General features: G+C 63.5%; 42 protein-coding genes, 1 tRNA gene, 1 rRNA gene and 2 pseudogenes (1 of these 46 running past the window's edge). 26 read left to right on the forward strand and 20 right to left on the reverse strand.

Annotation, left to right across the window (positions count from 1 at the left end; genetic code table 11):
- Together CPBF1521_RS19215 and tyrS are read right to left on the reverse strand one after the other, a co-directional pair.
- A 16S ribosomal RNA gene (locus CPBF1521_RS19215) occupies positions 1-78 on the reverse strand; the annotation flags it as partial.
- 722 nt (positions 79-800) lie between these two features.
- The gene (tyrS, locus tag CPBF1521_RS19220) at positions 801-2,012 is read right to left on the reverse strand and encodes a tyrosine--tRNA ligase (RefSeq protein WP_104584950.1); all 1,212 of its coding nucleotides are present in this window, start codon (positions 2,010-2,012) and stop codon (positions 801-803) included.
- Positions 2,013-2,182: 170 nt separating this feature from the next.
- Between tyrS and CPBF1521_RS19225 the strand changes: the two genes are divergently transcribed.
- Positions 2,183-3,601 carry a M23 family metallopeptidase gene (locus CPBF1521_RS19225; protein ID WP_104649990.1) on the forward strand — a complete coding sequence of 473 codons (1,419 nt, stop codon included), beginning with the start codon at positions 2,183-2,185 and terminating at the stop codon, positions 3,599-3,601.
- 278 nt (positions 3,602-3,879) lie between these two features.
- Entirely contained in the window at positions 3,880-5,022 is a 1,143-nt protein-coding gene (locus CPBF1521_RS19230; protein ID WP_115677972.1) for an anhydro-N-acetylmuramic acid kinase, read from the forward strand.
- 335 nt (positions 5,023-5,357) lie between these two features.
- On the opposite strand, the gene CPBF1521_RS19235 is transcribed toward CPBF1521_RS19230, so the two are convergent.
- The 3 genes from CPBF1521_RS19235 to CPBF1521_RS19245 form a co-directional block, all read right to left on the reverse strand.
- A complete protein-coding gene (locus tag CPBF1521_RS19235; RefSeq protein WP_104584944.1) occupies positions 5,358-5,585 on the reverse strand; it encodes a hypothetical protein in 228 nt (75 codons plus the stop codon).
- A gap of 58 nt (positions 5,586-5,643) precedes the next feature.
- On the reverse strand, positions 5,644-6,939 hold the full coding sequence (locus CPBF1521_RS19240; protein ID WP_181901297.1) for an AmpG family muropeptide MFS transporter: 1,296 nt from the start codon (positions 6,937-6,939) through the stop codon (positions 5,644-5,646).
- 241 nt (positions 6,940-7,180) lie between these two features.
- On the reverse strand, positions 7,181-7,981 hold the full coding sequence (locus CPBF1521_RS19245; RefSeq protein ID WP_104584942.1) for an exodeoxyribonuclease III: 801 nt from the start codon (positions 7,979-7,981) through the stop codon (positions 7,181-7,183).
- A gap of 121 nt (positions 7,982-8,102) precedes the next feature.
- Here CPBF1521_RS19245 and pyrE point away from each other — a divergent pair, with 121 nt between their 5' ends.
- From pyrE to CPBF1521_RS19295, 10 genes are all read left to right on the forward strand, one after another.
- The gene (gene pyrE / locus CPBF1521_RS19250; RefSeq protein ID WP_104584940.1) at positions 8,103-8,762 is read left to right on the forward strand and encodes an orotate phosphoribosyltransferase; all 660 of its coding nucleotides are present in this window, start codon (positions 8,103-8,105) and stop codon (positions 8,760-8,762) included.
- 43 nt (positions 8,763-8,805) lie between these two features.
- Positions 8,806-9,450 carry a hypothetical protein gene (locus CPBF1521_RS19255; protein ID WP_180707939.1) on the forward strand — a complete coding sequence of 215 codons (645 nt, stop codon included), beginning with the start codon at positions 8,806-8,808 and terminating at the stop codon, positions 9,448-9,450.
- Positions 9,451-9,564: 114 nt separating this feature from the next.
- The gene (locus CPBF1521_RS19260; RefSeq protein WP_104584936.1) at positions 9,565-10,362 is read left to right on the forward strand and encodes a ParA family protein; all 798 of its coding nucleotides are present in this window, start codon (positions 9,565-9,567) and stop codon (positions 10,360-10,362) included.
- The gene (locus CPBF1521_RS19265) at positions 10,362-11,291 is read left to right on the forward strand and encodes a ParB/RepB/Spo0J family partition protein (protein ID WP_104649987.1); all 930 of its coding nucleotides are present in this window, start codon (positions 10,362-10,364) and stop codon (positions 11,289-11,291) included. The genes CPBF1521_RS19260 and CPBF1521_RS19265 overlap by 1 nt, the downstream gene beginning before the upstream one ends.
- 34 nt (positions 11,292-11,325) lie before the next feature.
- Complete coding sequence (locus CPBF1521_RS19270) at positions 11,326-11,634, forward strand: helix-hairpin-helix domain-containing protein (protein ID WP_115677974.1); 309 nt, start codon at positions 11,326-11,328, stop codon at positions 11,632-11,634.
- Positions 11,635-11,677: 43 nt separating this feature from the next.
- Positions 11,678-12,403, forward strand: a complete 726-nt coding sequence (locus CPBF1521_RS19275) for a suppressor of fused domain protein (RefSeq protein ID WP_115677975.1) — start codon at positions 11,678-11,680, stop codon at positions 12,401-12,403.
- A 46-nt stretch (positions 12,404-12,449) separates the two neighbouring features.
- Positions 12,450-13,415 carry an SDR family NAD(P)-dependent oxidoreductase gene (locus tag CPBF1521_RS19280; protein WP_115677976.1) on the forward strand — a complete coding sequence of 322 codons (966 nt, stop codon included), beginning with the start codon at positions 12,450-12,452 and terminating at the stop codon, positions 13,413-13,415.
- Between the two features lie 324 nt (positions 13,416-13,739).
- The gene (locus CPBF1521_RS19285; protein ID WP_104649984.1) at positions 13,740-14,462 is read left to right on the forward strand and encodes a glycosyltransferase family 2 protein; all 723 of its coding nucleotides are present in this window, start codon (positions 13,740-13,742) and stop codon (positions 14,460-14,462) included.
- Positions 14,462-14,803 carry a lipid-A-disaccharide synthase N-terminal domain-containing protein gene (locus CPBF1521_RS19290; protein WP_039816706.1) on the forward strand — a complete coding sequence of 114 codons (342 nt, stop codon included), beginning with the start codon at positions 14,462-14,464 and terminating at the stop codon, positions 14,801-14,803. Before CPBF1521_RS19285 ends, CPBF1521_RS19290 begins: the two co-directional genes overlap by 1 nt.
- A 282-nt stretch (positions 14,804-15,085) precedes the next feature.
- A complete protein-coding gene (locus CPBF1521_RS19295) occupies positions 15,086-15,619 on the forward strand; it encodes a hypothetical protein (RefSeq protein ID WP_104650003.1) in 534 nt (177 codons plus the stop codon).
- Positions 15,620-15,919: 300 nt separating this feature from the next.
- Here the strand turns inward: CPBF1521_RS19295 and CPBF1521_RS21530 are convergent, their stop codons facing one another.
- The 3 genes from CPBF1521_RS21530 to coaBC are packed head-to-tail and all read right to left on the reverse strand — an operon-like array spanning position 15,920 to position 20,017.
- Entirely contained in the window at positions 15,920-18,265 is a 2,346-nt protein-coding gene (locus tag CPBF1521_RS21530; RefSeq protein ID WP_181901298.1) for a phosphomannomutase/phosphoglucomutase, read from the reverse strand.
- A gap of 13 nt (positions 18,266-18,278) precedes the next feature.
- The gene (gene dut, locus CPBF1521_RS19305; protein WP_104535010.1) at positions 18,279-18,746 is read right to left on the reverse strand and encodes a dUTP diphosphatase; all 468 of its coding nucleotides are present in this window, start codon (positions 18,744-18,746) and stop codon (positions 18,279-18,281) included.
- Entirely contained in the window at positions 18,743-20,017 is a 1,275-nt protein-coding gene (gene coaBC, locus CPBF1521_RS19310) for a bifunctional phosphopantothenoylcysteine decarboxylase/phosphopantothenate--cysteine ligase CoaBC (RefSeq protein ID WP_115677977.1), read from the reverse strand. Before coaBC ends, dut begins: the two co-directional genes overlap by 4 nt.
- Positions 20,018-20,113: 96 nt before the next feature.
- Between coaBC and CPBF1521_RS19315 the strand changes: the two are divergent.
- Positions 20,114-20,626: pseudogene (locus tag CPBF1521_RS19315) on the forward strand (UPF0758 domain-containing protein); the annotation flags it as partial.
- Between the two features lie 144 nt (positions 20,627-20,770).
- Here the strand turns inward: CPBF1521_RS19315 and CPBF1521_RS21830 are convergent.
- Complete coding sequence (locus CPBF1521_RS21830; RefSeq protein ID WP_201798639.1) at positions 20,771-20,989, reverse strand: helix-turn-helix domain-containing protein; 219 nt, start codon at positions 20,987-20,989, stop codon at positions 20,771-20,773.
- A gap of 486 nt (positions 20,990-21,475) precedes the next feature.
- Between CPBF1521_RS21830 and CPBF1521_RS19325 the strand changes: the two genes are divergently transcribed.
- The 3 genes from CPBF1521_RS19325 to CPBF1521_RS19335 all read left to right on the forward strand — a co-directional run bounded on the left by CPBF1521_RS19325 (position 21,476) and on the right by CPBF1521_RS19335 (position 22,525).
- A tRNA-Ile gene (locus tag CPBF1521_RS19325) sits at positions 21,476-21,568 on the forward strand.
- 58 nt (positions 21,569-21,626) lie between these two features.
- Positions 21,627-21,962 (forward strand): hypothetical protein, encoded by a 336-nt coding sequence (locus tag CPBF1521_RS19330; RefSeq protein ID WP_147295475.1) that lies wholly within the window; start codon positions 21,627-21,629, stop codon positions 21,960-21,962.
- A 176-nt stretch (positions 21,963-22,138) separates the two neighbouring features.
- A complete protein-coding gene (locus CPBF1521_RS19335) occupies positions 22,139-22,525 on the forward strand; it encodes a hypothetical protein (protein ID WP_328589319.1) in 387 nt (128 codons plus the stop codon).
- Between the two features lie 16 nt (positions 22,526-22,541).
- Here the strand turns inward: CPBF1521_RS19335 and CPBF1521_RS19340 are convergent, their stop codons facing one another.
- Positions 22,542-23,708 (reverse strand): HNH endonuclease, encoded by a 1,167-nt coding sequence (locus CPBF1521_RS19340; RefSeq protein WP_115677980.1) that lies wholly within the window; start codon positions 23,706-23,708, stop codon positions 22,542-22,544.
- Between the two features lie 336 nt (positions 23,709-24,044).
- Between CPBF1521_RS19340 and CPBF1521_RS19345 the strand changes: the two genes are divergently transcribed.
- From CPBF1521_RS19345 to CPBF1521_RS19360, 4 genes are read left to right on the forward strand one after another with little or no spacing between them, the layout of a single operon-like run.
- Positions 24,045-25,010 carry a CBASS oligonucleotide cyclase gene (locus CPBF1521_RS19345; RefSeq protein WP_115677981.1) on the forward strand — a complete coding sequence of 322 codons (966 nt, stop codon included), beginning with the start codon at positions 24,045-24,047 and terminating at the stop codon, positions 25,008-25,010.
- Between the two features lie 7 nt (positions 25,011-25,017).
- Complete coding sequence (locus tag CPBF1521_RS19350) at positions 25,018-25,533, forward strand: HORMA-1 domain-containing protein (protein WP_115677982.1); 516 nt, start codon at positions 25,018-25,020, stop codon at positions 25,531-25,533.
- Positions 25,530-26,462: an AAA family ATPase gene (locus CPBF1521_RS19355; protein ID WP_115677983.1), complete on the forward strand. Its 933-nt coding sequence runs from the start codon at positions 25,530-25,532 to the stop codon at positions 26,460-26,462. Before CPBF1521_RS19350 ends, CPBF1521_RS19355 begins: the two co-directional genes overlap by 4 nt.
- Before the next feature lie 9 nt (positions 26,463-26,471).
- Complete coding sequence (locus CPBF1521_RS19360; RefSeq protein ID WP_115677984.1) at positions 26,472-27,995, forward strand: SAVED domain-containing protein; 1,524 nt, start codon at positions 26,472-26,474, stop codon at positions 27,993-27,995.
- 329 nt (positions 27,996-28,324) lie between these two features.
- Here the strand turns inward: CPBF1521_RS19360 and CPBF1521_RS19365 are convergent, their stop codons facing one another.
- The 6 genes from CPBF1521_RS19365 to CPBF1521_RS19390 form a co-directional block, all read right to left on the reverse strand.
- Positions 28,325-32,131 carry a CHAT domain-containing protein gene (locus CPBF1521_RS19365; protein ID WP_115677985.1) on the reverse strand — a complete coding sequence of 1,269 codons (3,807 nt, stop codon included), beginning with the start codon at positions 32,129-32,131 and terminating at the stop codon, positions 28,325-28,327.
- 161 nt (positions 32,132-32,292) lie between these two features.
- Positions 32,293-36,942, reverse strand: coding sequence for a hypothetical protein (locus CPBF1521_RS19370; RefSeq protein ID WP_115677986.1), 4,650 nt, complete (start codon positions 36,940-36,942; stop codon positions 32,293-32,295).
- Between the two features lie 554 nt (positions 36,943-37,496).
- Complete coding sequence (locus tag CPBF1521_RS19375; RefSeq protein WP_115677987.1) at positions 37,497-37,904, reverse strand: hypothetical protein; 408 nt, start codon at positions 37,902-37,904, stop codon at positions 37,497-37,499.
- Positions 37,901-40,264 carry a hypothetical protein gene (locus CPBF1521_RS19380; protein ID WP_147295476.1) on the reverse strand — a complete coding sequence of 788 codons (2,364 nt, stop codon included), beginning with the start codon at positions 40,262-40,264 and terminating at the stop codon, positions 37,901-37,903. The genes CPBF1521_RS19375 and CPBF1521_RS19380 overlap by 4 nt, the downstream gene beginning before the upstream one ends.
- Positions 40,265-40,325: 61 nt before the next feature.
- Entirely contained in the window at positions 40,326-41,963 is a 1,638-nt protein-coding gene (locus tag CPBF1521_RS19385) for a site-specific integrase (protein ID WP_147295477.1), read from the reverse strand.
- The gene (locus tag CPBF1521_RS19390) at positions 41,960-43,126 is read right to left on the reverse strand and encodes a tyrosine-type recombinase/integrase (protein WP_181901299.1); all 1,167 of its coding nucleotides are present in this window, start codon (positions 43,124-43,126) and stop codon (positions 41,960-41,962) included. Before CPBF1521_RS19390 ends, CPBF1521_RS19385 begins: the two co-directional genes overlap by 4 nt.
- Before the next feature lie 39 nt (positions 43,127-43,165).
- Between CPBF1521_RS19390 and CPBF1521_RS19395 the strand changes: the two are divergent.
- From CPBF1521_RS19395 to CPBF1521_RS19415, 5 genes and pseudogenes are all read left to right on the forward strand, one after another.
- Positions 43,166-43,330: pseudogene (locus tag CPBF1521_RS19395) on the forward strand (JAB domain-containing protein); the annotation flags it as partial.
- Between the two features lie 86 nt (positions 43,331-43,416).
- Entirely contained in the window at positions 43,417-45,105 is a 1,689-nt protein-coding gene (argS, locus tag CPBF1521_RS19400) for an arginine--tRNA ligase (protein WP_104584916.1), read from the forward strand.
- A gap of 45 nt (positions 45,106-45,150) precedes the next feature.
- Positions 45,151-46,023: an SPOR domain-containing protein gene (locus CPBF1521_RS19405; RefSeq protein WP_115677990.1), complete on the forward strand. Its 873-nt coding sequence runs from the start codon at positions 45,151-45,153 to the stop codon at positions 46,021-46,023.
- 5 nt (positions 46,024-46,028) lie between these two features.
- Entirely contained in the window at positions 46,029-46,577 is a 549-nt protein-coding gene (locus CPBF1521_RS19410; RefSeq protein WP_115677991.1) for a hypothetical protein, read from the forward strand.
- A gap of 40 nt (positions 46,578-46,617) precedes the next feature.
- The gene (locus tag CPBF1521_RS19415; protein WP_104584909.1) at positions 46,618-47,373 is read left to right on the forward strand and encodes an SDR family NAD(P)-dependent oxidoreductase; all 756 of its coding nucleotides are present in this window, start codon (positions 46,618-46,620) and stop codon (positions 47,371-47,373) included.
- A gap of 131 nt (positions 47,374-47,504) precedes the next feature.
- Here the strand turns inward: CPBF1521_RS19415 and CPBF1521_RS19420 are convergent, their stop codons facing one another.
- The 4 genes from CPBF1521_RS19420 to speA all read right to left on the reverse strand — a co-directional run bounded on the left by CPBF1521_RS19420 (position 47,505) and on the right by speA (position 57,004).
- A complete protein-coding gene (locus CPBF1521_RS19420) occupies positions 47,505-48,632 on the reverse strand; it encodes an acyltransferase family protein (protein WP_115677992.1) in 1,128 nt (375 codons plus the stop codon).
- Positions 48,633-48,913: 281 nt separating this feature from the next.
- Positions 48,914-50,248, reverse strand: coding sequence for a glycosyltransferase (locus CPBF1521_RS19425; protein WP_115677993.1), 1,335 nt, complete (start codon positions 50,246-50,248; stop codon positions 48,914-48,916).
- Positions 50,241-54,224, reverse strand: a complete 3,984-nt coding sequence (locus CPBF1521_RS19430; protein ID WP_115677994.1) for a non-ribosomal peptide synthetase — start codon at positions 54,222-54,224, stop codon at positions 50,241-50,243. The genes CPBF1521_RS19425 and CPBF1521_RS19430 overlap by 8 nt, the downstream gene beginning before the upstream one ends.
- An 893-nt stretch (positions 54,225-55,117) precedes the next feature.
- Positions 55,118-57,004 (reverse strand): arginine decarboxylase, encoded by a 1,887-nt coding sequence (gene speA, locus CPBF1521_RS19435; RefSeq protein ID WP_104584899.1) that lies wholly within the window; start codon positions 57,002-57,004, stop codon positions 55,118-55,120.
- Positions 57,005-57,237: 233 nt separating this feature from the next.
- Between speA and speE the strand changes: the two genes are divergently transcribed.
- Positions 57,238-57,671: the 5' portion of a polyamine aminopropyltransferase gene (speE, locus tag CPBF1521_RS19440; protein WP_115677995.1), read on the forward strand. 430 nt of this gene lie beyond the right edge of the window; the window shows 434 of its 864 coding nt (coding positions 1-434); the start codon lies at positions 57,238-57,240; the stop codon falls past the right edge of the window.

Genomic DNA, 57,671 nt, shown 5'->3' on the forward strand with positions numbered 1-57,671 from the left:
ACTGTGCTGCCGTTCGACTTGCATGTGTTAGGCCTGCCGCCAGCGTTCACTCTGAGCCAGGATCAAACTCTTCACTTAAAATTACATGTCCGAAGACAAATACTTTAGCTGCAGAAGTTCAACCACTGACAACTTATCGCTTGCAAAGCAATTAATATGTTGCTTTTTGATTAAACGTCTGCAAGATGGACAATCATCCTTCCTGCAGGCGTCCGCACAAATTACCTGCGCACACTGTCAAAGAACATTGGGAAGTGGCCTCAGCGCCGTTCCCGTCAGCTTCGTCGTTTCCGCCGAAGCGAGCCGCCCATTATAGCGGACTTTTTCTTGCCGTCAACACCTCATTTCGAGGTGGTTGACGCTGCTTCGTTTCGACCCGAAGGTTTTCTGCGAAGCGAGCCGGCCATATTAGCAGGCTTTCCATCTTCGTCAACCCCTCGTGAAGAGGAAGTTGCCGCCGCTGCACCTCAATCTGCCGAAGCATCTTTCCGTGTAGCGAGCCGCCCATCATAGCCGGCTTTTTCGTTTCGTCAACACCTTAAATCAAGGCATTTTCGAACCCTTCCGCTCTGGTTCCGCATTTGCGGGGCCGTTGCGTCGGGGGAGGCGAACTATAGGCCCAACCGGGACGTTTGGGAAGGGGTTTGTGAAAAATTTTTCACGATCTCGCTGCCATCTATAGCCGCGCGTCCTTCGTTGTTGCTGCAGCAAGCCGCTGATCCTGCGTCAGCCGTCCGATGCCTCTATATAAAGGTCATCCCGGCGCCGACATGGCTGCCATGCAGCAACCCTCCGCCAGCTCAGGCGCTGACCAGCGCAACGCGGGCGAAATTACGCTTCCCCACCTGGATGACACCTTCGAAGCCCGGCCCGAACTGACGTGCCGGATCTTCGACCACTTCACCATCGATCTTGACCGCACGTTCCTTGAGCTTGCGCGTGGCCTCCGAATTGCTGGGCGTCAGGCCGGCGGCGGTGAGCAGACTTGCGATCCGCAGACCTTCGGCCGGCACGGCCACCTCCTGCAGCGGCAACAGGCTGGTGTCGCCCTGCCCCGTCACCACGGCGTGCCAGCCGGCGATGGCCTGCTCTGCAGTGGCGGCATCGTGGAAGCGCGCGGTGAGTTCGCGCGCCAGACGCAACTTGACCTCGCGCGGGTGCAGGTCACCGGAGGCGACCTGTTCTTTCAGGCGCGCGGCCTCGGCAACACCGATGTCGAAAGACAGCAGATCGATCCAGCGCCAGGTCAGTTCGTCGCCGATCTTCATGGTCTTGGTGACGATGTCGATGGCCGGCTCGTTGATGCCGATGTAGTTGCCCAGCGACTTGGACATCTTGGCCACCCCGTCCAGGCCTTCCAGCAGCGGCATGGTCAGCACGACCTGCGGGGCCTGGCCGTAGTGCTCCTGCAGGCCGCGCCCCATCAGCAGGTTGAACTTCTGGTCGGTCCCGCCCAGTTCGACGTCCGCCTTCAAGGCGACCGAGTCGTAGCCCTGGACCAGCGGATACAGGAACTCGTGGATGGCGATCGGTTGCTGGCCGTTGAAGCGCTTGGCGAAATCGTCGCGCTCGAGCATGCGCGCCACGGTGTGCTGCGCGGACAGCTTGATCATGTCCGCCGCACTCATCTGGCCGAACCACTCGGAGTTGAAGCGCACCTCGGTGCGCTCACGGTCCAGGATCTTGAAGACCTGCTCCTCATAGGTGTGCGCGTTGGCCAGCACATCATCGCGGCTCAGCGGCTTGCGGGTGACGTTCTTGCCGCTCGGGTCACCGATCATTCCGGTGAAGTCGCCGATCAGGAAGATCACCTGATGCCCGAGCTGCTGGAACTGCCGCATTTTGTTGAGCAGCACGGTGTGGCCCAGATGCAGATCCGGCGCGGTGGGATCGAACCCGGCCTTGACCCGCAACGGCACGCCGGATTTCAGGCGCGCTTCGAGCTGATCGAGCTTGAGGATCTCCTCGGCGCCGCGGCCGATGAGTGCGAGGGATTCTTCGATAGTGGCCAACCACAGACTCCAGCGGCGTTTGCCGTCAAAAACGTGAACGATGTTAAACGCGGGTTAATTCCGCGCCAAATGCAAATGTTGAACAGGCTCAATGGTTTGACGCGCTGTTACAGGCTGTCTATGGTACCGGCGATTGGGCCCGCACTTCGAGCCAGCGAGGAATTTGAACGATGCAGAACTCAGAGCAGGGCCGTGCACGCAAGCGGCGCTTTCACGAACGCCTCCACGTCCTCCACGACACTGCCCTGCATCGCAAGCTCAAGGCGCATCTTCCGGCGGCATTCAACGACCAATGGACGCGCCGGCACTGGATCCACGCCAGCCTGTTCGCGACCATCGGTGCGCTGGTGGCCACGATCGTGCCGGGCTTTTCCAATGCCATCGATGCGCCGCTGTCCAGCCATTCCACGCTGGCCCTGCCGTTGCCGCCGTTGGTGCCGGCCCGCAAGCAGCTGGCACCGAGCACCGATTGGGAAATCCTGCAGGTCAAATCGGGGCAGACGCTGAGCACCTTGTTCGGCGAGTTGGGAATCCCGACGGCGGTGATGTACCAGGTGCTGGCGCATCCGGGCACCAAGGAGGCGCTGACCAAGCTGCGTCCGGGCGCCGAGATCGCCTTCGACATGCCGACGCCGGGCGAGCTGCGCGCATTGCGCTTCGACCGCGACGACAGCCACCGCGTGGAGCTGCGCCTGCTGGGCGACAGCGTGCGCGAGAACGTCACCGAGCGCGCCACGACCACGCGCACGGTGGTGGCAAGCGGCGAAATCAGCAGCTCGCTGTACGCCTCGGCCGGCAAGTCGGGGCTGTCGCCGGCGGCGGTGGCGATCATGACCGACGAGATCTTCAAGTACGACATCGACTTCGACAAGGATCTGCAGCCGGGCGATCGCTTCAGCGTGGTGATGGACGAAACCTGGCGCGAGGGCGAGCGCATCAACACCGGCGACATCCTGGCGGCGACCTTCACCACCGGCGGCAAGACCTACACCGGTTTCCGCTTCGAGCGTGCCGGCAAGCCGGCCGAGTATTTCGACATCAACGGCCGGCCATTGAAGAAGAGCTTCATCCGCATGCCGGTGGCCTATAGCCGCATCAGCTCGACCTTTGGCGCGCGCAAGCATCCGGTGCTGGGCACGATGCGCATGCACAAGGGCGTGGACTACGCGGCAGCATCGGGGACGCCGATCATGGCCGCTGGCGATGCACGGGTGGTGTTCGTCGGCACCCAGCGCGGCTACGGCAATGTGGTGATCCTGGACCACGGCAGGAACTTCAGCACGCTGTACGGGCACATGTCGCGCTTCGGCAAGATCAAGGCCGGCCAGCGCATCAACCAGGGCACGGTGATCGGCTATGTCGGCATGACCGGCCTGGCGACCGGCCCGCATCTGCATTACGAATTCCGCGTCGCCGGGCAGCAGCGCAACCCGATGTCGGTGACGATGCCGCCGCCGGAGCCGTTGCAGGGCGCCGAGCTGGCCGCCTTCCGCGCGCAGACGGCGCCGGCGCTGGCGCGTATCGAAGGCATGGAGAAGTTGATCTACGCCGACGCCGGCAAGCCCGCCAAGGGCAAGCCGCGCGGTTGAGTGGGCGCGGCTGGTTTCCCAGCCGCCGCGCTGGCAACCGCCGATCGCACGACTGCGCCTCCGTTCGGGGGCTCTGGCTCACGCGACGCCGCAGCCGGCATCGGGTTGCTGCCAGCACCAAGTGGACACCATGGTGCCGACGCGACAGTCGGCACTACATTTAGGGTGCTTGGCTGGCGAGCGCATCGCCCCTGCTTCCACCGCGATGCGCGCAAGGCCGGTTGACTCTCCCATCCCGGCTGCACAAGCTGCACGACCATCGTGCAACTGGCCCTGGCATGTCTGCTCCGGAACATATTGAATCCCCGCTCTATCTGGGCCTGATGTCGGGCACCAGCGCCGACGGCATCGATGCGGCGCTGGTGCGCTTCACCGACGAGGGCCATCGCCGCTGCGAACTGGTCGCAGGCACCACGGTGGCCTGGGAGCCACAGCTGCGCGAAACGCTGGTGACGTTGGGCCAGGGCGCCGAGGTCATCGCCATCGATGCGCTTGGACACCTAGATGCGCAGGTGGGGCTGGCGTTTGCGGCCGCGGCCAATCAGCTGATCCGCGACAGCGGCATTGCGCGTGGGCGCATTCGCGCGATCGGCTCGCACGGGCAGACCATTCGACATCGCCCCAAGGCCGATCCGGCCTTCACCTGGCAGATCGGCGATGCGAGCCGGATTGCCGAGCACACCGGCATCACCACGGTGGCCGATTTCCGCCGGCGCGATGTGGCTGCCGGCGGCCAGGGCGCACCGCTGATGCCGGCCTTCCATCTGGCCATGCTGGGCGCCGCCGACGAGGACCGTGCGGTGCTGAACCTGGGCGGCATCGGTAACCTGACCTTGATCCCACGCAGTGGCGCGGTGCTGGGCTTTGATACCGGCCCGGCCAATGCGTTGCTGGACAGCTGGTGCCAGCAGCATCGCGGCACGCCGTTCGATGCCGACGGTGCGTTTGCCGCCAGCGGGCGCGTCGATACGGCGCTGCTGCAGGCGCTCTTGGCCGACCCGTGGTTCGCACTGGCACCGCCCAAGAGCACCGGACGCGAGCAGTTCCACCTGGACTGGGCGATGCAGGCGATGCGGTCGCCGGGCAACGCGGCGCCGTCCGCGGCCGATATGCAGGCGACCCTGCTCGAACTCACCGCCGCCAGCGTCGCCGACGCGTTGCTGCGGCTGCAGCCCGATACCCGCCGGGTGCTGGTGTGCGGTGGTGGGGTGCGCAATCCGGTGTTGATGGCGCGCCTGGCGGCGCGACTGCCGGGCGTGGTGGTGGAATCCAGCGCGCGCCATGGGCTGGATCCTGATTATCTGGAGGCAATGGGGTTTGCGTGGTTGGCCGCGGAGTTGCTCGCAGGCCGCGCGGCCAATCTGCCGTCGGTGACCGGGGCGGCGGGGCCGCGGTTGCTGGGGGCGATCCATCCGGCATGAGTGGCCTGGATCGGCTCGCGCTGGATGCCACTACCTCGCTTCCTGATGGTGCCCCGCCCCGAATTCTGCGACGCGACCAGCGCTCAATTGATGAGGGGTAGCGGTGACGTGTTCGGTGAAGCTAGCTTGCTGATGATGCCCGCCTCGTCTGCAACCAACTAGCACTCAATTGAGAGGCTGGCGGGGACGTGCGCAGTTGAGCCGGCGAACGCACAGCAGCCTCGGCCCTTCTCGGCAGCATGCAAGAGCTTCTGACCGAGCCATCCGCATTCGCACGCCGTACTCGCCCCGAGTGAACTTGCGCACCAGGCAGCGCTGCCTGGCCGTTTGCAGTGCTACGGAGTATTCCCCGCCGGCAGCGCCTTGAGCGCGGCGATCGCCTCGGCCAGCACATCGACTTCCGGATGCTGCAGGCCGCCGCTGACGTCGTACTCGCTGGCGAACAGGCCCTGTTCGAGCAGATGCATCACCGTCTGGTGCTGGGTCCAGCCGCGTGCGACGGAGATGCGACGGATCCTGTCCACCAGCAATGGATCGATGTCACGCAGTACCAGATCGGTCATGCCCTTCCTCGTGCGATGCAGTGCCGCGTCGGCATCATCGGCAACCCTGGCGGACGTTTCAATCCGGGCGCCCGTCGCGGGCATCCAGCCGCGGCCACAGCCAGGCCAGCAGGGCCAGCGTGGGAACCACGGTGAGGGCACTGAGGATGAAGAAGGTGCTGTAGGAGGTGGCCTCGACCAGGAACCCGGATACACCGCCGGCGAACTTGCCCGGCAAATTGGCCAGTGACACCAGCAAGGCGTACTGGGTGGCGGTGAAGTTGCGATTGGTCAGCGATGACATGAAGGCCACCAGCACGGTACCGGCAAACCCCTGGAACAGATTGTCGGCACTGAGTGCGGCATAGAACGCCCACAATTTGCCGGGGTTCTGCGCCATCAGCAAAAATGCCAGGTTAGACAGCGCCACGCCCAGGGCGGCGACCAGCAGCATGCGCCGGAAGCCGAACGCAGCCACCGCCGCACCGCCGGCAAACGCGCCGACGATGCCCATCCACACGCCGAACAGCTTGGACACCGTGGCGATGTCGGCCTTGGTGTAGCCCGAATCCAGATAGAACGGCCCGGCCATCACGCCGATCACCTGGTCCGGGAACTTGAACAGGCCGACAAATGCCAGCAGGACGATGCCCAGCGCCAGCCCGTTGCCGGAAAAGAAACTGGAAATGGGCTGCCAGAATGCGCCGGCCACGTCGATGCGGCGCACCACCGTGAGCTGCGGCCGGTCCGGCTCGCGGCATACCAGGGTGGTGATGATCGGCAGCAGCATCAGCGCCGACATGGCCAGGTACGCCGAGGTCCAGTTGAGGTATTCGGCCAGGTACAGCGCGCCGGCGCCACCGAGGATCAGGCCGATCCGGTAGCCCAGGGTGTAGGTCGCCGCCAAGGCGGCCTGCGCCGAGTCCGGGGCGATTTCGATGCGGTAGGCATCCACCACCGAATCCTGCGTGGCGCCCCAGAACGAGGCGAACAGCACCCAGGCGACCAGGCCGGTGACACTCATGTCCGGGCGCGAAAACGCCAGTGCGAACAGGCCGGCGGTGACGCCGAGTTGCGAGACCAGCAGCCAGGAACGCCGACGCCCCAACCACGCGGTGAGCGGAAACGCATAGCGGTCGAGCAGCGGCGCCCACAGGAACTTGAGCAGGTAGAAGAAGCTGGCCAGGCTGATCAGTCCGATGCTGCCCAGATCCAGCCCGACATCGCGCAACCGGGTGGACAGGGTCTGCGAGGCGATCAGCAGGAACGGAAGGCCACTGCCGAAACCCAGCAGGGCCATGGTCGCCGCCGATGGGGTGGCGAAGGCCTGCCGGATACCGCGCAGTCCTTTGTAGTTGGGTGCAGGCGTGGTCATGCGTATGGCCGCTGGGAATGGGGGCTGATCAATGCCGGGCGGGCAGTATCACCGGCCGTTGCGCGGAGCGACCTGCCGGAAACGCATGATTGGCTCCCGGAAGGATCCACGGCCATCTGGCTGCGGCCAGGCACGGCCTGTACGCCCTCGACGTGCATCTCCACGACGCGGCCGGAAACACAACACGGTGAGGCTTGGCCAACCGTCCCGGTGCGCGTCACCGCCGGCTGCGCACCCTTCCTCACTCCGCGTAATCCACGACATACGGCGCGTGGTCGGAAAAGCGCTGCTCGCGGTAGATGGAGCAGGCCTTGACCTTGTCGCGCAGGCCGGGAGTGACCAGTTGGTAGTCGATGCGCCAACCGACGTTGTTGCTGCGCGCCGCACCGCGGTTGCTCCACCAGGTGTAGTCCTGGCCCTGGGGATGCAGCACGCGGTAGGTATCGACCCAGCCGCGGCCGCCGGCGGCATCGGCGTCTTCCAGCGCATCGGCGCACAGGCCGTTGAGCCAGTCGCGCTCGGGCGGCAGGCAGCCGGAATTCTTCTGGTTGGACTTCCAGTTCTTGATGTCCAGCGCCGAGCGCACGATGTTCCAGTCGCCGCACAGCACGTACTGCCGGCCGCTGGCCAGCCATTCATCCAGGATCGGCCGCAGCCATTCCATCACCTGGAACTTGTAGCCCTGGCGCAACTCGCCCGAGGAGCCGGACGGGATATAGAAGGACACCACGCTGAGGTTGCCAAAGCGCGCCTCGATGTAGCGGCCCTCTTCGTCGAACTCGGGCCAGCCCAGCGCGGTGCGCACTTCATCGGGTTCGTGCCTGCTGTAGATGGCCACGCCGCTGTAGCCCTTCTTGGTGCTGGCGTCGCGGAACCAGGCCTTGTAGCCGGTGGGCAGGAATTTGGCACCGGCCAGCTGATGCTCCTGGGCCTTGGTCTCCTGCACGCACAGCACGTCGGCGTCCTGCTCGGCGAACCATTCGAAGAAACCCTTGGTGACGGCCGAGCGCAGGCCGTTGGCGTTGAAACTGATGATGCGCATAAGGGCCGGGAATGGGGAGTTGGGAATGGGGAATCGTAAAGCCTACCCCAGGCGCATGCGGAAGGCTGCCGGCGCACGATGCGTTTACCATTCTCGATTCCCTATTCCCCATTCCCGTCCAATGACCGACCACCGCACCCGTTTCCTGCAGCTGGCCCTGGGCGCCGATGCCCTGCGCTTTGGCGAGTTCACGCTCAAGTCCGGGCGGCTCAGTCCGTATTTCTTCAATGCCGGGCGCTTCGATTCGGGCGCCAAGACCGCGCAGTTGGCGCAGTGCTATGCCGATGCGATCGATGCGGCCGGGGTGGAGTTCGATCTGCTGTTCGGGCCGGCCTACAAGGGCATCCCGCTGGCGACCGCGCTGGCCTGCGCCTACGCCGGGCGCGGGCGCGACCTGCCGCTGGCGTTCAACCGCAAGGAAGCCAAGGACCATGGCGAGGGCGGCAGCCTGATCGGTGCGCCGCTTCAGGGGCGCAAGGTATTGATCGTCGACGACGTGATCACCGCCGGCACCGCGATCCGCGAGGCGCTGGGCATCATCCGTGGCGCCGGCGGCGTTCCGTCCGGGATCGTGGTGGCGCTGGACCGGCAGGAGATCGCCTCCGAGCAGGATCGCCGCTCGGCCGCGCAGGCGGTGGCGGCCGAGGCCGGCATCCCGGTGATCGCGGTGGCCAACCTGGGCGACCTGCTTGCTTTTGCAGCAGGAAACGCCGACCTTGTGGGCTTCCGGGAACCGCTGCTGGCCTATCGTGGCCGTTACGGCACCGACACCACAGGCTGACGGCAGGCGACAGGGGGCTGCGATGATGCCAAGACACACCCGTTTGGCGTTATTCGCCGCCGTTGCGGTGGCCGTGGCCGCCGCACCTGCCATCGCGCAGGACAAGCCGGCCGCGAAGACGCTGTATTGCTGGAACCAGAACGGCGCCCGGGTGTGCAGCGATACGCTGCCGCCGGAGGCGGTGAACCAGGCGCGCGACGAGTTCAACGCCAGGAGCGGCTTGCGCAGCGCCGAGGTGCAGCGCGCCATGAGCAGCGACGAGCGGGCCGCCGCCGCTGCCAGCGAGCAGCAACGCCAGGCCGATCTGGCCGCCGAGCAGATGCGCCAGCGCACCGACCAGGCGATGTTGATGTCCTACCAGAGCGAGGACGACCTGCGCCGGGTGTTCAACGAGCGCATCGCCATCGTCGACAACAACATCCACACCGCGCGCTTCAATGTGACCAGCCTGCGCGAAGGGCTGGCCAGCATGCTGCGCAGCGCCGGCGACCGCGAACTGGCCGGCCAGGCGGTGGCCGACAAGCTGGCCGCCGACATCCAGCAACGCCATCGCGAGTTGCTGGCGCAGCTGCGTCTGCAGACCAGCTTCGAGCAGCAACGGGTGGCGCTGGACGGCGAGATCGCCGACATCCTGCAGCGCTACCGGGCGATGAAGGAACCGCCGGCCGCCACTGCGCCTGCCGGCTGACCGGCCCGCCGTCATTGCCACCCGTGCGGCGCACTGCGGCAGGCGGCATTTCCCGATCCGACGCCCTGCCCGCATAATGGCCGGTCTTACTCCCTGCCCACGAGGCTCTCCCGCATGGCCCGGATCATCGCCATTGCCAACCAGAAAGGCGGCGTCGGCAAGACCACGACCGCGGTCAATCTGGCGGCCGGCCTGGCGCGCGCGCCCAAGCGTGTGTTGCTGGTGGATCTGGACTCGCAGGGCAACGCCACCATGGGCAGCGGCATCGACAAGCGCGATGTGGCCGCCTCGACGTGCGACCTGTTGCTGGGCGAAAACACCGCCGCCGAGATCCGGGTCACCGCGCCGGAAGGCTTCGACCTGCTGCCGGGCAACATCGACCTGACCGCTGCCGAGATCCAGCTGATGGATCAGGGCGAGCGCGAACAGCGGCTCAAGCGCGCACTGGCACCGATCCGCGACGAGTACGACTTCATCCTGATCGACTGCCCGCCGGCGTTGTCGCTGCTGACGCTCAATGCCTTGACCGCGGCCGACTCGATCATCGTGCCGATGCAGTGCGAGTACTACGCACTGGAAGGACTGACCGCGCTGCTGGAAACCATCGAGGCCTTGCGCGCCAACCTCAATCCGGCACTGGAAATCGAAGGCGTGCTGCGCACGATGTTCGACATCCGCAACAACCTGGCCAACGCGGTGTCGGCCGAGCTGACCGAGCATTTCGGCGACAAGGTGTTCCGCACCATCGTGCCGCGCAACGTGCGCCTGGCCGAGGCGCCCAGCCATGGCCAGAGCATCGTCGGTTACGACCGCACCTCGCGCGGTGGCGTGGCCTACCTGGGGCTGGCCAGCGAAATCCTGCGCCGCCAGAACGACCGCAACAAGGCCTACCGGCCCGTGGAGACCGTCTGATGAACAAGCCGATCCCCGCAAAGAAGCGTGGCCTTGGCCGTGGCCTGGAAGCGCTGTTGGGACCGAAGGGCGCGGCCGCCGCGGCGGCGCCGAGCGCGGCCAGCGAGGAAGCGTTGCAGCCGGGCGACAGCCTGCGCCAGTTGCCGGTCAGCCAGCTGCAGCCGGGCAAGTACCAGCCGCGCAAGGAGATGGACGAGGTCAAGCTGGCCGAACTGGCGGAGTCGATCAAGGCGCAGGGGGTGATCCAGCCGATCGTGGCGCGCGAGCTGGCGCCGGGGCAGTTCGAGATCGTGGCCGGCGAACGCCGCTGGCGCGCCTCGCAGCTGGCCGGGCTGAGCGAGGTGCCGGTGGTGGTGCGCGAGCTGGACGACCGCACCGTCATCGCGATGGCGCTGATCGAGAACATCCAGCGCGAAGACCTCAACCCGCTGGAAGAAGCGCAGGCGCTGCAGCGCTTGATCGACGAATTTTCGCTGACCCACGCCGAGGCCGCCGGCGCGGTGGGCCGCTCGCGTGCGTCGGTGTCCAACCTGCTGCGGCTGCTGGAATTGCCGGTGGCCATCCGCGTGCTGCTGGAAACCCGCCGTCTGGAAATGGGCCATGCGCGTGCGCTGCTCACCCTGGCGCCGGAGCTGGCCAGCAAGCTGGCGCAGGAAGCGGCCGACCAGGGTTGGTCGGTGCGTGAGGTCGAACACCGTGCGCAGCAGTTCGCCGCCGGCAAGGTGCCCGGCGCGTTGCGCAAGGGCAAGCCGGCCGCTGCCGCGCCGCAGGCCGATATCGCCTCGCTGGAGACCGAACTGTCCGAATCGCTGGGCACCAAGGTGGTGTTCAACCACGGCCGCGGCGGCAAGGGCAAGCTGGTGATCCACTACACCGACCTGGACACGCTGGACGGCGTGCTCGAACGCCTGCGCGTGCAGCGCAGCTGAGTTCTCCGCGGACCCACCAGGAGCAGTCCCGGCAATGAATCCCGTCAAGGTCGATCGCAAGCACCTGCTGCATCTGACCGACCTGCCGAACGTGGGGCCGGCCTGCGAAAAGGATCTGCAGCGGATCGGCATCCGCGTTGCCGCGCAATTGCGCGGTCGCGATGCCTACGACATGTATGCGCAGCTGTGCCTGTGTACCGGCGTGCTGCACGACCCCTGCGTGATCGACGTGTTCCTGTCGATCACGCGCTTCATGCAGGGCGAGGCGCCGCAGCCGTGGTGGGCGTTCAGCGCCGAACGCAAGGCAACGCTGGCCAGCCAGGCACCGCTCCGGCTGGCGTGAGTGCGCGCACGCGGTCAGGCGCTGCCATCAACAGGAGCAACCCATGAGCACTGAGCACGACCAGATCAGCCCGGGCGGCAGCACGATGATGCTGCACGCGCAGGAAAAGCAGTTCGCGCCGGCACACGGCGGTGACTGCATCGAGCGGATCAACGCACATATCGAGCGGCATCTGGGACCGATCTCGGGCGTTCTGCACGAGATCATCTCCGATGCCGTGCATCTGGACGTGCATGTGGTGCCCGCCACCGAGGACGTTCCCTACCTGCGGCTGGTGACCTCGGGCATGAGCGACCTGCCGATGACCCTGCCCGAAGGGGTGGAAGCGCCGCAGTACATGGAGCTGATGCTGAGCCTGCCCGCCGATTGGCCGCTGGACCAGCGCGACTTCGAAGACCCGCGCCACTACTGGCCGATCCGCCTGCTCAAGACCCTGGCCCGCCTGCCGCACACGTTCGAGACCTGGCTGGGCTTCGGCCACACCATCCCCAATGGCCATCCGGCCGAACCCTACGCACCCGGCGTGCGCTTCGATGGCGCCATCGTGCTGCCGCCGGTGAGCACGCCCGAGGAATTTGCGCGCCTGGTCATCGATGCCGACAAGACCATCGTGTTCATGACGGTGGTGCCGCTGTACCCGGAGGAGATGGCGCTGAAACTGAAGGACGGCAGCGACGCGTTGCTGGATCGCTTCGATGCCAGGGGGATTGGGGACATCATTGCGCTTGATCGCGTCAACGTCGCCAAAAAGCGCTTCGGGCTGTTCTGAGCCCGCTTGCCGCTCGCCTGCCTTCGACATCTCCAGGACCATTGCAATGACCATTCTCGTCACCGGCGCCGCCGGTTTCATCGGGGCCTACACCTGCCGCGCGCTGGCTGCGCGCGGTGAGTCGGTGGTGGGCCTGGACAACTACAACAGCTATTACGACCCGCAGCTCAAGCGCGACCGGGTGGCGGCGTTGTGCCCGGGCATGGACATCCGCACGCTGGACCTGACCGACCGCGACGGCCTGGCCGCGTTGTTCGAGCAGGTCCGGCCCACGCGCGTGGTGCACCTGGCCGCGCAGGCCGGGGTGCGTTACTCGCTGGAAAACCCGTCCGCCTACGTCGACAGCAACCTGGTCGGCTTCGTCAACATGCTCGAGCTGTGCCGGCACCGCGGCGTGCAGCACCTGGTGTATGCGTCGAGCAGTTCGGTCTACGGCGATTCGGCCACCCCGCCGTTTTCCGAGGACCAGCGCGTGGACCAGCCGCGCTCGCTGTATGCGGCGACCAAGGCCGCCAACGAGCTGATGGGCTATACCTATGCGCAGCTGTACGGCCTGCGCGCGACCGGGCTGCGGTTTTTCACCGTGTACGGGCCATGGGGACGGCCGGACATGGCGCCGTTGATCTTCAGCCGCGCGGTGCTGGCGGGGCGGCCGATCGAGGTGTTCAACCACGGCAGGATGCAGCGCGATTTCACCTTCGTCGACGACATCGTGGCCGGCGTGCTGGGCGCGCTGGACACGCCCAGCAGCGAGACGGTGCCGCACCGGGTGTTCAACCTGGGCAACCACACCCCGGTGGAACTGGAATACTTCATCGACGTGATCGCCCAGGCCGCCGGCCGGCCGGCCGAGAAGGTCTACCGGCCGATGCAGCCGGGCGACATGATCCGCACCATGGCCGATACGCAGCGCGCGCAGGCCGCCTTCGGCTTCGAGCCGGCCACCCCGGTCGAGCGCGGCTTGCCACAGGTGGTGGAGTGGTGCCGCCATTATTTCGGCGAGCGCGCCTAGCCGGCACCACCGCGGCGCAGCCGCAATGATGGTGGTAGCGGTCAGGCGATAGCACATCGCCGCGAGTCCGCCCGTAGCGAGGCGCGCATCTGCAGGACGGCGCGCCGGACGTTGAACATTCGCGCCCCACCCTGCACCATCCGGGCCCGGCGCGCGGCGCCTTGCCGGCCACGCGGCCGGCGCTTTGGGGCATGCATACACGCTACAGTCCGCTTTGCGCGCGCTCCACCGCACACAACGCGCGCCTGCTTCATGCCTGACTCAGACAGTCAGGGCACAATGCGCGATCTTTTCGCTCAGCCTTCATCTGGCCACCACGAATCCATGAGCCACCCTCAGCTTTCCGTTGTCGTCCCGGTGTTCAACGAGCGCGATAACGTCGCCGCGCTGGTCGGTGAGATCGTCGCCGCCTTGCGCGGGTTGGTGGCGTTCGAGATCGTCTATGTCGACGACCACTCGCGCGATGACACGCTGGCGGTGCTGCAAGGCCTGAAGACCACCACGCCGGAACTGCGCGTGCTGCATCACGTGACCCAGAGCGGCCAGAGCACGGCGGTGCGCAATGGCGTCAAGGCCGCCCGTGCAAGCTGGATCGCCACGCTCGATGGCGACGGCCAGAACGATCCGGCCGACATTCCCAAGCTGCTGACCGCGCGCGCCAGCGCCGATGCGCAGGTGAAGCTGTTCGCCGGCTGGCGGGTCAACCGCCAGGATTCGGGGTCCAAGCGCTGGGCCAGCAAGTGGGCCAACGCGATCCGCTCGCGCATGCTGCACGACAACACGCCCGATACCGGCTGCGGCATCAAGCTGTTCGAGCGCGAGGCGTTCCTGGACCTGCCCTACTTCGATCATATGCACCGCTATCTGCCGGCATTGATGCAGCGCGCCGGCTGGCGCACGGTGAGCGTGCCGGTGCACCACCGCCATCGCACCGCCGGCGTGTCCAAGTACAACAATCTCAATCGCGCGCTGGTCGGCATCCGCGACCTGCGCGGCGTGGCCTGGCTGATCACCCGCAGCAGGCGCACCGTGGTGCAGGAGCGCTGATGGAACTGCATTGGCTGGACCAGCCACTGACCTGGCTGTACTGGACCGGGCTGCATGTCACCGGCTGGAAGCTGATCGGCTATGTGGGCGCACTGATGTTCGGCGGCCGCTGGCTGGTGCAGTTTGTCGCTTCCAAGCGCGCCGGCAAGCCGGTGATCCCGCGCATGTTCTGGTACATGAGCGTGGTCGGCAGCCTGATGACGCTGAGCTACTTCGTGTTCTCGGCCAAGCAGGATTCGGTGGGCGTGCTGCAGAACCTGTTCCCGGCGTTCACCGCGTTCTACAGCCTGTATCTGGATGTGAAGCATCGCGGGTGGAAGCGCGACCGGGCGGTGCATTGAGCGGGGAATCGGGAATCGGGATTGGGGAATCGCGGTTCGCGGGTGCTGTGACCGGTTGCTGGTGATTGGTGCGCCAGGTCTCTAGGCTTTTGAGGTGGTGCCGGTGGCGCAACTGAGCTGGTGCAGCAGGCTGCATCGGCTCTGCCTTGTGGTGGATAACGCCAGGCGTGCGATATCCGACAGTCAATGGGTTTCTTCGTACACCGCGATGCGCTGGTGACCGACCGGAGATGAGGCGCGCCGCCGATGCCGCGGCTGTTTGCTCATCGGCATGCTGTGCGCATGTCCAGTGCGCTTCTCCATCGTTCCTTGTCCGGGTCGGCGCCGATTGCGGCGCACTGGCATTTGCGGCTGCACACGCATCAGCAGGTGCCGTTGTTTGCCGACTGGCGCTGCGCGCGGGCCGCGGCGGCGAGCCTGGCGGCGGCCGGTCACTGGCAGGGCGCGCAGTTGCTGTGCTGGGTGCTGCTGCCCGATTGCTGGTGTGCGCTGCTGCAGGCACCGGGCAAGGCTGCGCTGCTGCACATGGCTGCCGTTGCGCGGCAGGTCGCCGCCGGGGCGGTCAATCGCGCACGTGGCCGCGGCGGGACGGTGTGGCAGCCGCAGATGCAGGCGTCGGCGCTTGCCCCGCATGACGACCATCGACAGTTCGCGCGCGCGCTGGTGGCGTTGCCGTTACGCGCAGGGCTGGCCGCGCAGATCGGCGGGTATCCGTACTGGGATGCGGTCTGGCTGCTGCACGACCACGCTGCGCACGGCGTCGGGACTGCAGTGCCGGTTGATGGCCCACGCATGCCGGGTCCGGGAGACAGGTGACCGTGATCGCGCGCGTCCGTCCGGCGCGAGCCAGACAGACTGTTGCGTGTCTTCGCCGGTCAGCATTGCGGGATCTGTGCGAGCGACGTCCGCCCGATCAACGTTGACGTCGAGCGCCGTCTGTTCGGGCGACGTCTGACGTCGGTCGCCTACGTCGGTCAAGGCGGGCTGCGCGCTGCGGTGATCGCCGACATCTGCCAGCGCCGAGCACGGTGTGATCGGCCACTGTGGCGGGTTGCGGCGCCGCGACCCGCCCTGCCGGCATGCCGGCAGGGCAGGCGCCCCCGACGCACCGGTCGGTCAAAAGTCCAGTGGATGGTCCGGCAGCAGGGCCTGCAACTGGCTGCGGAACAGCCCGCGAATCCGCTCCAATGCGGCCTCGGTGTCGGCCTCGAATCGCAGCACCAGGATCGGCGTGGTGTTGGAGGCACGCACCAGGCCCCAGCCGTCGGCGAAGTCCGCGCGCAGTCCGTCGATCGTCGACAGCCGCGCCGATTCGAACGGCGATTCCTCGCCGGCCTGGGCACGCTCGACGAAACGCGCGACCAGTGCATGCGCATCACCGTCCACCGGCACCTTGATTTCCGGCGTGGACACGCTTTCGGGCAAGGCCTCCAGCACCTCCGACGGGGTCTGCTCACGCTGGGCCAGGATTTCCAGCAGGCGTGCGGCCGCATAGATGCCGTCGTCGAAGCCGTACCAGCGCTCCTTGAAGAAGAAGTGCCCGCTCATCTCGCCGGCCAGTTCGGCGTCGGTCTCGCGCATCTTGGCCTTGATCAGCGAGTGCCCGGTCTTCCACATCAGCGGGCTGCCGCCATTGCGCAGCACGTGGTCGGACAGCTTTCCGGTGCACTTGACGTCGTAGATCACCAACGCGCCGGGATTGCGCTGCAGCACGTCGGCAGCGAACAGCATCAGCAGACGGTCCGGGAACACCATGGTGCCTTGCTTGGTGACCACGCCCAGACGATCGGCATCGCCATCGAAGGCCACGCCGATATCGGCATCGAAGCGCTGCACCATCTTCACCAGATCGTCGAGGTTATGCGGCTCGCTCGGGTCGGGGTGATGGTTGGGGAAGGTGCCGTCGATCTCGCAGTACAGCGGGATGACCTCGGCACCGATGGCTTCCAGCAGGCGCGGCGCGATCTCGCCGGCCACGCCGTTGCCGGCATCCACCACGACCTTGATCGGGCGGTCCAGCTGCACGTCGTCGGCGATGCGCTGGATGTAGGCGTCGCTGATGTCGCGCTGTTCCAGCTCGCCAGGCGTTGCCGCGGTGTGCAGGCGGCCTTCGTTGATGCGCTGGTGCAGGTCGGCGATCGCCGCCCCGGACAGGGTCTGGCCACCGATGACGATCTTGAAGCCGTTGTAGTCGGGCGGATTGTGGCTGCCGGTGACCGCCACGCAGCTGCCGGCGCGCAGTTCATAGGCGCCGAAATACACCACCGGGGTGGGCGCCAGACCGACATCGATCACCTTGCAGCCGGCGCGACGCAGGCCGTCGATCAGGCCATTGGCAAGCTCCGGGCCCGACAGCCGCCCATCGCGGCCGACCACCACCTCGCGCAGGCCCTGCGCCTGCATCACGCTGCCGATGGCCTGGCCGATCAACGCGGCGACGCCCGGATTGAGGTCCTTGCCGACCACGCCGCGGATGTCGTAGGCGCGGAACATCTCGGTGGCGACCTGCACGGCCGGCACCAGCGCCGGCGGCGCGGGCGGCGCATCTGCGTCCAGCGCGCGCGCCTCGCTGGCGAGGCTGGCGTCGTGCTGCAGGCTCTGGCTGAAGGTGGGTTCGTCGGCGCTCGGCTCGCTGGCCACGCGGCGACGCGGCAAGGCGACGCGGCCACGGCTGGCCAGCACCAACAGCACGGCGATGGCGAGCAGCAGCACGGCCACGATCGCGCAGCCGACGGTGCCCAGACCCAGCGGGCCCTCATCGCGTTGCGGCACCGCGGCGGCCACGCGCAGGCCGCTGTCACCCAATGGCCTGGCCAGGGTCTCGGCGGCATCGGCCAGCGCCACATCGCCTTGCTGGGCGACGTTGTAGCTGCCCTGGCGCAAGGCCAGATAGGCGCTGCCGGGCACTGCGATCGCATCCAGCGGGCCGGTCAGACGCAACAACGGCAGGCGCGCGTACGCCACCGCCGGCTGCGTGCCCAGTGTGACCACCGCTGCCACACCCAGACGGACCTGCTTGGCGTCGCGCACCACATGCACCTGGGCACGTTTGGCCACCAGCGCCGACTCGAGCAGGCTCAGCCGCGCGTAACCGAAGTCCTTGGGATTGTCGTAGGCGGCGGTCAGGTCGCCAGTCAGGACCTGCACGTCCTCGGCGCCCTTGAAGCGCTCGCGGATGGTCGAGGCCGCCGCCAGCGCGTCACCGTTGGCCAGCGCGGCGATGACCTGCGGCTGCTTGAGCAGGGCGTCGAGCTGGCTGGCCTGCTGCGCCATGGCCTGGCTGACGTCCTGCACGGCGCGGTCGCGCGCCTGTTCCAGGTCCTGCGCAACCGCATCCTTGCGCCATTGCGTGTAGCTGCTCCAGCCGAACCAGGCAGCCAGCAGCAACAACACTCCCCCCAACACCGGACCACGCGTACGCACGCTGGACATCGACTGCCTGCGCTCGCTCGTCTTGCTCATGTGACGTCCCCCGTCAGCGCACGCCGGTGTGGCCGAATCCACCCGCTCCCCGCGCGCTGTCGACGAAAGTATCCACCACTTGCAAGCCCACGCGCACGATCGGCAGGATCACCAGCTGTGCGATGCGGTCACCTGGCTCGATGGTAAAGGCGGCGCGACCGCGATTCCATGTGCTGATCAGCAACGGCCCCTGGTAATCGGCATCGATCAGCCCGGTGCCGTTGCCGAGCACGATGCCGTGGCGATGGCCCAGGCCCGAGCGCGGCAGGATCACCGCACACAGCTGCGGGTCGGCCAGATGGATCGCGATGCCACTGGGAATCAGCGCCGCATCGCCGGGCTCCAGCGTCATCGGCGCTTCCAGCGCGGCGCGCAGGTCCATGCCTGCGCTGGCGTCGGTGGCATAGGCCGGCAGCGGCCACAGGTCGCCGAAGCGCGGGTCGAGCAGCTTCACCTGCAAGGACTGGGTCGGGGTGCTCATGCCTGCAATCTCTCCGCGATCAGGGCCAACAGCTGGTCGGCCAGTTCGGTCTTGCTGCTGCTGGGGAAGGCGCGCTCGCCGCCCTGCCAGTAGGCGGTGGCGGCGTTGTTGTCGCTTTCGAAGCCGCCGCCTTCGATCCCCACCTGGTTGGCGATGATCAGGTCCAGCCGCTTGGCGGCCAGCTTGCCACGCGCGTAATGCTCCACGTCGTGCGTCTCGGCGGCAAAACCCACCACCAGCTTCAGCGCGCCGGTCTGCGCGGCGACCTCGGCCAGGATGTCCGGGGTGCGCACCAGTTCCAGGGTCAGCGTCTCGCCGGTCTTCTTGATCTTCTGCGCGACCACCCGCTTGGGGGTGTAGTCGGCCACCGCAGCGGCGCCGATGTAGATGTCGGCCGGGAACGCGCCCAGCACCGCATCGCGCATCTGGGCAGCCGAGCGCACGTCGATCCGCCGCACGCCGGCCGGGGTGGCCTGGTGCACCGGGCCGCTGACCAGCACCACCTCGGCCCCCTGGGCGGCGGCGGCAGCGGCCAGGGCATAGCCCATCTTGCCGCTGCTGCGGTTGCCCACGTAACGCACCGGATCCAGGTCCTCGAAGGTGGGGCCGGCGCTGATCACGATGCGCAGGCCGTCCAGCTGCGCGCTGCTGGGCACGAATGCCGGCGCAGCCGCACTGCTGGAGGCCACCGGCACGGCGCTGTCGGCACCGACACCGCCGGCCAGGGCGGCAATGATCGCCGCCGGCTCGGCCAGCCGGCCGGGTCCGGATTCGCCTTCGGCCAGCGGGCCGTCATCGGGACCGACCACGCGCACGCCGCGTGCGGACAGGGTCGCCACATTCGCCTGCGTGGCCGCGTGCAGCCACATGCGGTGGTTCATCGCCGGGGCCACGGTCAGCGGCGCGGTGGTGGCCAGGCACAGCGTGGTGACCAGATCATCGGCCAGGCCATGCGCCAGCCGCGCCAGCAGGTCGGCGGTGGCCGGGGCGACGATCACCTGATCGGCCCAGCGCGCCAGTTCGATATGTCCCATCGCCTGCTCGGCAGCGCTGTCCCACAACGTGGTGCGGGTGGGCTGCCCGGACAGCGCCTGGAAGCTGAGCGGGGTGACGAATTGTTGCGCGCCGCTGGTCATGGCGACCTGTACAAGTGCGCCGGCGTCGCGCAGGCGACGGACCAGTTCGAGCGATTTGTAAGCGGCAATGCCTCCGCCGACGCACAGCAGCAAGCGCTGTCCGTCCAAGGGGCGGGCCTGAGTGGAGCCGATCACGTCGGAGTCGTCCTACGGTTACAAGGACAACTAGATTAGCCGATGCCCCCGTCCGGCCTGATAGGCGTGAGCGATGAGCACCGGCAATCTCGCCATATGCACATTCACGACTGGCCCACCCACGAACGCCCGCGCGAGAAACTTCTGGCGCGCGGGGCGACTGCCCTGTCCGATGCCGAGCTGCTGGCGATCTTTGTCGGCTCCGGCCTGCGCGGCCAGGACGCCGTCCAGACCGGGCGCAACCTGCTGCTACGCCACGGCCCGCTGCGCGTGCTGCTGGACCACACGGCGCCCGCGCTGGCGCGGCTGCCCGGCCTGGGTCCGGCTTCGGCCTGCAAACTCAGCGCGGGGCTGGAACTGGCACACCGCCACCTGCTGAGCGCGCTGGAACGCGGCGATGCGCTCAGCGACCCGCCCAGCGCCGGCCGCTACTTTTCGCAACGGCTGCGTCCGCGCCCCTATGAGGTGTTCGCGGTGCTGTACCTGGACACCCGCCATCACGCCATCGCCTTCGAGGAAGTGTTCACCGGCACCATCGACGGGGCCGACATCCATCCGCGCGAGGTGGTGCGGCGGGCGCTACTGCACAATGCCGCGGCGGTGATCGTCAAGGGTTATATTGTCAACAACATCGTTTCATTGAAATATTTCCCTTACAATTCAATTGTTTACAAGGGAAATGGATGATCCGGCGTTACATGGCAAGTGTTGCATGCCGACCTGGGACTGCCTGGTCGAGCTGAGCCAGGAACACTAAAGCCTCTCCGTGAGGACCTGGACTGACACACCTAGTGCATCTGCTAGGCGCTTTACCGTTGATAGGCGGCAGTCCTTTCGCCCCTGCTCGATGTGCCCAAGTTGAGTGCGATGCATGCCCAGCACATCTGCAAACGCCTCCTGGCTATAGCCAAGGCTCTGTCGCCTAGACCTGACTTCAAGTCCAAAAATTTCTTGGGTCGTTGGGCTCTGCACATAAAGAGCTTTCGCTTACGTGCACTTTCGGTCTACAGTATTTTCGGTAGCATTCGCCGAGATCCCCCTCATGTTCCTCCATCTCAGATGGCAACTTTCGGAGCAACCCAATCCAACTGAAGGCTGGTATGCAGAGACTGTGATGCCGGTTGATGGCCCGCTCAACAAATGGGAGCTTGATCGACTTACAGAGTATTTCGATGAACTGTTAGGACTGAGACTCGCGACTATATGTGAGGCTCACCTCGCGCCTACACCCGATCCGTTGCTCAGAGAGCTAGAAGAACTCTGCAAACTTACTGGTGGGAAAGTACCGAGTGAGGCTCGCAGGCACACGATCGAGGCTCTACGACTTCACGAGAAGATGGTTCATCTTTTAACCGGCACACACCGCTTAACTCCCATTAATGAAAGACTCATCGATGCCTAAATTTTTACAAGGACGCTCTGCCATCCGAATACGTGCGTGATCTATCTGTAGATCACGCCCCTGTAGCTCAATTGGTAGAGCAGCGGATTTATATCCCGTGAGCGCCAGATAAGCGGCTAGTGCCGGTTCGAGCCCGGCCAGGGGCACCACCCCCTTGGGCGTCGTCGCGACGCCGTATGGCCCCAAGTTTTGGGGCGAAGAACTGGTATGAACACAAAATCTAAAAGCCCAGTCTCGTTGAGTGGCATGCGTGGCCGCGAGAAGGCGGTCTGGGCTGCCGTGTACGCGCGCTATTCGGACGACCCAAGCCTAGGCGTCACGACCGCCAATCAAGCGGTTCCCGGTTTCCGGATCAAGGAACTGGATGGTCCGCAAGAAGAGGTCTGGGTAAAGCCGAACCGCAAATTCATGCTGATCTCCTTCGAGGAATGGAAGGTCTGGTATCCGATCAGTTATAAGATTCAGTACAAGGAGCCGCCCTCTCCTGAGAAGGTCGCTGCCGACTACGAGGCGTTTGTGCGCGGCCGTACCGACTTCTGGTGAAGTTCTTCCTCGATACGGAGTGGGCAGATCCCATTGGGTCTGAACTAGTCAGCATCGGCCTAGTAAGCGAGGACGGGAAGCACCGCTTCTATGCGGAGCGGACACCCTTACCAGAAAGGCCAACCGACTTTGTCCAGCATGTGGTCTACCCACTCCTACAGGGAGGCTCGCGCTCAATGTCAGAAATGGCCATCACTACTGGCCTGCGCTTCTTCCTGGGCGCAGATCAGGGGCCGCTGGTACTCGCAGACTATCATCATGACTTGGTGCTGCTTCGCTATGTTCTTGCCGGCTTTGAATTGCCAGACGAGCAGGCAAGTGCCTGCGGTCCAATTCCCCAAGTACAAGAACAGATTATCTCTGGCGGTCGACTAGACCAAGCGGTTGAATCTCTGTTCGCAAGAAGTACTATCTTGCGCAGTCATCGCCATCACGCTATGTGCGATGCACTTGTTCTTAGAGCCGGCCATTCCCAAGCGACCACTTTTAAAATATTAAGTAAGGATGGACTACTTCGGCTGCAGACTGCAGTAGTGTCGGCATGTTCAAAATCCAAGAGATGAATTAATTAATCAACACTTAAGTATTGATCTTACGCTCGTACGGCAGTCTCATGACCTCATGCACGAAGCGATCGACAGACTCTTCAATTATCTTTCGGAGTTCTTCAGGGTTCGCATCCGGAGTTACGTTCCCCAATAACTCAGTCATGAATTCATGAACTTGCTTTTCTTGATGTCGCCGCTTCAACTCGGCCAACATCAACCTCCAATCTTTCGCAAATTCTTCGTTACTTGGGCGACCATCCTGAACATAACTACTGACGCAGCGGTCAACCTCGTCATTACTGACTTCATTCGTCTCGCCCTCTCCGGTGACAGGGTCAATGCAGTACATTTTCCCAAGCGTGGGGCCGGTCCAGCAATTGGACAACCTGGCCGTGACTTTTATCGCACCGAAAAGAACCAAGACCCCTAACACCTCTCTCGAAGTACCGCTAGCGAAAACCGCAGCAGTATGACCGAAGCGATACTTCTTATCGACCGCTGGTATTTCCATGCATAACCATGGCATAACGGGGAGGTCAAGCTCGCCCTTTCCAAGAATAAATTCAATCGCATGGCGCATTTCGGCCGAGCGAATTCGCTTTGGATTGACGCATGTCGCCAAGAGCGTGAGCAGCATCTTCGCACTCGACCTCTTTTCGTTAGTCTCAAAAGAGAAGCGATGAGAAATCGTGGGCGAAGGCGTTGACTTGGCAACATAGATTGGATCTGAGAGCGTCGCGCCGTTAAATTTCCTGATGTATTGATCTCGCAATCGATCCGCTTCTTCCGTCGTTCTCGCAACTACAGAGATCTCGATTTTACCGTCCTCCAATCTATTTTCTCGAATGGAGGCCTGCTTAAGCTCAAATCTTCCGCCTGGCGCCACGACAAGCGGCTCACCGTCTAAGCAATGTTCTGTAGACAAGGTGGGAGCTCGACCTTTTCGATCAGTCTTAATTCCAAAAAGATTTGATAAGGGTGCCAGCTTTAACGAAAACTCCATATCAATTTCATTTCCGAGCCTTGTATTGCAAATTTCGCAACAGACGTTCCTGGAAGATTTCCTTCCCCCAATGGACGAGAGAATTACGTGCTCTTTAGACCCCTCATTAATTCCAAAAATTTGGGGGCTAGCGCCGTCACAGTAGATGCACTCAATATCAAAGCTTTTCTGCATATCAACTCCCTGTATCTCCATGGCAAATTTCCCCCACCAGATCCTGCGGCTAGAAGCAGCCAAAATTTAATGCCTTCCAGAGAATTCGCTATTCTTGCTCATCCGGCTTCTGGCAAGACTCAACACCAAACTCTAGCCGATTCACGGGTTCATGTCCCTAGTTGCGGTTCGGGAAAAGGATTAGTCTCAGCATGTTGAAAACCACAATCCAACCCCCAGATGGTCCATTGGGGCCAATGTGGTACTCACCTGTCGCAATCACTGCGACAGGACAGCTTTACATTGCACATTGGTGCTTATCGATTGAGCCTAGGCAGGCTAGAACTGAAAAATCCAATTGCTACAGGGAGTTAGCGTATGGCGCGGCAGCATGTAGGGCATAAGGACATCGTCAAGTTCGCCGAGGAACGTGTGAACTTGCCGCGGGACACGGCGAATGAGTTCCGAGCGCAGGCGCGACGACTGCGGGAACGCCTGGAAATTTATCTGAGCGAGCATCCCGACTTCACCTTAAAGCGGATGTTGCTCTCCGGGAGCTTAGCCAAAGGAACGGCCCTGCGCTCATTGAACGATATCGATGTCGCTTGCTACATCAGTGGTGCGGACGCGCCTCATGACGTGGAAAAGCTTTTGGCGTATCTCGCCGAGCGATTGCGCAAGGCTTTTCCCAACTTTAAGCCCGAGCAAGTGCAGCCGCAGACCTACTCGGTCACCGTCTCTTTCGCAGGATCAGGTCTGGACGTCGACATCGTACCGATCCTGTATGACGGTGACTCAGATTGGTACGGAAACCTTGTCAGCCAAGAAGATGGGTCCTTTCTTCGAACCAGCATTCCGAGACACTTGGAATTCGCAAAGAAGCGAAAGCTGGCTCAGCACACACACTTTGTGCAGGCGGTGCGACTCGCAAAATTTTGGGCAAAGCGTCAGAAAACCGAAAGACAGGGCTTCCGATTCAAGTCATTCATGATCGAGATGCTGATGGCAAAGCTTTGCGACGAAGGCGTTGATTTCTCCGATTACCCCGAGGCATTGCAGCACTTCTTCACGTACGTGGCCCGTAGCGATCTCAGAGAGCAAATTGCCTTCAGTGATTATTACTCGTTGTCGAGCGTTGGTGTCTTTTCTGAGCCGGTAACGATCATTGATCCGGTCAATGCAGCCAACAATGTCGCGAAACTTTACACGCGGCAGCAAGCAGACGCGATTGTCGATGCCGCGCTTGATGCAGGTGATGCGATCGACGCAGCACTCGCGGCCCCAAACAAGCAGGAGACCGTGCGCTATTGGCAGAAGGTCTTTGGCCCGTCCTTCCAGGTCTGAGGTGCACATGAGTAGCTACACGTCTTCTGAATCCAGCACCTTCACTGTCACCCACGCACGCCATATGGCGGCCAAGGTCGCTGCCGACCTCAAGCGCATGCAGCGCCTGTACGGCTCGCCGAGCGATGCCAGCATTAAAACCTTTGAGTCTGAGGTCGTGGAGTTATTGAAATCTGGATATCTCGGAACGGTAACCTATGGCTACAAGCGCGACGGCCAATGGATCGAACCTACGCTACGCTACTCTGCAAAAGATATGGCGAACACCGATGGGTTTGGTGACGATCCCGGTAAGGTCCGACCAGGCAAGAATGTTGTCGGCGCAAATTTTTACAGCTATCTGACCTACTCCGCGGCTTGGTGGGCACTCACTGAGACGCAGCGGACGGCTCTCCATTCGTCGCTCCCATGCCAGCGCGGTGTTGCCTCCGAGCCCTCCGTCAGTGGCTATCTCGTGTCCGACCTTACCTATTCAGCAGGCGGCAAATCTCTTGATCGTTCTAGCGTACGGAATTTCGAATGAAGCCCTCCCTTGAAGATCTGTTTGAACAGCGCCAGGTCTACCCAGACCCTGATGCCCGGTTGCGTCTCGGTCGACTTGTCGGTCTAGACGAGCAGAAGTCACGTCTAGCGAAAATCTTAGGATTACTGGTCCATCCCGCAGGGCTGGATAAGTGGGCTAGCAAGCATCATCCGGGCGCATCTGCCTTGCTAGACACCGTGTTGCGGCGACCGCCGCTCGTGATTCTTGCTGGAGATGTTGGTTCCGGGAAGACCGAATTGGCAGAGACCATTGGTGATGCTGTTGCTCGCCAAGAGAAGATCGAGATCACATTGTTCCCACTCAGTCTCGCCACGCGAGGCAAGGGCCAAGTGGGGGAAATGACTCAATTGATCACATCGGCAATTGACTACACGCTAGCCGAGGCCAAGAAGCTCAAAGCCAGCAGCAGCTCTAAGAGCAACGATGGCGTCATCCTTTTTGTAGACGAAGCAGATGCACTTGCTCAGTCGCGCGAATCCACGCAAATGCATCATGAGGATCGCGCTGGCGTGAATGCGTTTATTCGTGGGATCGATCGGCTTGCACAAGCGAAGGTTCCCGCAGCCGTGATCATGTGCACCAACCGTTTGAGTGCTCTAGACCCGGCCTTGCAACGCCGTGCTGCGGACATCCTGACTTTTGGTCGACCAGACGAATCGCAGCGCCGCTATGTTTTGGAAGATCGCCTTGGGCCGCTTGGTCTGACAAAGGCTCAGGTGAACTCGCTGGTTGCTGCCACGGGATCAATCAGTGATAGGGAGGTTGGATTTACCTTCTCAGATCTCACGCAAAGGCTGATCCCTTCGATCGTGCTGGATGCCTATCCTGACAACGCTGTTCAGGGCCAGCGGGCCCTTGAGATCGCACAGCAGATGGTGCCAACCCCTGCATTTCGTGATCAAGTCTGAGGAGTAGCAATGACGCAGGCGAACACTGCTCGGCGAGAGGGCGACGATTTTCAGGCAAGACAATTTTGGCTTAAAGCCGGCCGCTTGCTCGACGACGAAAGCCCAATCGTTCGTGTCGGCTTTGAGTCTGGGCCGCGGAGCTACGACGATATCTGGGTCGAGTACGAGCGAGGCCGTGGCCCACGCACACTCGACGGGCGCATCCTGCTTCGTGAGCACATACAATGTAAGTGGCACCAGATGCCCGGTAGCTATGGCTATCGCCAGCTGATCGATCCCGGGTTCATCAATGCTGAAACCACATCGCTTTTGCAGCGTGCTTACGCCGCTCACATTTCGCACGGGAGCGACGGAGATCCAGTGAAATTCACGTTGCTCACAAACTGGCAGCCGGATCGCAGCGATGCGTTGCGGATCATTATGGGCAGTAGATCAAACTCCATTCGCGTTGAGCGGCTGTTCGACACGAAGACCGATAACAGCAGGACTGGCGAGATCCGCAAAGAGTGGCGCGAACACTTGTCGCTTGACGATGCGGGCTTGCGCCAATTTGCAGGGACACTCGCGTTCGGTGCCGCCAATGATTCGTTAGACGGCTATCGTGACCAGTTGGACATGCTCTTTGGTCTCGTCGGCCTGCGTCGCATTGCCGCGCATGAAAGCGCTTTTCCTTACGACGACCTTGTCTTCAAGTGGCTAGGACAGGGCCGACTTGAGTTTGATCGTGGAAGTTTCAGACACGCTTGCCGCGAAGAAGGCCTACTTGTTGGCAAGGGAACTCCGCGCCCAATCGTCTATGGAGTCAAGTCATTTACTCATCCGGTTGACCGTTTGGAGGATAGGTGTGTCCGTGTATTGGACTTCGTGCCCGATTTCGATGAGCGATACATCCGTGACGAAGCGGATTGGTCGAAAGCGCTATATCCAACATTGAAGTCCTTCCTTTTGCAGACGGCGCAAGAAGTTGACCGGCCGCGTTTAGCGCTTGATGCACACGCAACTCTTGCGTTTGCCGCTGGCTCCGTTCTCAACACAAAGATTGGCCGAATTGTCGAACTTGAGCAGCGATCACCAGCGCGTCAGATTTGGTCCTCCGATGACGCAGAGTTTGATTCTTCTTGGCCGCAGCTAGTGGCAGCGGAGATAGTCATTGATGCGGCGCGTCCGGAGACAGCTGTTGCTGTCGCACCCACTCACGACATTGCCAATGACGTTAAGTCTTATGTTGAAACTTCGCTCCCTCTCGTTGGCAAGTTGCTGGTGTACACGCCCTCCAGTGGAGCGGGCGCAACCTCTGTCTTGAACGGTCGGCATGCCTTCGAATTGGCGCGTTCACTTGCTTCACAGATCAAGGCTCAGGGGGGGTCCGCTACTGGTCAAACAACCCATCTGTTCATCGCAGCGCCAAACGCGTTGACGTTCTTCATTGGGCAACATCAACTTTTAATTGGTCCAGTCCGCCTTTACGAGTTCGACTTTGACGGGGGCCGAAACCGCTCATATCAGCCGTCTTTGACTCTACCTATCAGTTGAGTCGCGTGGCCACCTATGGCTTGTCCAATCTCTTGCGCGGCAACACATTCCACTCATTGAACTAGTTCTTCGAGATTTCCATGAACGATGAAGGCACCAGGCTCATCTCTATCCCGCACTCTTAGGCCTCTTTGTTCAGACGTTCCCTACGTCAACTTTGGTCGCCCCCGTCAACAACGATCTGTCGAGATCTATCTGTTAGTTGACTCTCTGAGCCAAACCTTGGGGCAGCAAAGCTCGGATAGCTTCCGGCAGTCGGCCAAGCGGTCATTACCAGCGCCTGAATTAAGCGGTGCCGAAAAACAGAGCGATGCGCTCTAGTGGGGTCGCTACGTTTCACTCGAACCCGAGGCAGCAGTGAGCGGCGACGTGGAAAAATCCTGTCGACGCAGCAGCGGATTGCCGTACAAGGTCATTGCCATGCTGTTCTTGGCGTCGTCCCCCATTTGCGACTCCACGCGGCGATTGCCGGCGGCATTGGCCCCAAGAATCGTTTCGCCCGCCTCCCAGGCAGCCAGAAACCCCGGCAACCAGTGCGACGGCACGCGGGGGTCCAGTGGCCACGGAGACGCGATCACTGCCAGACTGCCGCGCTCCAGAAGCAGCTTGGGCAAGCCGACGGTGGTACTGGCGACGGGATGTTCGTCCTGCCGCCCGCCACTGCAGACGAACAGCACCGCTACGCCTGCCCCTTCCAGTGCCGTAGCAAGTGCAAGCCCGCTGACCTGAAACTTCGCCTCATCGGAAACGCGCTGAAAAAAGCGATTCTCGTCCGCCAAACTACCGTGGGCCGCCACGATGGCCAGACTCGCGTTGCGCAGCGACTCGGGCACCTGCGCTGCCGTAGACAAGGACACCCCGTAATGCTCAAGGCCATCGCCTACCCGATCGGCCACCGTCGCCAAGGTGGCATTGGCGACGTCGTCGGCCGTCGTAGAGATCCAGGCCGTCGCCGGTCCGTAGGTCTTGCGCGGCGCGTTGATGGCGGCACTGAGCCAAGTCAGTGACGGGGCGACCGCCACGTGTGCGCTTCGCCCAATCGGCTCGTCCGCCACCAGCAGCAGCTGCGGTGGCAATCGTTGCAGCTGGGTGTCGAGAACGAACAGCACGCGGTTGCCGACGCCTGTGGACAAGCCCAGACCCTGCATGCTGTTGTAGAACACATTGGGGTCCCAATCGCGGCCCGCGTCCCGCAGTTGATCTTCATCCAGGCCGTAGTCGTAGGGAAAGCGGTTCATCCAGTGGTGCAGGCGCTGCATCGAGAATGCGTGCGCTTCGCGGGTGACGGTCAATTCGCCTGCTTGAGCGCTTACGCGAACGAGGCGTTCGTCGGCATCCGCGGCGAGCAGTTCGACCCGAATTCCTTGCCGCGAAATGGCTAGCATGGTTTCCGCCGGGTTCTGCACGCGCGCGGGTAGCCACCCGCCCTGTGCCTCCCCGGGCAGCGACAGGGCGTGATCGGTCGTCAACTCTGCGGAGAAACTGGCTAGCGGTGGATCGCCCAGCGTGCCTGCGTCTGCGAGTTGGGCTCGCGCGGCGCGGACGAGCCACTTTACATCGAAGCCCACGTCATCCGCATAGCGCGTGCGTTGAACCGCGTGGGTCAGCGCTAGCAACTGATCTGGCCCTGGCGCCGCGTTGGTGGCCAATCGGACCAGGCCGCTGGTTATCTCGCCCGCCCCGCTGCTGGCGGCTTCGATGCGCGCACGGATCGAAGCGTCGACCGGCGTCTCCAGCGAGGCCAGTTGACCCTGGATCTGAACCGCCATGACGAGGATGGGGCCAAGTTGGTCATTCGCCTCCTGTACGGCCTGGAGGTTGCGATCGGCCACCCGCAGCAACTCAGACCACGCCTCCGGATCCGCGGTGCGAGTCGTGTTGAGGCCGTGGAGTCGCAGCCCGACACGCATGGTCTCGATGCGATGCCCGTTCTTCTCGAAGACGCCCAGCTGCTTGAGAAGCTTCTCGCAACTTTCCAGCACATGCTCGGCCTCGACGAGCAGGCCCGTGTCGCGCAGCGCTCGGACGATTCCCATTGCCTCGTAGTACGCCTGCTCAAGCTCAATGGGCGCCTGCGTCGCGAGGGCGCAGCCAAAATACATCAGGGCGCGGTACTGATTGCTACTGCGGTGGTGGACATCGCCGTAGGCATACCACGCCAACCGCAAGCGCTCGGGCTGGCCGTGGCTGGCGGCTAGTCCTGCCTCGGCCAAGTCGCGCGCCAACTGCGCCTCCCCGCTCAGTACCAGTCGGCTGTTTGCCAAGCGCAAGATCTCCAGGTCGTCATTCTTGCGGGTGGCGTGGGGTGCGATGGCGAAGGCAGCGATTACCGAGACCCGCAACGTGTTCGTGTCGTCCAGAGTCTCTTTCTCGATCATGTAATGGACGACTTGCTTCAGATGCCGCAAGGCCGCGTCCGGCGATACGGTCATCAGGTGCGCGGGCAGCGCCGTCGATGCCAGATCGACGGCGCGACGGGACGAAAGCCATCCCAGAGCGTCGGACATGAATGCATTCATCCGCGCATCGTCGGGCATCGCCGTGTCGATATCCGGCAGTTCGGCGGCTTGCTGCGGAAGTCCCACCAGCTTGAGCAGGACGTACGCCAACAGCGCGACGCCCACCGACCCCGAGACGTCCACCGACAGCACTTCGTCCAGGCGCTCTCGCGAGTCGGTGTCCTCCGGCGTGATCGCCAAGTAGTGCAGCAGGAACACGACCGCGTCCGAAAGCGTCTCCTTTGTCGCATCGTCGTGGGCAAGCAATAGTTGTTCGATCGACCAGAGCACGACGTTGACAGCATTGCGCGTCAACGACGAGGTCGGATCGGTCTGTATCGCAAGCGACAGTGCGTGCAGCGGCAGGTGTCTGGCGCGTGCGTTGAGGGCCATCGCCAGCCGGGACTCGCTCACCAGGTGTGGCCACTGAGCATCCACCGCGGCGGCGAGCTCGACGTAGTTGGGAACCTCGGGCTGGGCGAGCGGCTGGGTAACGAATGTCGCGTAGTCGTCCAACGGAATCGCGGTCGAGCCCATGGACTGAAACGCCACCGAATCGCGGGCCGCCTGCAGCATCCGCCGCAACTGTTGGGCCCGAAGCACCACGGACGCCGGGAAGTGCCGGGCCAGCCAGTCGCTGGTCTGGCGCGCGATGGGCGGTGAGTCGAGCGATTGGCTCAGCTCGAGTGCCAGTTCGTTGGTATCGAGTTCGCACAAGCCGCCGGCACTCGATTCGAGCAGGCGCTTGGCCAGATCCAGATCTTCGGATCCCATCGCCACTGTCGACAGCTTCAATTTCAGGTCGGTCGGCGCGGTGTCGGTGTCGATTGGGCGAAGCAGTTCCAGGGCTCGTGTCGCACGGCCTCCCTTGTACAAGACCTGCACCTTGCACAATTCCTTCGCCGACGCTGCCAGCCAATCCTGAGAGTCGATCTCGGCAAGCACGGAGACGATGTCGCCGCGCTCCACGCGCCCGACCCACTCGTCGAGTCGCCCGATAATCTGGTCATCCACGGCCCGAGGATCATCCCCACCCCAGACTGTGCAATCCATGTCCTCGAACGCTTTGCGGTTGCGCGCGAGGTTGGGCAGATACTCACCCACGTCCAACAGCACGCACACCGATTCGGGCACGCGAGGAATGCATTCTTGGGCGAGGTCGGCCAGTGGCGAGATCCAGCGATCCTCGGGAACCTGCATGCTCTTCGCGCGCGCGATCTCCCACTTCGCGGACCGGTAGCGCGCGGCGTCCACAATCACAACGAAGCTCGCTTTCGGGGCGTTCGCCACCGCGTCCACGACGGCACGCGCATCGAAAGATTCGGCGTGTCGGACAATCAATCGGCGCGACAGAATGTCCAGTTCCTCCGCGTCCATGGCCGTTCCGCGTTTACGAAACATCTGCGCGGCCACGTCGGCCATGACGGTATCTGGCCTGTCGGGCGGCAGCAGCACAACGGCGTGTCGGAACAATTGACCACCCTCGGCATTGACGGCGTTTACCAGGACGAGCAATTGCAACTGCGCCAGGCGGGTCGCGTCATTTGGCCCGGCGAAGACCAGATTGAGGTTTTGCAGCTCGCCGCCTGCAAGCAGGTCAGCCCAAGGGAATTCATCGCCCGTCATCGGGGTTGCCATGCGATCGTCCTTGCGTGCTTATCGAAGATTTGTCGTGGCCCGGCAGCTGGGGTACGAGGTGCAACCCAAAAGCGGGCCATGCCCCGGGCGGGCGCCATGGGCGTCATCGCTTCACCTGGTCTTGGGCCTTGCAACCTGCGTTGCTTGAGCGGAGGAAGTCACTACTCGCGCCACGGCCATACCATATCGTCCGTGCTTCGACGCAAGAAGGTCCGCTGCAGGGAGAGGCCGGACTTATCGGCGCCGTGTTTCCAGCGTGGCCGGTTCGTGGCCCAGTGCCGGCGCCTGCGGGCCCGCTGCGCCTCGTCCAGCGTAGCCATGTCCGCTTCCTCCCGCATCCAGCACAGGGCGCGCCGGTCGGCGCAGTACTCGAATAAGACCCAAGCTGCGAAGGCCGCTTCCGGGTCGTCGCGTCGCCAGTACTCGCGCCACCAATGGCGGGCGCAGGCTTCCAGGTAGCGCAAGCGCGCCGTACCCCGCCGGACCTCCTGGGCCCATGAGCGCGCATGGCCCTCAGGCCATGCGTCGACCACCGGCAGCTCGTTGCCCGCCAGGAAGCCGCGCAGGATCTCCGCACGCTGCTGGCACCAAGGCACCTGCGAGCCCAGGTCGCGCACGATCACCGCCTCGAGCCAGGCCGTACCGCCGTTGAGTTGCGCCGCGAGTGCCAGCTCGTACAGCTGCGCATCGGTATTAGTGTGCTTCGGGTCGAGCAGGGCCTCGCGCAGGGCCATGACCTCGGCCGAGGCCGGGACCCGGAATAGCATGTGCCAAAGCTCGGGCAGCTTCGCCGCGCCCGTCACCCGGGTACGCATGGCGCGGCCCAAGGCGCGCCACACGCTCGCGCCGCGCGCCGGCTGCGCAATGAGCAGCGCTTCGACGATCGCCAGGAACAGCCCCTCGGCCAACCGCACGCGCCGCACGAACTCCGCGCTCAAGGTCTCGTGGCCGTCGATCCACCGCGTGAGAAGGTCGGGAGCGTGCTGCAGGATGGCTTGCCCGTCCTCGCGCGTGACGAACTCCAGATACAAGCTGGCGCCCTCCTTGCGCGCCTTGGCGATGCGCGCGCGTGCCGTCTCGCTCGCGCGCTGGTGCGCTTCCTGCTGCGCTTTTTCATCGAACGCATGATTGAGTGCTTCGGCCGAGTTCGGGTCCTCGGGCGGCATCGGGCGGGCCGAGTACCACGGCGGTCGTTTCGATGCGTCCGTGCGCTCGACGAAGATCTGCGCGCCGGGGTCGGGGGCGTCACGCGGACCGCCGGCGAGGATGGCATCTAGCCGCTCCAGGGCGAAGCGGGCTTCCGAGGAGTCGCTTCCGCGCAACCGCACGGCCTCCAACAAGCGCCACGGCGCCAGGCGCGCGGCGACCTGCTCGAACGGCTGGCCGCGGGTGGCCTCGATGAGCGCGCCGGATGCAGCGTGCGCCGCGAGCGTGTCGCCATCGAGCGTAAAACCCCAGCCCGCATGGTCTAGGTGTGTGCCTAGGCGACGGGGATCGGCGGCGGCCAGCACCATGAACGCCAGACGCACGTCGATCTCGTCGGTCGAGTTCGTCTTCTCCAGCAACCAGTGCCACGCCGTATCGCTCAGCGCCGGCGGCTCGGTGATCAAGAGCACCAAGACGTCCTTCTGCTGCTTGGGCGAGCCGAACCGGTAGCTCTCGATCAACTGATCGACCTGGGCGCTGCTCATCGGGCGCAGGTCATCGGTGATCGTGGTTGGGATGCCCGACAGGTCGGCTTCCACGACCAGCATGGCCTGTGCCAGTGCGTCGAGATCGGTCAGTTCGGTCAGCAGCAGCCGCGTCGCGGCATGGGTCTCCTCACCTTCGCGAGCATTGCGTTCGACCGTTCGCAAGGTGCGGGCCGCCGCAGCCTGCACGGGCCCGTGCAACAGTAGCGCATCGGTCTGGTGCCAAGCGTGCGCTGCGCGTGCCCCCACGGTCGTCGGCGCCCGGGTCGCCAGTTTGCGATGCAAGTCCGCCAGCACCTGCGGCGCGCACCGCGCGAGGACCGCCTGCTGCTCATCGAAGCTATGGTCTTCGCGCGTCGCATAGCGGCCGGTGCGCATATTGTCCAGCGGGAACTCGCGCGCCGCGTCGGCGACGGCCTGGCAGAAGGCGGCGGGCGGCTCGAAAGTCGGGTCGAACCACACGTCATCGCATTTGCGCAGGCGCACGTGCAGCGGCAGGGTCTCGTCCGCCAGCACCGCCGACACGTGTCGGCGCTCCAGCCGGAAGTACAGGCTCCGGCCGGGATCGGCTAGGTAGTGCTCTTCATAGGTAAACGGCCGGCCCATGACCACGTTCAGTGCCACTGCGGCCTCGTTGTCCTCTTCGCGGCCCGACACGTACAGCAGCAACTCGGCCACTCGCCGCGCCAGTTGCGGATGCACGCCGACTTCGGGCACGCGGCTTGCCATGTCCGTCGCGGCCGCCCGCACGCTTGTGGCGACGGGATCGGCATCGACCGGATTGAACAGATACACCCAGCGCAGCTGGTCCCACGCCCGATGGTGGGAGCCGGCGGCCGCGGCGATGGCAGCTAGGCGCAACGCGGGTACCGCCTCGACCAGCGGGTAACCTTCGACCAGGGCGGGCAAGTGGTCTGTCCACTGACCCTCGTCGCGATCGACCAGCACCATCGCCTCGCCCAGCAGCATGAGCGGGCCCGAGGCATCGATGCCGATGCGCTCGATCCATCGCTTGTGCCGGTGCGCCTCGGCTTCCGCCTCCGGCTCGGACTTGGTGCGCAGCTCCACCTCGCGCGAAATGACGCTCAGCCATTGCGCGGCGCGGGCGAAGATGCGCGCGCGCACCGTCGCATTGTCGCGGTCGATGCCACGCAGCGCCTCGACCGCGGTGTGCCGGCTGGCCGCGTGGTTGTAGCGATGCGACAGCTCGATCGCGTCGAGCAAGGCATCGGGCATTTCCGCCGCGAGCGCTTGCACCTCGGCTTGGTGGTTCTCAGCCAGGTTCTGCGTTTGCAGCCACGCCGCCGTGAGGACGCCGAGCAGAGGGCGGGGCGGTCCTGACTCGAGGGCGATGGATACGGCGGCGCGCAGGATTTCCGAGCGCTGGTCCAGGCCGCTGATGGGATCGAGCCACGGCTCGAGCGCGGACTCCAGCGCCTCGCGCGTGGCGTGCGGGTTGGCAGATAGCAACTGCACGGCGGTGGCGCCGAGGGCGTGGTTCACCAGCGAGGGCGTCAGTTGCAGCGTACCGTCCGAAAGCCGAGTGAAGAACGCGGAATCGGCCAGCTCGCTCAGGCGCTGGTAGACCTCTCCCGGCGCCAGGTCCGAGCGTGCGGCTGAATCACTGAGCGCCTTGAGCGAATAGGAACGGATGCCATCCTGAAAGCCGGCGGCCGCCGCGCGCAGCCACTCGGCCCATTCCGGCGCGGAGAACGCCTTGTTTGCCGACGCGCCGGCGGTATCGCTGCCATACTCCCACAACAGCCGATGCAAGGTCACCGCACCGGCGTCGACGAGCCGCTCGCGGAAGCGGATCACCAGGTCGAACAGCCGGGGGATGCGCGCGGTCGTGTAGAGGTCCGGGTGCAAATCCGCGCGGCGCAAGCTGTTCAACGCGAGCATCTGGTCGAATTCGCCGTTGGGCGTTAGGTCGTATCCCTCGACCTCGAAAGCCACGGCAGGATCCACCAGCGATGCGAGACGCCGCAGCTTGACCTCGAAATGCAGCGTGCGCGTGGTCGTGATCGTGCGCACCAGCCCGACGAAGTCCGCGCCCTGCAGGACCTTGAGCAGGCCTTCCCAGTTGGCCTGAGGCTGTTGGCTCATGCCGTCGAAGACCACCAGCAGGACCGGCCCCTCAGCAGGCGGACGCAGCAGCATGCGCTCCAGTCGGGCGCGCCAATACGGCGCATCGCGCACCTGCATCATCTCGAGCAAGCGCTCGGCCAGGAAGGACTTGACCTCGTACGCCGACCCTAGGTCCCGCCCACCTACCGCAGCGGCCGGGATGAGCAAGGTGGCCGGCAAGTGGTTGGCCCGCTCGATCAGCCAATCGGTAACCGCCCAGGTCTTGCCCACCCCGAACAGGCCGGTGGCGCAGGCCGGCGACGCGGTGTCGGCCTGCGCGCTCCACCACTCGTCCAGCTGGCGCAACACCTGCGCGCGGTGGATGTGCCGCTTGGCGCCACCGGACACTACTTGGCCCAAGTGAGATTGCGATTGACGCGGATCGGTCCAGATCGAGCGCAGGCGCGCTAACGACTGGCGGCGAACGACGGCGGTGCCGATGTGCCAGGCGGCCAGATCGCGGCGCAGGCGCTCGATCGCCGCGCCCAAGGGGACCGCCAGCCGGGCGGCTAAAGCACCGGCGACCGGATCGAGCAGCTTGGTCACGAGCGCGGGATTGGAGGCCAGCAGCGCGGCCATGGCGGGCTTGTCGTGGGATTTCCAGTCGACGATCAGAACAGCGATGCCGTAGCCGTTGCCGTGCTTGAACAGCTGGCGCTCGAGCTGCTCGTCGGCCTCGCGCGTCGCGGCAAGGATCCACGCCTCCAGCGCCGGGTCCGCCACGATCGCCTGATCGATCTCGCCCAGCAGGAGCCGGTCATTGAGCGAGGTGTCGTCCCGGTAGCGCTTGCATTCGATGCGCAGGAACCGCTCCTGGCGTCCGGTAGTGCCGGCGTCCGCCCCGTACTGGAAGCCCGACTTGGCCACCGCGATCGAGACCCCGATCAGCTCGCCAATCAGCGCGGCGGTCAGGTGCTCCAATCGCGTTGGCGGTTCGATGGTCTGCACCAGCGCCTTGAGCTGTTCGAGGTCTGCGGTAAGCGCTACTGCCATTCCCTTCCTCCTAAAAGACGGTGCGCGTCGCCAGCACGGTGCCGCCACTCAGTGGGGTCTTTGCACGGACCCGGGCCTCAAGTGTGCGGCACCGGAATCTTACTGACGAAATTCGAGGGCCCGATAGTACTTGGAGAGAGCCGATGGGGCCCAAATTGGCGCGCCCTGCGCCTCGCGGCGGTCCGATGCGTCTTTATCGGCCTGCTTGAGGATGCCGTGGGGCTGGTGTGCGTGATGCCCAGAAGATGTCGACAAACAAGCGTAGTTCCGCTCGCCGCGCTAGGCACCAAGGTGATTACCACCCTACACGCGCCGCCGGCATGTCAAAGTTGGATCTAAGGGGGCGATGCCGCCTAGATGGTCTGCAGTAAGCCTCACGCCGCAATGTCCGCTTTGGGTCGAGGCTGTGTAAAAATTCGTGGCAAGAGGCGACTCTGATCTACCTCCCGCAGCTTAAATGTGGCCGAACTATGCCCGAGGATTAGAGACGGTATGCAAAAGCGTTGTCCAGGAGTCGTATGACGCTATGGAATCTGCTCGGTAGCTTCCAAGATCTAAATCAAGAAAGATTTAGAAAGCGACCTAGCATCATCCCCTTGGGCCCCGAAGAACTCACCTGGATCTAAGCCAGCTTCACGCAGCCGCTTAGCCACCGCCATGATGTTGAATAGCAGAATCTCGTTCTCGGACCGAAGCCCTCTCAACTCAACCTCCATTCGCTTCAGCCTTGCCTCGAGCGCACCTTTTGAACCCGCGGATCGTACAGGCTTTGTAGCCGTGTCTTGGACTGCAGCTATACGCTCCATGAGCCTCTTGTCACGCCAAATAGTCTGACGAGACACGCCGATCGCGCGAGCCAAGCCACTCACAGTGACGGCACCGCCCGTGCCATCAATCTCATGCGCCCAGAGTGCCGCTTCAGCGCGCTCACGCCAATGACTTTGCTCGTTCGAGTTGCTCATTTACGGATCCTGCGATTGGCATTCCTGAGCCTCGGCGCGCTTGTACCCTCGTATATTTCAAGTGCTTGCCTGCAACCTCGCACTACGTCAACAATCATAGCCAGATGCTGGTCGACCTGAGAGTGCTCGCCTAGTTCTTGAAGAATTGAATTATTGATTGCATCAACGTTCGGTTCAAGCTTCCTCAGTAGCATTTCGTTCTTTCTCAGTAAATCCTCAATCGACTTCTTGGCGACTTTGTCATCAGGATCGATATGAAAGCTCTCGCACATCTCGCCCGTCCCGAAGCCCCTCAAGCATGCAGTGCCCTTCCCACAAGGGTTGGTATAAAGATCACTAGAGCAACTACCGTAAGGACTGAAATGTACAGCCCGGAGCTTTTCTTTTAAAAGGAACTCAATTTGATCTTCTGGCACTTCTTTCAACCTGAGCTCTATCATTTTCTTACCCAGAAAATCCTGGACTGGTGCATCTGAATTTATGTACCGGTCTCGCAAGAATTGAGCGCGCTCAGTGGCGGTGCGATAGTCGTACCTCCTCGACTGCCCAGGCGTTCGTCCCATCCAGAGGTCTACAGCAACCTCGGATGGACCCGACCTAAGTACAGCAGTTGTCAGCCATCGCCTGATGTCATGAGGGGAGATACTGACGATCTTTCCATCAGCCCCCTTTATCTGAAGGCGCTCAAAAATTGTCTTTCTATCATCCCCTTTGCTCAAGTAATGGTAAAAATCCTTCCTTAATATAGGTCGAGGAATAATTCCCTTCGAATAAAATTGATTAAACTGTCCCTCCCAGACAACAAAAAGATGCTCACTGAGCTTTTGAGGCATACCTACACGCCCAACTTTCTTTTTAGTGGAATCGCCATAATTATCAAGGCTAGGGTCAATTATTTCGCTAAAGTGAACCTCGAGCCAACGGTTGTAATTCGATCGAAGGATTTCTATAAATTTCCGCACGTCGATGAACGTCGAATGAGCACCGCCTGTGCGTGAGAGCATGTTCGCTCGAAGGCGAGCCCATGAAATTCTCAGCGATCTTCGACCCTCTTCGAACGGCAACTGCTCACCCTCGAATGCACCAAAGGAAAGCAATTCTCCTAAGAAATTCGTGAGCTCTTCTCGAAACCAGAGGCCTGGCTTCTGTATTGTTGAATCTGCTATTTGCGCGTTCGCCATGAGAGATAAGCCACATCCATATAACCTCCCAGACGGTGTTCTTTTCGAGAAATTTGACCAATCCCACTTCGCAATGCGCTCGTCGATCCACATTGCAGCACTTGCAGCTACAGGCCTCGCAACACTCACCATGGAAGCCTGAAACCTTCCTGCAGATGTGAACTCCTTGTTCGATAGATCAAAAGCCTCTTTCAGCTCAGCAATAAGAAAATGCTCATTAGGATCTAATCCTGATATGGCCAACTGACAGATCTGCGCATTCTGAAGTGGCTTCAGTCTCCGGTTATCGATCAGCTTGTCGTAGACAAACTGAAAGCCTCGTCTCTCAATCTCGAGTGCCCTGAGTCTCGCGGAAGCACAGGCCTCCAATAGGTAGGAGTAAGCGTCACTCACTGCCTCATCCCAAAGGTCCGCAAGCGGAACAGCTGCAGGTTCCGGTGTCTTCTCAGTCGGCACTCTTACAAAAGGGAGGCCAGTGTCAGAATCGCGCTCATATGCGTTAATTGGAAGTGCGCAGCACTCTCCGACACGGCTACCGAGCGCAAGCATGAACACCAGGCCCTCTAGCCTAATACGGTCGTAACCATCGCTTGGCTCCAGGCTGGGATTTGAAGCAATCTCGAACCGGGCGGTTGCGATTGCAGTGTGTATGTCACTATGAAACAGTTCCTCTCGTCTCTTAGAGAATTTCTCTGATGTCGGGTCCTCGTAATCACGAATTGGATTCCTGACGCCGTGCCTCCAACTAATTTTGCACTTGAGGAAGCGAACCTCTCTGCCGCCAACCGTTATGGCCATTCGGTTTATGTATGCCGCAAAAGCTACCAAGCCGCCTGCCCTGTTATAGACAGTACTTTCCTTATAATTCCCTCGAAGCCACTCGACTGTTGAATCGAAGACCGATGGACTGAGTGAATTCCATTCACGCTTTTTTTTGACCATAGTACGAGCAAGCATACGAAAAGCGTTCAAACGGCCAATCGCACAGGCGGGCGTAACCCCCCTCATCATCTCGCTGACTAGGTAGCACTTTGCCAGTATCTCAGGAACCCCCAGCAGGGGCGATCCAAGATCTCTACGTCGGGAAGTGTGCTCGCAAAAGATTAACCCCGCCCCCCGGTAGTTCCATGTGCTATCGCCGAAGGTACCAGCAAGCTTTCGCCCGTCCACGAGTTTCACGAAATTATTTCTTGCCACTCGCAAGCATTCGTCTAGGACTCGATCCGAATCGCTTTTCTGGCTATTTGGCATCTTTCGATCTCGCGGCAAGATAGAGAACCAGCTCTTTTGCACCACGGACTGCAGAGTCGAGCTGACTCGGCATCAACCCGGTAGAAGAATCTTTAAGATCCTTTCGCAGATCCAAAAGATCAGATAGTGATGCTGCATGATCCGCAGTTGTGCTAGGCCTGAATTGACCACACCCGTAGCAACTCACCGTTGGATGCAGAGGGCAAATTGAATCCCTGAGGCACGCCCCAAGTTTGGCCACCCGACGGCGCCCCCCTTCTTCATCAAGCTTAGAGATAGTTCGTCCACTCCAAGTCGCTTCAGCAGCCGCTAATTCTGGGCTGGACTGATGAACTTGATTTATGAACGCATGAAATTCGATGCTGTATCTGAAGTAGTGCTTGACCGTCGCGGTTGTTGCGTGATCCAAGGCTTCAGCGACCTCTTCCGCAGAATGCCCCGCTAAGACCAGAGATGTTCCCTTGGTTCTTCTGAGACGGTAAGCACTAATCTCGAGAACTTGCTGCGGACCGAAAAAGATCTTCGCCCTGCTATTTGGAACTGCTAGTTGGGCGGTCAAGCGCACAAGATCATTCGAAATTGCCCCAGAATCCGAGTGAAGAACATAGTCGGATATCCTTTCGTTCGAGATGAAGGTCCTTACACGTGACTTCGACCTTTCTCTCGCAGGGAATAAGGGAAGAGGCGGCGTCGCTGCCGGAGCACCGGTCTCTTTCTGAATTTCTTCTACCGCTTTCAAAATTAGCGCGCATTCGACAGCTGCGGCTTCAATCTGCATCTTGATAGCAAACGCCGTATCGGGAGCCACGTAGCGCTTGACCATATTTGACTTACTCCGCCGAAGCCTGGAGCGCTTACCTTTCACGCTGCATATCATCACATATGCACCACCAACGTCTTCGGAGAAATCAGTCACCCTCATCAATGCTAGTTGGACAGGTCTAAGCCCCCAGTCACGACATAGAAGGAAAGCAGCACTTTGCCTTGCCGTTACACTACTAGTACTGAAAAGCCGGCCCTCGATTGAAGCGAGCTCTTCGCGTGTGAAAGGCCCCGCTACGACATCTCTCATCGTTACGAGAGGGCTATTTTTTCCTGCTATCGGTCGAGCTGACTTTAGGTCTTCCCATCTGACTTCACTAAAACCAGGAAGTGACTCCTCCCATGCCCATTCATAAAGCTGACGCACTCCGGTGATGACATCCAACGTCCCTGTCATGACCGAATTGGATGCCCATTCGAATATTGATTCTTCTACTGATTCCGCACCCATATCACTGTTTACGACTAGCGCAGGAAGCCTCATTGCGAGTTCTACAAGTGGCCGTAGATTCATTCCTGACTGGAGCTTTTCGATCATCAGTCGCCTGACCATCCACTCAACGTAGTCATCAGAGTGAAATCGTACGCTCCAGCGCAGCCTGAGTTTCGTATAGCCGATATGTTCGATATCAAGCCGCTCAGACCAATTCTGAGATCCCTCTTTGTACAGCATTACAACCTGACCAAAGACCGTTGTAATTTTTTTTGGAAAATCTTCCAACTCCAGACCTAGAAGAAGTTCCGCGCGACGAGTCAATGCCCGATGAAATTGCTCCGACTGATCACCGCTCTCAGACATCTTCATTCGCCATCTTTGTTTATGACAATTTTAAGGTTCTCTGAAATGGCCACCCTTGTGTACTTACGGACCATAGGGCTTTCTTGACGCCATCCACCCATGAAGCTGAGGCTTTCAATCTGATCAATGGTCGACACCCCACCATTTCTCATTTCCCTACGTGCTCTGTTTGCACCAGCTACTCGCAAGCTGTGAGGATGGAGCCGCGGAACATGAAGCGCGACTTCAGGCGCAGCTGAGACCACTGAAAGTATTTGATTTATGGCACCCACCGTTAACCTTCTCCCATCCTTATTACTGACAAAGAGTGCGGTCGTTGGCCTACGCGATTTCATCAACTGGTCGCGATATTCCTCGATGTACAAGGTGAGGGCAGCTGCGGTAGAGCTGGTTATCGGAACAGTTCTTCCTCGTGTTTTCATGCTCGCTCGGTCACGCCGCTTGCTGCGAAAACCTGCCCCAGGCGACTTGATTGTTAGCTCAGGATTTTTACTCAAGATCACGTCAGCAACCTCCATCAACACCAACTCGGCACGCCTTGCTAGGACCTCAATTGCGACCCGCACGATGCAATAGTTGCGCACTCTTACTGACATCGAGGAGAACGGATTGGTGTCCGAGAGCGGATGAATCACAGCCAAGATTATTCTTATCTGCTCTTCAGTTAGCTCTTCGGATTGCCCCGGCTCTGGCGATTCATTTTTGTGCGCACGCATCTTCTTAAATAGCTTCTTCTGCTGCGCTTCAAAGCTGGTTCTGAACAGATTTGAGTGCTCCAAGCTCGCGTCGCTAACTTCGCTTGAGTAGTCAATCGCAAATTCGAAGAAGCTCCGCAGCGCCTCAATCTTTCTGTTGATCGTCGAAATCGCGTATGCATGCCCGGAGCCCGTCTTAGTCATCCTTTCAGCAATTTGGCTGAGCTCGAATTCTCTGAACCCGACGCCGCGCCTAAGGCGATCCTCGATATTGAGTGCGGATTCTCGAGCCCACCTGAAGAGGGGCACTAGGTCGCGAAGATATGCGTCTAACGTATTTTCCCTGCGTGTTGGTAGTCCGCTGATCCACAGGTTGGGCAGCAGCAGCGGGATGCCGCCGAGCAAGAGGTACGGCCTCAGGCGCCCTAATGCGTCGCGACCTTGTCTTATCTCGAGAGGTACTTGGCTATTCATGTAACGTCCTGTAACGCCTTGCGACGAATAGTACATAACGGGCACAACCACCCGTCCGGCAATCCGGAACCGTCCGAGGCCGACCGCGCGGTCACCCGGCGTCTGCTGGGCGCATTGGAGCTGGTGGATATCCGCCTGCTGGACCACTTCGTGATCGGCGACGGCCGGCCCGTATCGCTGGCCGAGCGCGGCTGGCTGGGATGACAGCGCGACGCTGACCTGAACCATCGGCCCGACCCCGGGGCGCGCGGTCGGGTAAAATCGCTGGTTTCGTTCCAAGCAGATCCCACGTGAAAGCCCAACTCCGCGCACTGATCGGCCAAGGCATCGAAGCCTTGCGCGCCAACGGCACCCTGCCTGCCGACACCCTGCCGCCGGATTTTGTGGTCGAGCGACCCAAGACGCGCGAGCACGGCGACTTCGCCACCAATGCTGCGATGCTGCTGGCCAAGCCGGCGCGCAGCAATCCGCGCGCACTGGCCCAGGCGCTGGTCGCCGCATTGCCGGCCAGCGACGACGTGGCCAAGGTCGAGATCGCCGGGCCGGGCTTCATCAATTTCCATCTCGCCCCCACCGCCTACCAGCGCGAAGTGGCGCATGTGCTCAAGCAGGGCCACGACTACGGGCGTGGGCTGGCCGGCAACGGCCGCTCGGTGGGCGTGGAATACGTCTCGGCCAACCCGACCGGCCCGCTGCATGTCGGCCATGGCCGCGCGGCGGCGATCGGCGACAGCCTGGCGCGCGTGCTCGATGCCAACGGCTGGAACGTCAAGCGCGAGTTCTACTACAACGATGCCGGCGTGCAGATCGAGAACCTGGCCTTGTCGGTGCAGGCGCGCGCGCAGGGGCTCACCCCCGACAGCGACGGCTGGCCGGAGAACGGTTACCGCGGCGACTACATCGCCGATGTGGCCAATGCCTACCTGGCCGGCGACACCGTCGACCTGGAAGGCCATCTGGTCACCGGCGGCAAGGACCCGGCCGACTTCGACGCGATCCGCCGTTTCGCCGTGGCCTACCTGCGCAACGAGCAGAACCACGACCTAGCCGCGTTCCGCGTCGATTTCGATATCTATTTCCTCGAAAGCTCGCTGTACAAGGACGGCAAGGTCGAAGAGGCCGTGCAGAAGCTGATCGCCTCCGGCCATACCTACGAGGAAGGCGGCGCGTTGTGGTTGAAGTCCACCGACTTCGGCGACGACAAGGACCGGGTGATGCGCAAATCCGACGGCACCTACACCTACTTCGTGCCGGACGTGGCCTACCACCTGACCAAGTGGCAGCGCGGCTACGAGCGCGCGATCACCGAACTGGGCGCGGACCACCACGGCTCGCTGACGCGCGTGCGCGCCGGCCTGCAGGCGCTGGAACTGGGCATCCCGCAGGGCTGGCCGGAGTACGTGCTGCACCAGATGGTCACGGTGATGCGCGGCGGCGAGGAAGTGAAACTGTCCAAGCGTGCCGGCAGCTACGTCACCCTGCGCGACCTGATCGAGGAAACCAGCGCCGATGCGGTGCGCTGGTTCCTGATCGCACGCAAGCCCGACTCGCAGCTCACCTTCGACATCGACCTGGCCCGCCAGCAGAGCAACGACAACCCGGTGTTCTACGTGCAGTACGCGCATGCGCGCGTGTGCAGCGTGCTGCGGCAGGCGCAGGAAAAAGGCTACAAGTACGAGCAGGCGCATGGACTGGCCGAGCTGGCGCGCCTGGACGACGAGCACTCGCTCAACGTCATGGTCGAGCTGTCGCGCTATGCGGAGGTGGTGGAAATCGCCGGCCAGGCGCTGGAGCCGTACCAGATCGCGCAATACCTGCGTGAATTGGCGCACGCCTTCCACACGTGGTATCACAACACCAAACTGCTGGTGGACGATGCCGCAGAGCGCGACGCCAAACTCACCCTCGCCGTCGCCACGCAACAGGTGCTCGCCAACGGCCTGGAACTGCTTGGCGTCAGCGCCCCAGAAAAGATGTAAGTCGGGCCGCATGGCCCGTAACGACGTGATTCGGAGAAGTGGTAGATGGCAGCACGACGCGGTAAGAGTCAGGCGCGACGCAACACCAGCAATGGCACTCCCGGTTGGGTGTGGTTGGTGGCGGGCGCTGCGATTGCGGCAGTGATCTTTCTGGCCGCGCCCAACCTGTTCAAGAAGGACGGCGACGGCTTCCTGCGCGTGGGCCCGCGGGCGAACCCCGACGCCCAGCCCGAGCCGGTGGCCGATGCCGACGTGGATACGCCGGCCGAGCTCCCCAAGCCCGCGCAACCGCCCAAACCGCAAGCCAAGCCGGGCGATGCGCAAACCCAGTACGACTTCTACACCTTGCTGCCCGGCAAGGAAGTGCAGATGTCCGATGCCGAACTGGCGGCCAGTGCGCGCGCCGAGGAAGCCGCACGTGCGCGTGCGGCCCTGGAAGGCAAGCCGGTCGCGCCTGCCCCGGGTGCGAGCGTGGCCGCCGCCACGCCGGCCACCAGCGTGCCGGTGCCGTTGAACGAAACGGCGGCCAGCGCGCCGAAGCCGTTGGCGGAGACCGCCCCGGCACGTCCGGCCGCCACGCCGGCGCCGGCCAGCACAGCCGCGCTCGCCACGCCGGCAGCGACGGCTGCGCCGAAGCCGGCAGCGGCAGCTGCCACCGCGGCAACCCCCGCTGCAGTGACAGACAACACCCGCTACATCCTGCAGGCCGGCTCGTTCGGCGCCTCCGGCGACGCCGAATCGACCAAGGCCAAGCTGGCGATGATGGGCCTGGCCGCACGCGTGGAATCGGCCGATATCAGCGGCAAAACCGTTTACCGCGTGCGCATGGGGCCATATGGCAGCGCCGGCGAACTGGCCGAAGCCAAGCAGAAGCTGACCGGCAGCGGCTTGCCCGCAATTGCGATCAAGGCGCAGTAGCCGCAGTGCTGCAGCGCGCCGCCGGCCTGTGGTTGTGGTGGGGACTGATCGGCGCGGCGCACGCCACCGAGCAGATTCCAGACCGTATCCGGATCGACGGGCAGGACGCGGCGCTGCTAGCCGAACCCCTGTCGCCGGTGCTGGACGACCAGGCCACCTGGCAACGTTTCGTGCCGCATGCGCGGCAGGCGCTGGGCAGTTGCAGTGCGAACTGGCGCGGTTACCGGGCCGATTGGCGCGTGGAAAACGCGCAGCTGCTGCTGGATCGCGTCGTCATCGGCGCCTGTGCCACCGCTCCGCCGGCATTGCCCCTGGATGTGCTGTTTCCCGGACGAACCGCCCCGGTCGCCGCGGACTGGATCGATGGCGAGCTGGTGATTGCTTTGCCAACCGCTGCGAGCGCCGCCGACACCGCGCCAACCGCCGCAGAGGCGCCGTACCTGCTCCTGCATGTGCAACACGGCCGTGTCCTGGCGCGCGAACCGCTCAGTGAGGCCAGCCTGCGCGCGCGGCGCGCCCAGGCCAGCGCGCCCGGCCCTGCCACTGCCCCCTGATCCCTTGCCTGATCCCCCTCGTTCGCAGGAGTTATCCCCCATGTCCAAGACTGTCCTGATCACCGGTGCCACCTCCGGATTCGGCAGCGCCGCCGTGCGCCGGTTTGCCGCCGACGGCTGGAAGATCATCGCCACCGGCCGCCGCGCCGAGCGCCTGGATGCCCTGGCGGCCGACCTGCCCGCCGGCCAGGTGCATACCGCCGCGTTCGACATGCGCGATGCGCAGGCCTTGTCGGCAGCGATCGATGCAGTGCCGGCTGAGTTTGCCGACATCGATGTGCTGGTCAACAACGCCGGGCTGGCGCTGGGCACCGCGCCCGCGCAGCAGGCCGACCTGACGCAGTGGCAGCAGATGATCGACACCAATGTCACCGCGCTGGTCACCCTCACCCACCGCCTGCTGCCGGCGTTGATCGCACGCCGTGGCGCCATCATCAACATCGCCTCGGTCGCGGCGACCTACCCCTATACCGGCGGCAACGTCTACGGCGGCACCAAGGCGTTCGTGCAGCAGTTTTCGCTGGGCCTGCGCGCGGACCTGCACGGCACCGGCGTGCGCGTGACCTCGATCGAACCGGGCATGGCCGAAACCGAATTCACCCTGGTGCGCACCGGCGGCAACCAGGCTGCCTCGGACACGCTGTACCGCGGCGCCACGCCGATGACTGCCGAGGACATCGCCGAGCAGATCTTCTACGTCGCCAGCCTGCCGGCGCACTTGAACATCAATCGGCTGGAAATCATGCCGGTCACGCAGTCGTTCGCCGGTTTCCAGGTGGCGCGCGACGCGCAGTGACGATGGCCTGCAGCGCCGATGCATCTTCCGGGTCGCGATCCGATGCCGTGTCGGCCGGCGCGTGAGCACCGCGCGCCGCATCGAGGCAGCACGACAACGCCGCGCATTGCGCGGCGTTTTGCGCTGCGCGGTCAGCCGCGATCAGCAGCAACCAGCGGCCGCACGCCTGGCCGCAGCACCCTGTCGCGCAGCTGCAGGAACGGGCGCTCCACCACGTAGTGCAACAGCGCACCGCCCAGCACTGCCACCAGGCCATACACCGCAAACGCCAGCACGCCACGCCCCTCCAGCACCGGGCCGAACCAGCCCTGGGTGAGATGGAACACGGCCTTGTGGGTCAGATACAGGCTGTAGGAAATGGCCGCCAGCCACGCCGCACCAGGCACGCGCACGCCGCCAAGCACACCGCGGGTGGCGGTGCCGGCGAGCACCAGCAAGGCCAGTCCCAGTGACAGCACCGGCCAACCCAGCGCATTGCCGACCAGGCCGGTGCGCTCGCGAAACAGCCACATCGCCAGCGCCAGGATCGCCACGCCTGCAAGCAAAAATGCATTGCCGTGTTGCTGCAGCCGTTGCCACAGCGCGGGGCGAACGACCTTGAGCACCGCCAGCACGACACCAGCCAGCAGACCGTCCAGACGGTTCCAGGTCGGGTAATAGAGGTCTTCGATGAACCAGTTGCGCTGCAGGCCGGCGCCGGCGCTGTCCAGGGCGGTGTTGTGCCACCAGATGCCGGCACGCAACGCGATGCCTGCCACCACCACCAGCACGCAGAGCACGACGAACCGCGCGGCCGAGGGCCGCCGCATCAACAACGTCGCCAGCAACGGAAACACCAGATAGAAATGTTCTTCCACGCAGAGCGACCAGGCATGCGAGAACGCGGCATCACGGCCATAGTCGACCAGCAGGTTCAGGGTGAAGCTGACGAACATCCACCACGGCGCCAACCCGGGCGCCTCGCGGAACTGCGGCCACGCCAAGTAGATCGCCAGCACCACCAAGAACGCCGGCAGGATGCGGAACGCGCGGCGCAGGTAGAAATCCCTGAAGTCCAGGCGTTGCCCGCGTGCCAGCGGCCTCAGCACCTGCGTGCCGATCAGGAAGCCGCTCAGCACGAAGAACAGGTCCACGCCCATCCAGCCGTAGCGCGACATCCACGCCCAGTCCGGCCCCAGACCGCCGACCACGAAGGAATGGAACAGCATCACCCAGACGATGGCGATGCCACGCAGCAGATCGAGAGCGGGATAGCGCATGCGGGCGATGCAGGGCCGAGGGAGCCCGATTGTGCCGCATCCCGCCGCTGCGGCGATGCCGGCACCGGCGTTGGCCGCGCTCGCCGGCTCGTGCCGGCAACGCAGACGCGTTCTCGACGTCTGTCAGCAGTGCAGGCCTGCTGCCGTCGACCAGCTAGCGGCGACAGCAACACGCCCTGCACTCCACCGGTGTCGCACCCGGAGACCTTCCGTACAGCCACCAGCCGCATTGCCGCCGCCAAACCGCTGTCGATGCTGTGGCTTCCCCACGGCGTCATCCATCACGCGACAGCCTGCTGCTCGACGCGCGCTCCCTGCGCCAGCGTCACCGTCGGTTCCAGCAATCCCCATGCTTCCAGTTGGTCCACTGCCCGGCCGATTCCGTCCTCCTCGCGGATGCGCTGGCCCAGCGCGCGTGCCGCCGCGCGCATGCCCGGCGCGCTGGCCTGGCCGATGGCATCGGCCAGGGTCTCCGGCTGCAATCCGGCCCGTGCAAGCGCCGGCGGCGCGACGCCGCGCTGGGCCAGGCAATGCGCCCAGAACGGCTGGTCGTAGCCGAACGGCAGCACCACCGACGGAATCCCCGCAGCCAGCGCCGCACCGGTGGTGCCGGCACCGCCGTGATGCACCGCCACCGACACCCGTGGAAACAGCCAATCGTGCGGGGCCTGTTCCAGCTGGAAGAAGCGCCCGGCATCGTCGGACGCATCTTCCCCGGCCGCCAGCCCGCCCCAGCCGCTGGCCAGCAGCGCGCGCTGACCGTTCAGACGCACCGCCGCCTTGACGGTGGCGGTGAGCTGCGCCGCATCGCTACTGATCATGCTGCCGAAACCGATGTACAGCGGCGGCGGGCCCGCCTGCAAAAATGCCTCCAGCGCCGCCGGCGGCTGCCACTGCGGCTGCGGCAACTGCCAGAAGCCGCTGACCTGGGCCCGATCCGGCCAGTCCGGCGGACGTGGGCACAGATGCTCGCTGTAGCCATACACCACGCGCTGCGCACTGCGATCGGGACCGCTCCACGGATACGCCGGCAACCCCAATGCCGGGCGCACGATGCCGTTGAGCGCCGGGCGCATCAGCTGCCAGCCGGCAAAGCGCACCGCATGATGCAGCGCCACACTCACCAGCCCGGGCAGACGCACGGTGGGCATCACCATCAACGGCACGTGGCGCGAGGCGGTCAGCGGCTGCAATTGCGTGAGCACCACCGGCAGCCCGTAGGCCTGGCCCAGGCTGTGCGCCAGCAGGCTCGCGCTGCCGACGCCGAGAATCAGGCCGGCATCGGCACAGGCCGCGCGGCCCTGCGCGGCCCAGTCGCGTGCCCACTCCAGCAGCTGGGCGCGCAAGGTGCCCCAGATGCCGCGCCAGCCACCGCGCATCTCGGCGACATCCGGATGGCCCTGCAACAGCTTCTGGTGGTCGCCGCTGAGCGGGAAGAACTCCAGCCCGTTGGCACGGATCAGCGATTCAAAGTTGGCGCTGGTCAGCACCCGCACCGGGTAACCGCGCTCCTGCAAGCCACGCCCCAGCGCGATGATCGGGCGCACATCGCCATGCGTGCCCAGGGTGGCGATCAGCACCGGGCGGCGTCCCGCGTTGAAGGAAGACTCAGGCATATTCGGCCACCCCGTCGCTGGCGGTGGCGATGCGGCCATCGCGTTGTACGGCTTTCGCAGTGGCCGCGTGCAGCAATGCACTGAGCGTGGCCGAATGCGTGGGCGACAGCATCGAATGGTGGTCGCTGTCGAGCGCATGCAGGTGCAGGTTGCGTACGTACGGGCGCCAGGCCTGCGGCCGGTAATCCACCCACACCGTATCGTCGCCGCCGGAGCTCATGCGCACGCTGGCTTCGACGAACACCACATCCTGGTCCAGCGGCTTGGGGCGATGGCGCCGCGCCAGCTGCAGGTGGTGCTGGGTCATGCCGCCCATGTCGTCCAGCAATGTGGGACGTTGTTCCAGCAGCTGGCGCACCGCGGGCAGGTCGTTCAACCCGTAGTGATCGCACAGCAGGCTGGCCAGTTCGGCCACCGTGGTCGGCATCGGCTGGCCATGGGCCAGATGCAGGCCCAGCGCATGCACCGATGCACGCACGTTTTCCGATTCCGGCAGCGACGCGGCCTGCTCCAGGTGCGGGTAGCTGTCGAGCATCGCCAGCAGTTCGACTTCTTCGCCCAGCGCATGCAGTTCGGCGGTGATGGCATGGGCGATCAAGCCGCCCAGCGACCAGCCAATCAACCGGTACGGCCCCTGCGGCTGCACCGTGCGCAGCCGCGCCAGATAGTCGCGTGCAATCGCCTCGATGCTTTCCGGGCGATGCTGCGGGTCGCTCAAGCCCGGCGACTGCAGGGCATACACCGGCCACTGCGGATCGAGCTGGCCGAGCAAGGTGAGATACGACCAGCCCAGGCCGACCACCGGATGGATGCAGAACAGCGGCGTCGTGCCCGGGCTGCCGGCACGCAGCGGCAACAGCACGCCGAGCGGGTCGTTCGGGGTCTGCACGTTGCGCTTGATCACCTCGGCCAGGCCGGCGATGGTCGGTGCATGGAACAGGCTGCCCAACGGCAGTTCGACACCGAACGCCTGCGGGAAGCGTGCGGCCATTTCCGCCGCGCGCAGCGAGTCGCCGCCGAGCTCGAAGAAGTTGTCTTCCACACCCACCGCCTCGATCCCCAGCACGTCCTGCAGCATCGCCGCCAGCTGGTGTTCGAGCGCGTCGCGCGGCGCCACATGCGCGCGCTGCGGCAGCGCACCCGGCGACGGCAAGGCGCGGCGATCCAGCTTGCCATTGGGTGTCAGCGGCAATGCCTGCAACGGCATCCACAAGGTGGGAATCATCGACGCCGGCAGGCGCTGCTGCAGATGCGCACGCAGCAGCTCGGGCGATGGCGTTGCGCCCTGCTTGCCCACCACATACGCCAGCAACTGCAGCGCATCGTGGTCGCCATCGCGATGACCGACCACCACCGCCTGCGCTACCTGCGAATGCAGCAGCAAGGCGTTTTCGATCTCGGCTGGCTCCACGCGATGGCCGCGGATCTTCAGTTGCGCGTCGGCGCGGCCGATGAATTCCAGCATGCCGTCGCGGCGCTGACGCACGCGGTCGCCGGTGCGGTACATGTTGCTGCCGTCGTTGGCGAACGGGTCACGCACGAACCGCTCGCTGGTCAGCTGGCGCTTGCCGCGATAGCCCTTGGCCACGCCCGCACCGCCGATGTACAACTCGCCGATCGCGCCGGTCGGCAGCGGTTGCCGCTGTGCATCGAGCACATAGACACGCGTATTGAGCAGCGGCCGGCCGATCGGCGGAGCGGCGGCGTCGGTCAGCTGCAACGGCATGATGGTCGACCAGATCGTGGTTTCGGTCGGCCCGTACAACTGGGTCAGGCGCCCGACCCGGCTCAGCAGCTGGGTCGCCAGTTCCGGCACCAGGGCTTCACCACCGACCAGGGCGTGGATACGGTCCAGCGCCAGATCCTGGTTGGCCAGCAGGATGCGCCACAGCGATGGGGTCGCCTGCACCACGCTGATCTGCGCGTGCGCGATCAGCCGCGACAGGCTGCGCGGATCATGGGTGATGCCGGCCGGTGCGATGACCACGCGCGCGCCCACCAGCAACGGCAGATACAGCTCCAGCCCGGCGATATCGAAGGTGATGGTGGTGACTGCCAGCACGCGGTCGCGTGGGCGCAATGCCAGCTCATGCTCCATCGCATGCAGGAAATTGAACAGATTGCGATGGCTGATTTCCACGCCCTTGGGCGCGCCGGTCGAGCCGGAGGTGTACAGCAGGTAGGCAGTCCCGTCCGGCGTGGCCAGCGGCGCGATCGCCGCCGGCAATACCGCCGGGCGCGGATCCAGCCAGACCATGCCACCGAGCAGATAGCGCTCGCACAACGCCGGCTCGCAGACCAGCGCGATGGCGCCGGAATCGTTGAGCATCTGCCGGTTGCGCGCGGCCGGGCTTTCCGGGTCCAGCGGCAGATACGCCGCCCCGCTCCACATCACCGCCAGCAGGGCCACCAGCAAGTGCTCGCTGCGCGGCAACGCGATGGCGACCACATCGCCAGGGCGGACGCCATCGGCCACCCATTGCGCGGCGATGCGCGAGGCCAGTTCGCACAGCGTGGCGTAATCCAGGGTGCGGTTGTCGTATTCCACCACCACCGCTGCCGGCATCAGCTCGGCGCGCTGCAGCATGCCGTGCAGCAACGTGGCCGGTTCCGGCAACGCTGCGACGGTGGCGTTCCAGGTGTGCAACAGGCGGTGGCGTTCCGCATCGCCCAGCACATCGATCTGGCCCAGCGCGCACTCCGGGTCGGCCAATACCGCATCGGCCAGATGGGTCAGGCGGCGGCAATGGTCGGCCAGTTCGTCGCTGTCGTACAACGCCGGATTGGCATCCAGATCGAAGCGCAACGCGGCACCGTCGCCGCGCTCGTAGCAGAAGATGGTCAGATCGTCGGCCGGGCCGTTGGAGAGGTTATGCGGCATCGCATGGGCCTGGCCAAAGCGCAGCGCGTAGTCGAAGGCTTCGATGTTCACCGCCAGGCGTGCGAACTTCTGATCGATCCCGAACATGCCCAGATCGCGGCGCACATCCTCGAAGCGGTATTGCTGGTGGCGCAGCGCATGCCTGACCACCGAGGACACCTTCGCGAACAGGGCATGCACCGGCTGCTGCGGATCCATTTTCAGGCGCAGCGAAATCACGTTCGCCACCAGGCCTGCGGTCTGCCGGTAACGCGCATTGATGCGGCCGGTCACCGGCATGGCCAGCACCAGATCCTCGGTGCCGGTGCAGCGGTAGTAATACGCGGCGATCAGCGAAATCAGCATCTGCGGCAGGCTGGCGCCATAGTCCTTGCCCAGCGCACGCAGCCGCGCCACCTGCTGCGGCGAGAACTGCCCGGTGCCACGCAACAGCCCGGTCGACAGCTGGCTGCCCGGACGTGCCAGGGTTGCCGGCGGTGGCAGATCGGCCAGCTGCTGCATCCAGTAGCTACGGTCGCGCTGAAAGCGATCGGAGTCGCGATACTGCTGCTCGAGTTCGATCAGCGACAGCGCGCTGCCGTATTGCGCAGGCGCCGGCTCGATGTTTTCTGCGTAGGCGTTATACAGCACCGCCATGCGCTGCATCATGATCGAGGCGCAATAGCCATCCATCACCAGATGACTGACGCATTGCACCCACATGTGGTGATCCTCGCCCAGGCGGAATACTGCGCAATGCCATAACGGCCCGTTCTGCAGGTCTTCCGGCTTGCGGATTTCTTCATCGACCCAGTGCTCGGCCGCAGTGCGCGGGGACGGATCTTCGCTGACGTCGAAGTACGGAATCGCGGCGGTGTAGTCGGGCAGGACCACCTGATGCGGCACGCCATCGTGCTCGACGATGCAGAGCCGCAGCGTGTCGAATTCGCGCGTCAGCTGCATGCTGGCGCGGATCAGCAGCTGCGGATCGAGCGGACCGACCATTTCCAGGGCTTCGGACAACATCAAGGTGTTGTCGGTGTGCAACTTGTTGGCGACCCACAGGCCGCGTTGCGCTTTGGTCAGGGGAAACATGAGAGAGGCGTCAGCGTGCATGGCGTGCATCCTTCTTGTATGGCGCGCAGTCGCCCGGTGCGCCATGCCCGCAACGCGGTCACTGGGACGCCGGATCAGCACATGGCCTTGAAAACGTGAGGTAAGAGACACCGACGACCGCCGGCGCAGGCCGGCGATACACGATGGAAACGCACAATGGGAACGCACCACGAAGCGACGTGCAGCGTCGAGACAACGACGTGCACCGGCTTTCTTTAAAGCACTTGTTTTCCCGACAAGTTAAACAAACACTAACAATTAGCCAACGCGATAAACCGTGCAAAAATCACGAAATCCGCGTCGCCTGCAAAAATCATGTGCCGAAGTGTGATTTCAATTAGTGTTCCAGATGCGTACGTCCACAGATGGCGTTTCCCACACGCCGTGCGCTGCGGACCAGACTGCCATGCATCACCCGGCAACGTGGCCAAGGCGTTCTTTGCCGGGAATTTGGCCCTGTTTCGCAACATGCCCGGAACCGCGCGCACCAAGACCACTGCATGCAACGGCATTGACATCAGTGCACTGCGGGCACAACCACTGCGCAGGGCACCGCACTTTTTTGAATGCCGATTGCAACCGCAGCGTCACGCGAGGGTTATCTGACTGTCATTGCCACGCCGCGTCGGCCACGCATGCACAGCCGTGGGATGCGTGGCCAGCTCCTGGCTCGAGCAGATGGCGTGGGGTCTCGCAGGCCGTCGATGGGCGGTACGTCCCCGGCATCGCCAAGGCGCGCAGAAACCACGGCGTCCGGCGATGGCGCCGGTTCAACACCTGAGGCACGTCACATGCCGGCCGCATCGCTGTGCTGCGGCCCACCTCTCCCATGCATTGCGCGCGGAGTGACAACAAAACGGCGCGCCACGGCATCGGCCGCAGCGCGCAGTGCATCAGCCCAACGGTTCGTCGGACAGATAGGTGTACCCGGTCAACCCTGCTTCCAGTGCGTCGCTCAGTTCCTGCGCGCGCTCGGGCGATAGCTGCGCGGCGGCAATGCGCTCGGCATAGGTCGCACGCAGCGTGTCCAGCTGATACCCCACGTAGTCCAGCATCACATCGGTGGTATCGCCACGACGCTGCTGCGCGATGCGATAGCCGTCGCCATCCACGGCCACTTCCACCGCATCGGTATCGCCGAACAGGTTATGGATGTCGCCGAGGATTTCCTGGTAGGCGCCAACCAGGAAAAAGCCGATGCGATAGCTCTGCCCCGGGTTCAACGTGTGCAGCGGCATCGAGCTGTCCAGGCTTTCGTTCTCGACATAGGTCTTGACCATGCCGTCGGAATCGCAGGTCATGTCGGCAATGATGCCGCGCCGCTGCGGCGCTTCGTTCAGGCGCTCGATCGGCACGATCGGAAACACCTGATCGATCGCCCACACATCCGGGATCGACTCGAACACGCTGAAGTTGACGAAGTACTTGTCCACCAGCCGCTCGTTGAGTTCGTCCAGCACCGGGCGATGGCTCTTTTCGTCGAAGCTCAGGCGTGCACGCACGCCGTGCGCGATCGCATAGAACAAGTCGTCGATGCGCGCGCGGTGGGTCAGGTCGATCTGGCCCAGTGCATACGCACTCAAGCCTTCGGCATGGAAATGCTGCGCCTCCTGAAACAGTTCCACCGCCGGGCGCACATCGAGCTCGTCATGGATCTCGCGCAGGTGGCGGATCGCCGCCGGTTCGTCGTCGTGGGCGTCGGGCACGCGGCCTTCCGGTGCCTGCTCCACTTCGGACACGTTGGCGATCAGCACCGCGTGGTGAGCGGTCATGGCGCGGCCGCATTCGGTGACGATGCGCGGCGGGGCCAGGCCGTGCTCTTCGCAGGCGCTGGCCAACGGCTGCACGATGTTGCTGGCGTAGGAGTGCAGGCCGTAGTTGATCGAGCAATAGCTGCGCGAGCGCGTGCCTTCGTAGTCGATACCCAGGCCGCCGCCGACGTCCACGTGGCTGATCCTGGCGCCCAGCCGCGACAACTCCACGAAATAGCGCGTGGCCTCGCGCATGCCGTTGGCGATGTCGCGCACGTTGGAGATCTGCGAGCCCATGTGGAAATGCAGCAGGTTCAGGCTGTCGGCGTACTCGGTGTCGCGCAGCGTCTTCCACAGGTCCAGCACCTGACGCGGCGACAGCCCGAACTTGGCCTTGTCGCCGCCGCTGTTCTGCCACTTGCCCGCGCCCAGCGAGGCCAGGCGCATGCGCACGCCCAGGCCCGGCTTGACGTCCAGCGCGCGCGCCTCTTCCAGCACCAGCTTCAGCTCGGAGGGCTTTTCGATGACGATGAAGGTCTGCAGGCCGAGCTTGCGGCCGATCAGCGCCAGGCGGATGTATTCGCGGTCCTTGTAGCCGTTGCAGACGATCAGCCCGCCCGGACGCGACAGCGCCAGCACCGCCATCAGCTCCGGCTTGCTGCCCGCTTCCAGGCCGAAGCCGTCACCGTGGTGGCTGGCCAGGGTGCCGGCCACGCCGCGATGCTGGTTGACCTTGATCGGGTACACCGCGGTGTAGCCGCCGGCGTAATCCCATTCGGACTGCGCCTGCGCGAACGCCGCCTGCAGCTTGCCCAGGCGCTGGCCCAGGATGTCGGGGAAACGCACCAGCAGCGGCAGCTTGGCGCCGGCCGCGCGCGCGGCGTCCACCACCTCGGGCAACGACACCGACGGACCGTCGCTGGTCGGCGTGACCACTACATGTCCGGCATCGTTCACGTCGAAATACCCGTCGGCCCAATGCGGGATCGAATAGGTCTTGCGGGCTTGGTCGAGGGACCAATCGCTCATTTCGCTGACTCGGCTGGGGCAAAAAGGGCGTGAAGTGTAACGCCTGGCACGCGCAGGGTCCGTTACAATCCGCGCCGACTTCACGCCCTGCTCCTGGTCGGAGCGGGGTTGGCAGGGGGTCGGGACGGCCGCCAGCAGCTTGCTTGCACGCGGCGGCGCCCGCCCCTCATCCGGCGCTTCGCGCCACCTTCTCCCGGCGGGAGAAGCAACAGCCCCCATCTTTAGGACTTTGCATGAGCGCCAACGACAACTGGTACATCGAACACTTCCAGCCGACCGGCTCGGCCATCGGCTTCCGCATCAGCGGCAAGCTGGACGAGGTGCAGTCCCCGTTCCAGAAGATCGAGATCTACCAGACCACCGACTGGGGCAAGCTGATGCTGATCGACGGCGCGGTGATGCTGACCAGCCGCGACAATTTCTTCTACCACGAGATGATCAGCCACCCGGCGCTGTTCACCCACGCCGCGCCCAAGCGCGTGGTGATCATCGGCGGCGGCGACTGCGGCACACTGCGCGAGGTGCTCAAGCACCCGGGCGTGGAAAGCGCCACCCAGTGCGATATCGACGAGCAGGTCACCCGCATGTCGGAGAAGTATTTCCCCGAGCTGTGCGACTCCAACCACGACGCGCGCGCCGAGCTGTTGTTCGACGACGGCGTGGCCTA

Source organism: Xanthomonas euroxanthea (genome assembly GCF_900476395.1).
Taxonomy (GTDB): Bacteria; Pseudomonadota; Gammaproteobacteria; order Xanthomonadales; family Xanthomonadaceae; genus Xanthomonas; species Xanthomonas euroxanthea.

What these genes read in the sequence shown, in the direction of transcription:
- CPBF1521_RS19225 (WP_104649990.1), top strand. Translation starts at nt 2,183, where the DNA reads ATGCAGAACTCAGAGCAGGGCCGTGCACGCAAGCGGCGCTTTCACGAA.
- CPBF1521_RS19230 (WP_115677972.1), top strand. Translation starts at nt 3,880, where the DNA reads ATGTCTGCTCCGGAACATATTGAATCCCCGCTCTATCTGGGCCTGATG.
- CPBF1521_RS19235 (WP_104584944.1), bottom strand. Translation starts at nt 5,585, where the DNA reads ATGACCGATCTGGTACTGCGTGACATCGATCCATTGCTGGTGGACAGG.
- CPBF1521_RS19240 (WP_181901297.1), bottom strand. Translation starts at nt 6,939, where the DNA reads ATGACCACGCCTGCACCCAACTACAAAGGACTGCGCGGTATCCGGCAG.
- CPBF1521_RS19245 (WP_104584942.1), bottom strand. Translation starts at nt 7,981, where the DNA reads ATGCGCATCATCAGTTTCAACGCCAACGGCCTGCGCTCGGCCGTCACC.
- pyrE (WP_104584940.1), top strand. Translation starts at nt 8,103, where the DNA reads ATGACCGACCACCGCACCCGTTTCCTGCAGCTGGCCCTGGGCGCCGAT.
- CPBF1521_RS19260 (WP_104584936.1), top strand. Translation starts at nt 9,565, where the DNA reads ATGGCCCGGATCATCGCCATTGCCAACCAGAAAGGCGGCGTCGGCAAG.
- CPBF1521_RS19265 (WP_104649987.1), top strand. Translation starts at nt 10,362, where the DNA reads ATGAACAAGCCGATCCCCGCAAAGAAGCGTGGCCTTGGCCGTGGCCTG.
- CPBF1521_RS19270 (WP_115677974.1), top strand. Translation starts at nt 11,326, where the DNA reads ATGAATCCCGTCAAGGTCGATCGCAAGCACCTGCTGCATCTGACCGAC.
- CPBF1521_RS19275 (WP_115677975.1), top strand. Translation starts at nt 11,678, where the DNA reads ATGAGCACTGAGCACGACCAGATCAGCCCGGGCGGCAGCACGATGATG.
- CPBF1521_RS19280 (WP_115677976.1), top strand. Translation starts at nt 12,450, where the DNA reads ATGACCATTCTCGTCACCGGCGCCGCCGGTTTCATCGGGGCCTACACC.
- CPBF1521_RS19285 (WP_104649984.1), top strand. Translation starts at nt 13,740, where the DNA reads ATGAGCCACCCTCAGCTTTCCGTTGTCGTCCCGGTGTTCAACGAGCGC.
- CPBF1521_RS19290 (WP_039816706.1), top strand. Translation starts at nt 14,462, where the DNA reads ATGGAACTGCATTGGCTGGACCAGCCACTGACCTGGCTGTACTGGACC.
- CPBF1521_RS19295 (WP_104650003.1), top strand. Translation starts at nt 15,086, where the DNA reads ATGTCCAGTGCGCTTCTCCATCGTTCCTTGTCCGGGTCGGCGCCGATT.
- CPBF1521_RS21530 (WP_181901298.1), bottom strand. Translation starts at nt 18,265, where the DNA reads ATGAGCAAGACGAGCGAGCGCAGGCAGTCGATGTCCAGCGTGCGTACG.
- dut (WP_104535010.1), bottom strand. Translation starts at nt 18,746, where the DNA reads ATGAGCACCCCGACCCAGTCCTTGCAGGTGAAGCTGCTCGACCCGCGC.
- CPBF1521_RS19330 (WP_147295475.1), top strand. Translation starts at nt 21,627, where the DNA reads ATGAACACAAAATCTAAAAGCCCAGTCTCGTTGAGTGGCATGCGTGGC.
- CPBF1521_RS19335 (WP_328589319.1), top strand. Translation starts at nt 22,139, where the DNA reads ATGTCAGAAATGGCCATCACTACTGGCCTGCGCTTCTTCCTGGGCGCA.
- CPBF1521_RS19340 (WP_115677980.1), bottom strand. Translation starts at nt 23,708, where the DNA reads ATGGAGATACAGGGAGTTGATATGCAGAAAAGCTTTGATATTGAGTGC.
- CPBF1521_RS19345 (WP_115677981.1), top strand. Translation starts at nt 24,045, where the DNA reads ATGGCGCGGCAGCATGTAGGGCATAAGGACATCGTCAAGTTCGCCGAG.
- CPBF1521_RS19350 (WP_115677982.1), top strand. Translation starts at nt 25,018, where the DNA reads ATGAGTAGCTACACGTCTTCTGAATCCAGCACCTTCACTGTCACCCAC.
- CPBF1521_RS19355 (WP_115677983.1), top strand. Translation starts at nt 25,530, where the DNA reads ATGAAGCCCTCCCTTGAAGATCTGTTTGAACAGCGCCAGGTCTACCCA.
- CPBF1521_RS19360 (WP_115677984.1), top strand. Translation starts at nt 26,472, where the DNA reads ATGACGCAGGCGAACACTGCTCGGCGAGAGGGCGACGATTTTCAGGCA.
- CPBF1521_RS19365 (WP_115677985.1), bottom strand. Translation starts at nt 32,131, where the DNA reads ATGGCAACCCCGATGACGGGCGATGAATTCCCTTGGGCTGACCTGCTT.
- CPBF1521_RS19370 (WP_115677986.1), bottom strand. Translation starts at nt 36,942, where the DNA reads ATGGCAGTAGCGCTTACCGCAGACCTCGAACAGCTCAAGGCGCTGGTG.
- CPBF1521_RS19375 (WP_115677987.1), bottom strand. Translation starts at nt 37,904, where the DNA reads ATGAGCAACTCGAACGAGCAAAGTCATTGGCGTGAGCGCGCTGAAGCG.
- CPBF1521_RS19385 (WP_147295477.1), bottom strand. Translation starts at nt 41,963, where the DNA reads ATGAAGATGTCTGAGAGCGGTGATCAGTCGGAGCAATTTCATCGGGCA.
- CPBF1521_RS19390 (WP_181901299.1), bottom strand. Translation starts at nt 43,126, where the DNA reads ATGAATAGCCAAGTACCTCTCGAGATAAGACAAGGTCGCGACGCATTA.
- CPBF1521_RS19405 (WP_115677990.1), top strand. Translation starts at nt 45,151, where the DNA reads ATGGCAGCACGACGCGGTAAGAGTCAGGCGCGACGCAACACCAGCAAT.
- CPBF1521_RS19415 (WP_104584909.1), top strand. Translation starts at nt 46,618, where the DNA reads ATGTCCAAGACTGTCCTGATCACCGGTGCCACCTCCGGATTCGGCAGC.
- CPBF1521_RS19420 (WP_115677992.1), bottom strand. Translation starts at nt 48,632, where the DNA reads ATGCGCTATCCCGCTCTCGATCTGCTGCGTGGCATCGCCATCGTCTGG.
- CPBF1521_RS19425 (WP_115677993.1), bottom strand. Translation starts at nt 50,248, where the DNA reads ATGCCTGAGTCTTCCTTCAACGCGGGACGCCGCCCGGTGCTGATCGCC.
- CPBF1521_RS19430 (WP_115677994.1), bottom strand. Translation starts at nt 54,224, where the DNA reads ATGCACGCTGACGCCTCTCTCATGTTTCCCCTGACCAAAGCGCAACGC.
- speA (WP_104584899.1), bottom strand. Translation starts at nt 57,004, where the DNA reads ATGAGCGATTGGTCCCTCGACCAAGCCCGCAAGACCTATTCGATCCCG.